We start from the raw sequence: 55762 nt of genomic DNA, 5'->3' as shown, positions 1-55762 counted from the left end.
GTGCGAGGAGGAGAACCAACCCGTGCGCGTGAGGTCGCTGTGGAGGACGACGGCGGTGACCGACGCCGGGTCGAACGCGCCCGGCCAGCCGTCGATCTGCGCGTAGCGGAAGCCGTGGAAGGTGAAGCGCGGCTCGATCGTCTGCTCGCCGTCGCCCGAGAGCGTGACGTGGTCGGTGGCCGCGGCGTTGCGGAGGGGACGCAGGGCGAGTTCGCCCTCGTCGAGGACCTCCGCGTGCCGGAGCGTGAGCGTCGTGCCCCGCGGGCCGGCGACGGTGAGTCGGAGGCGGCCGACGAGGTTCTGGCCGAAGTCGAGGATGGTCGCGCCCGTCGGCGAGGTGAGCACCTCCGCCACCGCGCGCTCCTCGATGCGACGGACGGGCGCGGCGATGCGGGCCTCCGGCACCGGGTGCGCAGCGTCGTCGACGAGGGCCGGGGCCCAGGTGGACGCGTCGAACGCCGTCGTCGACCAGCCGGGTTCGGCCAGGGTGGTGTCGATCGCCTCGCCGGCGTAGATGCCGCTGTCGACGAGCTCGGCACCGTCGGCCGCCGACCAGCTCGCATCGGTGACGAGCGTCGCCGTCGTCCCGTCGAGGTAGTCGAGCTGCAGCTGGGCGGCGAAGCGTGGCTGGTCGCCGTAGATCCGCTCGGCGAACTGGAAGAACCCGTAGCGCTCGGTGTACCAGGCACCGGCGACGGTCGCGGCGAGGACGTTCTCGCCCGGCTCGACGAGCACGGTGACGTCGACGGTCTCGTGCACGAGGCGGTCGCCGTAGGCGGTCCAGCCGGGGGAGAGCACGTCCTCCGAGGCGGGAACCCCGTTGAGCTGTGGCTCGGCGGCACCGAGCGCGGTCCAGAACAGCCGGGCGCGACGGACGGGCCGGTCGACGGTGAACGCGCGGCGCACCCGGATCGGTTGCGCAGCACGCTCGGGCGCCGCGAGACCGATGAAGCTGGCGGTCCAGGCGCCGCCGGCGAGGAACGCGGCTTCGACGTCGATCGGCTCGCTCCAGGGTGTCTCCTCGCCCGCGGTCGACGCGGCACGGACCTCGACGGTGCGCACCTCGTCCGGGGCGAGCGGCGGGAACGGCCAGGAGACGAGGACGGAGTCGCGGCCCTCGACGCGCGCCGTGGCACCACTGCCGTCCCGGAGCTCGGCCCAGGCCTGCACCCAGTCGGCGCCCGATGTCTCGACGGTCCAGCTCAATCGAGGCGTCGGTGTCGCGACCGCGGGACTGTCGTCACGGGTCTCCGCACGCAGACGGCCGATCTGCGCGACGTGCGCGGTCATCGGGAGGTCCCTGCCGCAATGGTGACGACGTGCTCGTCCACGAGGTCGACGACGGACGATCCGATCCGGAGGGTGACGTCACCTGGCTCGACCTGCCAGCCGTCCGCCCAGTGGGCGAAGACCCGCGCAGGCAGGGCGACCTCCCAGGCGACCGATTCGCCGGCGCCCGCGCGGACGACGGCCGATCCGACGAGCCAGCGCACAGGGCGGTCGACCGAGGAGTCCGGTCGCTCCGCGAACACCTGCACGACGTGCTTGCCGGCGCGGTCACCGGTGTTCGTCGCGGTCCCGGAGACGCGGGCGTCACCGGAGACGACGTCACCCGCGACCTCGCCACCGTCGATGGACCAGCTCGTGTACCCGAGCCCGTGCCCGAACCAGTAGGCGGGCGTGGCACCCGAGCGGAGCCATGCGCGGTAGCCGATGTGGATGCCCTCCTCGTAGCGGAGCACGCCGTCCACCGGGGTGACGTCGAGCACCGGGACGTCGTCGAGCGCTGCAGCCCAGGTGGTGCTCAGGCGACCACCGGGTTCGGCGACGCCGAGGAGCACGTCGGCCAGGGCGTTGCCCATCTCCTGCCCGCCGAACCAGCCGAGGAGCACGGCGGCGACCTCGTCGCTCCAGGGGAGCAGGACCGGGGCGCCGGAGTTGACGATCACGACGGTGCGTGGGTTCACGGCGGCGACGGCCCGGACGAGCTCGTCCTGACGGCCGGGGAGTGTGAGGCCACTGCGGTCCCAACCCTCCGACTCGACCTTCGAGTTCGTGCCGACGACCACGACGGCGACATCGGCCTCGCGGGCCGCCTCGACCGCCTGGGCGATGAGGGCGTCGGGGTCGGAGTCGTCGGGAGCGCGACCGACGGTGACGCTGATCGCGCCGAGACCGTTCTCGCTCGGGGAGAGGTCGAACTCCGCGCGGAGCTGGACCGGGACGTCGGACTGGGCGGCGAACGCACCCGTCGCCGACGGCGGGGCGAGCAGCGCCGCGCCGAGGTCGTTCCCGACGACCACGGGCTGCTCGTCGACGAGGAGGACGCCGTCGACGAAGAGCCGGCCGTGGAGCCCCGTGGCGAAGCCGAGGCGCAGCTGCTCGGTGGCGTCGGGCGTGTACGTGGTGGTGAGCACGAGCTGCGACGCCGTGGTGACCGGGGCGTCGCCGCCGAACCAGACGAGTGCGGTGGACCGGCGGTCCTCGGTGAAGAGCTCTGCACCGTCGGCGTCGAGGAACGTGGCGACGAGACCGGGGTCACCTGTGCGCGGGTTGGTGAGGCGCTCGAGCGGGAGTTCTGCGACACCCTCCTGCACGATCGCGCCGACGGCGTAGTCGATCGTCGCCTCGGGGAGCGCGAGTCGCAGTCCCTCGAGTGGGCTGACGGTGTGTTCGGGGAGGACCGTCGCACTGCCACCGCCCTGGGTGCGGGAGTCGCGGGCATTGTGCCCGATGACGGCGACGCGGGTGAGCGTGGCCGCGTCGAGGGGCAGGGTGCCGTCGTTGTCGAGTAGCACGACGCCCTCGGTCTCGGCCTCGCGGGAGAAGGCGACCCCGTCGACCGGGGCCGGCGCCAGCGCCTCGTCACCGAGCGCGCCGACGCGGACCGCGAGGGCGAGGAGTCGGGCGACCTTGCGGTCGACGTCGGATTCGGCGACGCGGCCGTCGCGGACGGCCTCGACGAGTGCCGCGCTCCATGCGGGAGCGGGACCGGGCATGGCGAGGTCCTGCGACGCCGGCGCCGAGCCGAGGCTGCGGACGCCGGTCCAGTCGCTGACGACGACGCCGTCGAAGCCCCACTCCGAGTTGAGCGGCGTCTCCAGCAGGTCGTTCTCGCTCATCGTGACGCCGTCGACGGAGTTGTAGGCGCTCATGATCGCCCAGGTGCCGGCCTCGGTCACCGTGCGCTCGAACGGCGCGAGGTAGAGCTCGCGGAGGGCGCGCTCGCTCGCGTGCACGTCGACCGTGAAGCGGTCGGTCTCGGAGTCGTTGGCGACGTAGTGCTTCGGGGTCGCGGCGACGCCGTTGTCCTGCAGGCCGCTGACGTAGGCGGACGCGAGCGAGCCGGTCAGTTCCGGGTCCTCGCTGAACGCCTCGAAGTGCCGCCCGCCGAGCGGGGAACGGTGGAGGTTGATGGTCGGGCCGAGGACGACGTCGACGCCCTTGCGGCGGGCCTCGGCCGCAGCGACTGCGCCGTATCGGTAGGCGAGCGACGGGTCCCAGGAGGACGCCAGCGCGGTCGCCGACGGGAGGTTGATCGACGGCGAGCGCTCGTCCCACAGCGGACCGCGGACGCCGGCCGGGCCGTCGGACAGGACCATGGCGCGCAGGCCGATCTTCTCGAGCGGGACCGTGGTCCAGAAGTCGGCGCCGGAGACGAGTGCGACCTTCTCCTCGAGGTCGAGCCGGGCGACGAGGGCGTCGATCGCCGCGGTGTCGACGGGCTTCGTGACGGCGGCGTGCCGGGGAGTGGTGATGGTCATGCGGTGTGGGTCCGTTCTGGGGGTGGCCCTTCGACAAGCTCAGGGACCGGTTGTGGGGTCTCAGGGACCGGTTGTGGGTCTCGGGGACCGGATGGTTGTCCTTCGACAAGCTCAGGACCGATGGTGCGCCCGGCCGGCCAGGTTCCTGGCCCCGGCCGACCGGGCGGTCGAAGCGACGGTCAGGCGGCGAACTCCGCCGCACGCTGCTCGTCGATGAGGCGGCGGCGCTCCACCCGGCGGTCCTCCTGGCGGTCCGGGTCGGGGATCGGTGCCGCCATGAACAGGCGCTGCGTGTAGGGGTGGGCCGGGTGCGCCGTCACCTGGTCGCCGTCGCCGGACTCGACGATCTCCCCGTGGTACATGACCGCCACGCGGTGGCTGATGTGCCGGACGACCGCGAGGTCGTGCGAGATGAACAGGTAGGCGACGCCCGTCTGTTCCTGGATGTCGATGAAGAGGTCGAGGACCCGCGCCTGCGTCGACAGGTCGAGGGCCGACACGGGCTCGTCGCACACGATGAGCTTCGGATCGAGGGCGAGCGCCCGGGCGATCGCGATGCGCTGTCGCTGCCCGCCCGAGAACTCGCGGGGGAGCCGTGAGGCCGCGCCGGTCGGCAGCTGCACCTGGTCGAGCAGGGATCCGACGCGCTTGCGGGCGTCAGCACCGGAGACGCCGCGGACGGTGAGCGGCTCGGTGAGGATCTGCTCGATCGTGAGCGAGGGGTTGAGCGAGGAGTACGGGTCCTGGAACACGACCTGGATCTCCGAGCTCAGCGCCCGGCGCTCCTTGCGCTTCAGGTGCCCGATCTCCTGGTCGCGGTAGCGGATGCTGCCGCCGGTGACCGGGGCGAGGCCCAGCACGGCGCGACCGAGCGTGGTCTTGCCGGAGCCGGACTCGCCGACGAGGCCGACGGTCTCACCGGGCTTGATGTCGATCGACACGCCCTTGAGCGCCTTGAACGACTGGGCGCGGAACCCCTTGCCCGGGTACTCGACTTCGAGGTCCTTCACCTCGAGCAGTGACGACGTCATCGGGTCTCTCCTGTCAGGTTCGTCGCGAGTGCCGGTCGGGCGGGACCCTCGTCGAGGATCGCGCCGAGCAGCGACTGCGTGTACGGGTGCTGCGCGTGGTTGAAGATCGAGCGCACCGGCCCGGTCTCCACGATGAGGCCGTTCTGCATGACCGAGACGCGGTCGCAGAGGTCGGCGACCACACCGAAGTTGTGCGTCACGAGGAGCATCGCCATGTGGCGTTCCGCCTGGAGGTCGCGCAGCAGGTCCAGGACCTCGGCTTGCACGGTCACATCGAGCGCGGTGGTGGGCTCGTCGGCGATGATGATGTCCGGGTCCGTCGAGACGGCGCCGGCGATGAGCACACGCTGCGCCATACCGCCCGAGACCTCGTGCGGGAATGCGGCGAAGGTGCGCTTGGGGTTCGGGATGCCGACCCGCTCGAGCAGGGCGAGTGCCTTGTCCGTCGCCTCCTTCTTGCTGAGGCCGAGGGTGACGCGCAGGGGTTCGACGAGCTGGCTGCCGATCGTGAACGCCGGGTCGAGGTTCGACATCGGCTCCTGCGGGATGTAGCCGATGCGCTTGCCGCGGATGGCCGTGTACTCGCGCTCCCCGAGGGTGTCGAGCCGGGTGCCCTCGTATCGGATCGTCCCGTCGGTGACCCGGCCGCCGCGCGGCAGGAGCCCGAGGACACCCCACGCGGTCTGGGTCTTGCCCGAGCCGGATTCGCCGATGAGGCCGTGGACCTCGCCCTTGCGGATGTCGAGGTCGACGCCGTGGACGACCTCGGTGACTCGGCCGCCCTCCTGGTCGTAGCCGACGCGGAGGTCGCGGACGCTGAGGACGAGCTCCTCGGCACGGACGGCGGCGCGGGCGTCGTCGTCGTGGCGGATGGGCGGGACACCGACGATCTCGTCCTCGCTGATCCCGGAAGTGCTGATCGATTGGGTGACGATCGTGTTCGAGCCGGTCTTCGACGTCGTCACGATCTTGCGACGGCGCCGGCGGACGGACACGGTGCGCTCGAGCTCGTCACGCATCGCGTTGGCGAGCAGGGTGAGCGCGATGCAGGTGAGCGCGATCGCGAGCGACGGCCACACCATGAGGATCGGTGCCTTGTAGATGTTCGTGAAGCCGTCGTTGAGCATCGAGCCCCAGGTCGGCACCGACAGGTCGCCGAGACCGAGGAACTCGAGGCCGGACTGGATCGCGATGGCGATCCCCGCGATGATCGCCGACTGGATGATGATCGGAGCGCGGACGACGGAGAGGATGTGCCTGCCGATGATGCGCGGGTCGCTGAGTCCCGAGACCCGGGCGGCGTCGACGTAGAGCTCCGAGCGGACGGCCGTGACGGCCGCGTAGACGAGGCGGAAGTAGGAGGGCGAGAGCAGGATGCCGAAGATCGCCATCGAGATCCAGACCGACGGGCCGAGGACGGCGCGGGCGGCCAGCAGGACGACGATGCCGGGCAGCGCCATGATGAGGCCCGTGAACCACGAGGACACGGAGTCGAACCACCCCTGGTAGTACCCGGCGATCAGCCCGGCGACGACCCCGATGACGATCGCGACGACGAGGGCGAGGAGTGCTGCGGCGACGCTGATCTGGGTGGCGGCGAGCAGGCGGGAGAACACGTCGCGCCCGGCACTGTCCGCTCCGAGGAGGTGGTCGGAACTCGGTGGCGCAAGGACCTGCTGCAGGGACGCGAGGTTCGGGTCCTGCGGGGCGATGAGCGGTCCGAAGATCGCGACGACCCCGATGAGCACGAGGAACACGAGGGACGCGGCGCCGATCGGGCGCTTGAGGAGCCGACGTAGGAGGTTGACGCGGACCTGCGGGGTCGGGACGGTGAGCGGGGTTTCGATGGCGGTCATGACAGTCGCACCTTCGGGTTGAGCGCAGCCTGCGCGAGGTCGATGAGCAGGTTGACGACGACGACGATGATGGCCGTCGCGATGACGACCCCCATGACGATGGGGATGTCGCCCTGGGTCGTGGCCTGCACGGCGAGTTGACCGATGCCCGGGAGGGCGAAGATCTGCTCGATGATGACGGCGCCGCCGAGGAGGCCGATGAACTGTACGGCGAGGACGGCGAGGGCGGGGCCGCCGGCGTTCCGCAGCACGTGCTTGTAGATGACGCGGCCCGTACCGAGCCCGCGGCTGCGGAGCGTCCGGACGTAGTCCTTCGACATCGCGTCGACGACGGAGCCGCGCACCTGCTGCGAGACCGTCGCGATGGCGCCGATCGCGAGGGCGATGATCGGCAATGTCACCGAGGCGACCCAGCCGGAGAAGGACGTGGTGATCGGGATGTACCCGGTGGCTTTGAACAGGCGGAGGTTGATCGCGAAGGTGATGACGAGCACGAGCGCGATGAGGAAGCTGGGGATCGCGAAGCCGATGACGGAGATGAACTGGACGACGTTGTCGATCCATCCACCGCGACGGGCGGCGAGGACACCGAGGATGACGGACACGATCGCGGCGATGATGGTCGCGCCGAGCACGATCGAGAGGGTGACGGCGAGGCGGCCGGTGACGCCCGAGGACACCAGCTGGCCGGTGAACCACGAGCGGCCGAGGTCGCCCTGGAAGGCGGAGGCGATCCAGTCGAGGTACTGCACCGGCAACGGGCGGTCGAGGCCGAGTTCGGCGGCCTTCTTCGCGACGGTCTCGGTAGTGGCGCTCTGGCCGAGGATCCGGCGGGCGATGTCGCCGCCGCCGAGGTAGAGGAGGGAGTACGCGATCACGGAGATCACGAAGATGAGGACGACGCCGGACACCAGGCGTCTGAGGATGAATCCGAGCATGGGTCACTCCAGGAAGTGGGTGAGTGAGGGGTGTTGGGGCCGGCCCGCCCGAGCGCTGGACACTCTGGCGGGCCGGGGTCGATACGACACGTGCGACCGGTCGGTCCCGGTCCCGGAGCCTGTCGACGGGCGGGCCTGCGACGGGTTCCGGTTCCGGTCCCTGAGCCTGTCGAAGGGCGGACCCGCGACAGGCTCAGGACCAGCGGACTACTTCGGCTGGATGTCGTAGATGGACGGGTACGCGTTCGTCGGGATCATCTTGACGGTCGTGTTGGCGTCCGTCGCGAAGCTGCCCTGCACCCGGTAGAACGGGGCGAACCACGCCTGCTCGACGATGTACTGGTTCAGTTCCTTCGCGACCTTGCCCTGCGTCGCCTCATCGCCGTACTGGATCTGCTTGATGTACTCGTCGACCTTCGGGTCGTCGTACTTGAAGGGGTTGAAGACGGCGTTCGGGGCGATCATGAACTGGATGAGCTGCCAGTCCGGGTTCTGCTCCAGCGCCATGAAGGAGACCGGGAACTTCGGGGCCAGGAGGTCGGCGATGAAGTTGTTGCCCGGGTCCGTGTACTCGGCGGTGATCCCGACGTCGGCCAGCTGCTGCGAGATCAGCGTGTAGGTGGTGGCGCCGAGCACCGTGGAGGACGGCATCGAGAGCGTCAGACCGTCGGCGTAACCCGCCTCGGCGAGCAGCTCCTTGGCCTTCTCGGGGTCGTAGCCGTAGCGGTCGTCGAGCGACTTGTCGAAGGCGGGGGAGTTCTCCGGGAAGACCTGACCCGTGACCGTGCCGTTGTCGTTCTGCAGCGCCTTGAGCAGAGCCGGGCGGTCGAACGCGTAGTTGATGGCCTGGCGGACGCGGACGTCGGCGATCGCCGGGTTCATCGTGCCGGCGCGGTCGAGGAGCAGCATGCCCTGGAAGTCGAGCTCGTTGGCGTTGACGGTCCAGCCGGCGCCCTCGACCTCGGCGAGGTTGTCGTTGTTCGCGAGCTTGATGCCGTTGACCTCGCCCGACTTGACGGCGTTCAGGCCGGCGGTCGCGTCCTGGAGGACGTTGATGGTCAGCTTGTCGTAGTGCTGCCAGTCCTTGTTCCAGTAGTCGGGGTTCGCGGTGTAGCTGTAGCTCGTGCCGGTGACGGTCGCGGCCGTGTCGAGCACGTACGGGCCGGAGCCGACCGGGTTGGTGGCGAGGTCGGGGCTGTCGAACGACTCCGCACTGGCGATCAGGCCGGGGTCGCGGGTGAGGTAGTTGAGCATGGCCGGGTCCGGCGCACTCAGGGTGATGACCACGGTGGTGTCGTCGGGCGCCTCGACGGAGGCGACACCCGCGAAGTAGCCGGCGTCGGGGGAGGTGCCGGTCTTGAAGCGCTCGAGGTTCTGCTTGACGACGTCGGCGGTGAGCTTCGACTTGTCGGTGAAGGTGACGTCGTCGCGGATCTTGAGCGTCAGGACGGTGTTGTCGTCGTTGTACTCGTAGGAGGTCGCGAGCGACGGCACGATCTCGCCGTCGGCTGTGGCGACGAGCAGGGTGTCGAAGACGGCCTGGTAGAAGGGCGAGCGGTTGCCCCATTCGGAGCCGGCCGGGTCGAACGTGGTGGGGGGAGTGATCGCACCCAGGATCAGGGTGCCACCGGAGCCGCTGTCAGAGCCGGAGGTGCTACCGGAGCATCCGGTGAGCACGAGTGCAGCAGCGGTGACCGCGACGGCTGCGGTCGTCTTCCATCGGAACATCTTTGTCCATTCGCTGTGAGCAATCCCTCATCGGATCGCTGGTGATTGAGGACGCTAGCACGAAAGCCGAGTGGTCACTAGCTTTTTGTTTTCGACCATGTCACAGTTGGATCACGACCAGGCCGCGGCGTTCGACGGGGAACGCGCTATCGTGAAGCCGTCCGAAGGGGGAGGTCGTCCGATGACATCGGTCAAGACCGGGAACAAGCCGCAGGGGAAGCCCCGCGGTGCATATGCGAAAACCGGTATGAAGCGCGTCGCGATCCTCGACGCCGCGCTCGCCGTCTTCGCCAACGGGGGATATCGCGCGGGTTCGCTCCGGGAGGTGGCCACGCAGGTGGGGATGAGCGAGGCCGGACTGCTGCATCACTTCCCGAACAAGAGCGCGCTGCTCGCCGCGGTGCTCTCCCACCGCGACGACCTCTCGGCGACGCTCGTGCCGATGGATGGCGACGACCCGATCGAGACGCTCCGGGGCTTGGTCGCACTCGCCCGCTACAACGCTTCCGTGCCCGGCGTGGTCGCGCTCTACTGCACGCTCTCGGCGGAAGCGACGTCGCCCGATCACCCGGCGCACGACTACTTCGTCGAGCGCTACGAGGGCACCCGCACGCGGCTCGAGCGCACCTTCGGGCTGCTCGTCTCCACAGGACGCGTGCGGGCCGGCTTCTCCACCACCAGCGCGGCCTTCATGACCCTCGCGCTCATGGACGGGCTGCAGGTGCAGTGGCTGCTCGCGCCGGAGTCGGTCGACATGGCGGACGAGCTCCACGCCTTCCTGTCGGGGCTCCTCGGCACCGAGCTCTAGGCGCCGAGCGGCCGGCGCGGCACCAGGAGGTCCGCCCCTGAGCAGGAGCCTCCGAGCGAGTGCGTCCTGCTGCGGCGCCGATCTCCTGCTGTCGCGCTACGGCGTGGTCGTGCGTGCGTCACGCAGGTCCGCGCCGACGGAGACGTAGGAGACGCCGCGGCGGTGCCGGGTGAACGGTACGGAGACGACGGCCGTGGCGACGATGATGAAGCTGAGGATCCCGACGATGCCGACGATCGTCTGCGTGAGGCCGCTCGTGGCATCGGGTATCTGCGCGGCGGTCGTCGTGGCGATGTACGGCAGGGCCACGACGGACCCGCGGTAGAGGCGCCGCGCCGCCGATCCGCGTCCGTCCGGCCACTGCGGAGCGAGCCAGACGAGGCGCTGCCCGAGCGACGCACCGCTCCCGATGAGCGCCGGCAGCACGATCACGAGGACGACCGTGCCCGCACCGATGCTGAGCACCTCGGGCAGCGTCGGGTCGTTGGCGGTCCCGGTCGCACCCGTGAGCAGGACGCGCGGGACGACGAACACGAGCGACAGCACCGTGATCGAGAGGTTCACGGCGAACGCGTCGAGGACCATGCCGAACCAGCGTCGCCAGACGGTGATGGGTCGCGCCCGGTCGCGGGTGGCGCGAAGGGCTCGCGCGCTCGGCATCCACCCGAGGACGATCGGGGCGATGAGTGCTCCGATCGCGGCCCCGGCCGTGTTCGTGATCACGTCGTCGACGTCCGCCACCCGGTAGGCGCATTCGTACAAGCCCCAGATGCCCGTGTACTGCGTCGACTCGATCAGCAGGGAGACGAGCGCCCCGAGCAGGATGGAGACACCGAGCCCACGGTTCCAGTACCGCCGCGCGATGGCGCCGAACGGGACGAACAGGATCACGTTCAGGACGACCTGGAGGAACGCGTGGCTCGTCAGGGTGCTCAGGACCGAGAGCCCGGCGGTCTCCCGTGCGATGTCACCGATCGAGTGCCCGGGGATCAGCTCGAGCGCCCCGTGGGCCGTGCCGCAGTTCGCGCGCTCATCGGGCAGCGGCAGCAGCGTGTAGGCGACGAGGGCGACCGCGTAGACACTGACCGCCGCAGCACCGGTCACCCGAGGGAGCGACATCTGGCCGTAGCGACGGAGCTGCACGAGCAGGATCGGACCGAGGACGGCGAAGAAGATCACCGTGCCGCCGACGAGTCCGACCCACGCCTGCCATGTCCACCCGCTCATTCCGACAACTGTAGGGCGCTCGCCACGCCGTCGGCATCAGTCGCCGGACGGACCCCGGTCATCCTGCAGAGGGTGCCGAACGGCGGATCCCGCGCTCGATGCAGGCGATGATGGAGTGTGCCGACGCTCATCGTGACCACCCATCCCGACCCCGACTCCCTGACCCATCACCTCGCCCAGCGGCTCGCGCAGGAGCTGCGCTCGACCTCGGACCCGGCCGGCGTCGAGGTCGCGGACCTGGCTGCGGAGGGCTTCGACCCGCGGTACACGCGCGCCGACCGCCACACCTACCGCGTCGGCGGGGACTTCACCCCGGACGTGGCCGCCGAGCAGGAGCGGCTCGACCGGGCCACCGACCTCGTGCTCGTGTTCCCGGTGTACTGGTGGTCGACGCCCGCGCTCCTCAAGGGCTGGTTCGACCGCGTCTTCGTCAACGGCTGGGCGTTCGGCCTCGACGCGGACGGCGGGATCGTCCGGAAGCTCGACCGCCTGCGCGTGCACCTCGTGCCGATCGCGGGCGACGACGCCGGGGTCTACGACCGCCACGGCTACGAGCAGGCGATGCGGACGCAGCTCGAGCACGGCATCGTCGACTTCTGCGGCGCTCGCCGCGGCGTGACGATCTTCCTCCACGACTCGGAGGGCGAGGACGCCGACGCGCGGACGCGCGCGGTCGAGGCCGCGGTGGAAGCGGTCGTCGCGGCGATCCGCGCCTGACCGCCCTTCGACAAGCTCCGGGACCGGGACTCGGTCACTGACCCGAACCCCGGTCACTGACCCGAACCCCGGTCACTGACCCGAACCCCGGTCACTGAGCCTGTCGAAGTGCTACGCCGTGAGGGTGCGGTTGAGGCGCTCGGTCGCGGTGTCCATGTGGTGCTGCATCGCAGCCGTGGCCGCCGCGGGGTCGCCCGACATGATCGCCTCGTAGACGGCCTCGTGCTCCTCGAAGGCGCGCTGGGCGTCGACGTCCTCGTGGATGCCGCGCTCCACCCAGATGCGGAGGAGCGAGCGGATGCTCTGCAGGAGGTCGGAGAGCACGCGGTTCCCGGTGGCCGAGGCGAGCTCCAGGTGGAACTTCAGGTCGGCCTCGATGAACTTGGTGCGATTGGCGCCCGCCTCGCTCATGGCGGTGAGGTGGTTGCGCAGCCGGTTGCGTGCCATGTCGTCCATGCGCGTCGCGGCGAGGCCGGCGGCGAAGACTTCGAGCTGACCGCGCACCTCGATGAGTTCGCGGGTCCGCGGCTCGCCGAGCATGAGGCCCCAGCTGAGCGTCTCGGGGAGGAGTTCGGAGACGCTGCCGCGGAGGTAGGTGCCGCTGCCCGGGCGGACGTCGACGACGCCGAGGATCTCGAGCGCCGCCAGGGCCTCGCGGACGGCGGACCGCCCGATGCCGAGGGACGCGGCGAGCTGACGCTCCGGTGGGAGGCGGGTCCCCGGGGCGATCTCACCGCTCGTGAAGTGGTCGAGCAGGCGCTTCGCGACGGCGGAGACGGCGGATCCCACGGCGACCGGTCCGAGGCTGGACGAGATGTCGTCGGTCGGCCGATCCGGGAACGCAGGCATGGGTTCACTGTATCGCGGCCCTTCGACAAGCTCAGGGACCGGCAGGGGTGCTCGGGGGCCGGCGACGCTTGAATTGGTCAACCGGTTGATGTATCGTTCATTCCGGTCCGGCCCGGACCACGCCCTGCCCGCGGCATCGATGCCGCCCACCCGAGGAGTCATAGTGGACACCACCGCCCCCGCGGCCAACCCGGCTGTCGAGCGATCAGCCATCCGGAAGGTCTCGATCCGTCTCGTGCCGTTCGTGGCGCTGATGTTCTTCATCAACTACCTGGACCGCACCGCTATCGGCTTCGCCGCCCCCAACGGCATGAACGAGGACCTCGCGCTCTCCGCCGCCCAGTTCGGCTTCGCGTCCGGCGTCTTCTTCATCGGCTACATCCTGCTCGAGGTGCCCAGCAACCTCGCGCTCAACAAGTTCGGTGCCCGCCGCTGGCTCGCCCGCATCATGGTCACCTGGGGTATCGTCGCGGTCCTGTTCACCTGGGTCGCCAACTTCGAGCAGCTCGCGATCCTCCGGTTCGTGCTCGGTGTCGCCGAAGCCGGCTTCTTCCCCGGAGCGATCCTCTTCCTCAGCCTCTGGGTCCCGGCCAAGCACCGCAGCAAGATCCTCGCCCTCTTCTACCTGGCGCAGCCGCTCACCACCGTCATCGGCGCACCTCTCGCCGGGTGGCTCATCGGTCAGCACGGCGTGTTCTTCGGTCTCGAGGGCTGGCGCTTCATGTTCCTCGGCGTCGGTGCACCGGCCATCATCATCGGTGTGATCGCCTGGTTCTACCTCAAGGACCGTCCGTCCGAGGCCAAGTGGCTCACCCCCGAGGAGCAGACCTGGCTCACCGCGGCGCTCGCCCACGAGAAGGCGACCACCGAGCAGAAGCAGGGCCACGTCAGCATCAAGCACGCCTTCAAGAGCGGCCGCGTCTGGATGCTCGCGTTCATCTACTTCGGCTTCATCTACGGCCTCTACGCACTCGGTTTCTTCCTGCCGACGATCATCGCCGGGTTCCAGGAGTCGTTCGGGGTCGAGTTCGACGTCATGCAGAAGGGTCTCATCACGGCCATCCCGTACGTGCCGGCCGCCATCGCCCTGTACTTCTGGTCTCGTGACGCGACGCGTCGTGGCCTGAAGACCTGGCACATAGTGATCCCCGCGATCGTCGGCGCCGTGAGCATCCCGCTCGCGCTCTTCGCCAACTCGCCCGCCCTGACCATCGCGATCATCGCGGTCACCGCCATGGCGATCTTCGCCGCGCTGCCGAACTTCTGGACGCTGCCCACGCAGTTCCTCACCGGTGCGGCAGCGGCCGCGGGTATCGCGCTCATCAACACGGTCGGCAACCTCGCCGGGTTCTCGGCGCCGTACATCACCGGCGCCGTCGCGGACCTCACCAAGGTCGGCGACACCCCGCAGTACGTCGTCCCGATGTTCATCGTCGGTGGCTTCATGATGATCTCCGCCACGCTCATGGTGATCCTCTCCAAGCAGCGGAGCTCTCGCGAGCTGCGGGTCACCCACGACGACCTCACGGGCAAGACCCGATGACGCGCCTCTTCAACGACCCGGCGGAGTTCGCCGACGAGATGATCGACGGTTTCGTCGCCGCGAACCGTGACCAGGTCCGGCGCGTGACCGGCGGCGTCGTCCGGAGCACCCGGACGCCCGAGGGCACGGTCGCGCTCGTCATCGGCGGTGGCTCCGGCCACTACCCGGCGTTCGGCGGCATCGTCGGCCAGGGCCTCGCGCACGGCGCGGCGATGGGCAACCTGTTCGCCTCACCCTCCGCCCACCAGGTCGAGTCGGTCGCGAAGGCGGCGCAACGCGGGGGTGGCGTCCTCCTCAGCTACGGCAACTACGCGGGCGACGTGCTCCACTTCACCCAGGCGCAGGACGCGCTGAACGCAGCGGGCATCCCCACTCGGAGCGTCGCCGTCACCGACGACATCTCCAGCGCACCCCTCGCCGAGAAACACAAGCGTCGCGGTATCGCGGGCGACCTCACCGTCTTCAAGTCGGCCGCCGCCGCGGCCGAGGCGGGCTACGACCTCGACGAGGTCGTCCGCGTCGCCACCCACGCGAACGAGCGCACCCGGTCCTTCGGCGTCGCGTTCAGCGGCTGCACCCTGCCGGGCGCGACCGAGCCGCTGTTCACCGTGCCCGAGGGGCGCATGGCGGTCGGCATGGGCATCCACGGCGAGCCCGGCATCGACGAGACCGACGTGCCGACGGCCGATGAACTCGCCACCCTGCTCGTCTCCTCGCTGCTCGCGGAACTGCCCGAGGGCGTCTCCGAGGCCACCGGCGCTCGCGTCGGCGTCATCCTCAACGGCCTCGGCTCGGTGAAGTACGAGGAACTGTTCGTCGTCTACCGTGCGGTCGCCGCGCAGCTCGAGGCCGCAGGGGTGGAGATCGTCGACCCCGAGGTCGGCGAGCTCGTCACGAGCTTCGACATGGCCGGCGTCTCGCTCACCCTCTTCTGGCTGGACGAGGAGCTCGAGGGCTTCTGGGCGGCCGGCGCCGACACCCCCGCCTACCGCAAGGGCGTCGTCGCAGCGGCCGAACAGCTCGACCCCTCGGAGATCGTCGCCGAGACGGCTGCCGAGATCCCCGCCGCCTCCGACGCGTCCCGGGCCGCCGCCGCGGTCGTGGTCGAGGCCCTCGATGCGCTCGTCCAGGTCATCGACACGAACGTCGAGGAGCTCGGTCGGATCGACGCCGTCGCGGGCGACGGCGACCACGGCATCGGCATGCAGCGCGGTGCTCGTGCCGCCGCCACCGCCGCACACGCCGCCGCCGATGCCGGGGCCGGTGCCCACACCGTCCTGCACCTGGCCGGCGACGCCTGGGCGGACCGCGCCGGCGGCACGTCCGGCGCCCTGTGGGGCCTCGCGCTCCGCTCTGTCGGAACCGCCCTCGGTGACGAGGCCGCACCAGGGCGCACCGACGTCGCGACCGGCGTGCAGGCCGCGGTCGACGGCATCATGTCGTTCGGCAAGGCCGAGGTCGGACAGAAGACGATGGTCGACGCGCTCGTGCCGTTCACCACCACGTTGCGTGCAGCCGTCGCCGACGGTTCCGACCTCATCGCGGCATGGACGACCGCCGCTGCGGCTGCCTCCACCGCTGCCGCTGAGACCGCGGACCTCCTGCCGAAGATGGGCCGGGCCCGTCCGCACGCCGAGAAGAGTCTCGGCACCGTCGACGCCGGTGCCTACTCGTTCGGCCTCATCGTCACGGCGATCGTCCCCGTCCTCGAGCGCGCCGCCGGCACCACTACGCCGGACGGCTCCACCAGCACCACCAACGAAGGAGTACACGCATGACCGATCAGCTGCGCATCGTCATCGGCTCGGATGACGCCGGGTTCGACTACAAGGAGATCGTCAAGCGCGACCTCGAGCAGCACGACGGTGTCGCCTCGCTCGTCGACGTGGGCGTGGACGCCGATGGCCACACCGCCTACCCGCGGGTCGCGATCGCCGCTGCCGAGCTCGTCGCGTCCGGCCAGGCCGACCGCGCGCTCCTCTTCTGCGGCACCGGCCTGGGCGTCGCGATCGCCGCCAACAAGGTCGCCGGCATCCGCGCCGTCACGGCACACGACAGCTTCTCCGTCGAGCGCGGTGTCCTCAGCAACAACGCGCAGGTGCTCACGATGGGCCAGCGCGTCATCGGCATCGAGCTCGCCCGCCGCCTCGTCCGCGAGTGGCTCACCTACCGCTTCGACGAGACCAGCGCGAGTGCCGAGAAGGTCGCCGTCATCGGTGAGTACGAGGCGACGGGCTCCTGCTGATGACCACCCCGTCCCCGTCGGCCGTGCCCAGGTCGTCCGCGCCCCGCGTGGTCGGCGTGAGCCTGAAGATGTACTTCGGCCACGCGCAGACCCTCGAGTGGATCGAGCAGGTGGGCGCCTTGGCCCGTCGGCACGAGGCCGTGGTCGATGGTCGCGTGCGACTGTTCGTCATCCCCGGCTACCTCGCGGTCGCGCCGTCGGTGGCGGCCCTCGCCGGGACGCGCGTGCTGGTCGGAGCGCAGGACCTCGCGAGCGCGGACCGTGGCGCGTTCACCGGTGAGGTCGGCGGCCCCGAGCTCGCCGAGGTCGGCGTCGCCGTGGTCGAGGTCGGCCACGCGGAGCGCCGTTCGCTCTTCGGCGAGACCGACGAGGTCGTCGCCGAGAAGACCGCCGCGGCCCTCCGCAACGGACTCTCACCGGTCCTCTGCATCGGCGAGGTCGAGCGCACGACGCCCGAGGCGGCTGCGACGGAGTGCGTGCGCCAGCTGGACTCCGCGCTCGCCGATGCCGTGGCTGGGCCGGTGATCGTCGCGTACGAGCCCGTGTGGGCGATCGGTGCGGCTGAACCCGCGTCTGCCGAGTACGTGCGAGCCGTCGGCGCGATCCTGAAGCGATCGATCGCCGAGCGCGCCGACCGGGTCGGCAGCTCCGTCATCTACGGCGGCAGTGCGGGCCCCGGTCTGCTGACCGCGCTCGGTGACGACGTCGACGGTGTGTTCCTCGGACGCTTCGCCCACGACGTCGCGGCGCTCGAGGCCGTGCTCGACGAGGCCCTTCGACAGGCTCAGGATGGCACCCTTCGACAGGCTCAGGGACCGAGGACAGCATGATCGGCTTCGGCACCTACACCTTCTTCTGGGAGGGCTCCGAGCTCGCACCCGAGCGCTTGAGCGTCATCGGCATGATCGAGCGCACGGCCGACGCCGGCGTCGAGCTCTTCCAGATCTGCGACGACGCCCGCATCGAGTCGATGTCCGACGAGGAGCTGCGCCGGATCGCCGAGGTCGCCCGCGAGCGCGGGGTCACCCTCGAACTCGGGACGAAGGGGATCGCGGTCGCGCACCTCGAGCGCTTCCTCCACATCGCCACCGTGCTGGGTGCGAAGCTCCTGCGCAGCATGGCGACCTCCGGCGACGACCGGCCGTCCCACACCGACGCCGTCGATCGGCTCCGCACGGTGCTTCCGGCGTTCGAGGCGGCCGGCGTGACGATCGCACTCGAGACCTACGAGCAACTGTCGTCGCAGGAGCTCGTCGACCTCGTGACCGCCGTCGACCACCCGAACCTCGGCATCTGCCTCGACCCCGCCAACACCGTCGCCCGGCTCGAGCACCCGAGTGACGTCATCGAGCGCACCGCTCCGTACGTCCGCAACATCCACGTCAAGGACTTCGCGTTCACCCGCCGGGGCGGCTGGGTCGGCTTCACCCTCGAGGGTGCCCCGCTCGGCACCGGCCTGCTCGACTACCCAGCCCTCACCGCCGTCGTCCGACCGGACGAGCGCGGCGTCAACCAGATCATCGAACACTGGCTCCCGCTCGGGGACTCCATCACGGAGACGATCGAGCTCGAGCGCACGTGGACCGCACACAACCTGCAGTACCTGAGAGAAGGAAGATCATGACCGACACCACCACCGTCGCGGACCAGCTCACCATCGCCGTCATCGGCGCGGGCGGCAAGATGGGCATGCGCGTCTCCAACAACCTCGTGAAGACCAGCCACACCGTCTTCTACAGCGAGGTGTCGCCCGCCGGCCAGGAGCGTGTGACCGAGGCCGGTCGCGAGCTCACCGAGACCGACGCGGCCGTCACCGACGCCGACGTCGTCATCCTCGCCGTCCCGGACCTCGCCCTGAAGGCCGTGTCCGCCGGCGTCGTCCCGCTCATGAAGTCGGGCGCCGTGCTCCTCACGCTCGACCCGGCCGCCGCGTACGCGGGTCTGCTGACCCGTCGCGACGACGTCATCCAGGCCGTCACGCACCCCTGCCACCCCTCCGTCTTCGTCGAGCGCCACACGCCCGAGGAGTACGCGGACACCTTCGGTGGCATCGCCGCCCTCCAGGACGCCATCGCGGCGATCGAGTCCGACGACGCTGAGAAGCAGGCGCAGGTCGAGGCCGTCGTCCGGGCGATCTTCGCCCCCGTCGGTGAGGTCCACTGGGTCACGGTCAAGCAGCTCGCGCAGCTCGAGCCGACCCTCGTGGAGACGATCGCCTGCATGATCGGTGCGCTCCTCAAGGAGTCGCTCGACGAGGCCGTCAACACCATGGGTGTGCCGGAGCCGGCCGCTCGTGCGATCCTCCTCGGCCACACGCAGGTCGCCCTCGCGAACTCGCTCAAGGGCGACAACCCGTTCTCCGACGCGTGCCTCATCGCGATGGACTACGGCCGCAGCGCGATCATCAAGGACGACTGGAAGAAGGTCTTCCGGGACGACGAGCTCGACAAGAACCTCGCCGCCATGCTCCACCTCGACAAGATCGAGCGGTAACCCGCTTCCCCAACTGTTCGCAATTCAGGACGTGCCCGGTGCGTCGGCCCGCTCCCTCCCCCGATCCGGGTCGGCGCGCCGCGGCCGTCCTGAATTGCGAACGTCACATGCGGTCAACCGGTTGTGCCGGATAGGCTGCAGACGACCCGATGTCGCACCCACGACAGCCACTGCGACACCCGAGACGACACCCGAGACACCACCCCCGCAACACCGCACGAGAGACAGGCGACGATGACTGGACGACTTGCAGGAAAGACCGCGCTCGTGACGGGTGCCGGATCGGGGATCGGACGTTCGGTCGCCGAACGGTTCGCGCGGGAGGACGCCGTCGTCGTCTTCTCCGACCGCGACATCCAGGCCGCCCGCGATGCGGCGGCACTCTTTCCGACCGCCATCGCCGTGCGACTCGACATCGCCGATGAAGCGAGCGTCGAGGCCGCCTTCGCGGTCATGGACGCCGCCGGGAAGACCCCGGACGTCGTCGTCGCGAACGCTGGCGTGCAGCTCTTCGGCCAGGACGCGAAGATCGCCGACCTCGACCTCGAGGTCTGGCAGCGCACGGTCGACATCAACCTCACCGGCACCTTCCTCACGACCAAGCACGCCGTCCGCGCCATGCTCGGCCGCGGCGGCTCGATCATCCTGACCGGGAGCCCGACCGGTCTCAACGGCGAGGGCGCCGACTTCACGGCATACAGCTCCACGAAGGCCGGGATCCACGGCCTCGGGCGGACCGTCGCCGCGGCCTACGCCGATCAGGGCATCCGTGTGAACACCGTCGTCCCCGGCTACACGGAGACCCCGCTCGTCACCGCGATCTCCGGCGACCCGGAGTCGCGTGCCGCCATCGTCGGGCGCATCCCGCTCGGTCGTCCCGGCCAGGCCTCGGACGTCGAGGGCATCATGGTGTACCTCGCCAGCGACGAGTCGAGCTTCGCCACCGGAGCGACCTTCCGGGTCGACGGCGGCATGACGAGCCTCTGAGCCGACGATCATGACCTCGCGTTCGGGAACCGCCTTCCGCGTCGCATCCGACCTCCTGCTCGACCGCGAGCGCGACGCCCTCGCCGTCGGCCGAGGGCCATGGTCGGCCTCGCTCCGCGGCTCGGAGCTCGACGACATCGCCTTCGACGGCGAGCCCGTGCTGCGCAGCATCCGCTTCGTCGTCCGCGACCAGGACTGGAAGACGCTGCCCGTCATCGTCGACGCGGTCGACCGCACGACGAGCGGCCTGCACCTGCGCGGCCGGGTCGGCGACGATGGCGAGACCGTCGCCTGGTCCCTGTCGGTCGACCTCGGAGCGTCGACACTCCGGGTCGCCGTCCGGGCCGAGGTGACCGCCGCGTTCCGGCGCGCGCGCATCGGTCTCATCGTGCTGCAGTCACCGGCGCTCGCGGGCACCGAGCTCGTCGTCGGCCACCCGGAGGGGTCCACGACGACCGTGCGCCTCCCGGAACGAGTCGCTCCGCATCAGCCGGCGATCCGCATCGGGTCCCTCGCCTGGACCGGCGACCGCGTCGCGACCACGGTCCGCTTCAGCGGTGACGTCTTCGAGATGGAGGACCAGCGCAACTGGACCGACGCCTCGTTCAAGACCTACTCGACCCCGCTGTCGTTGCCGTTCCCCGTCGCACTGGCGGTCGGTGACGTCGTGGAGCAGTCCGTCGAGGTCAGCTGCGCACGGGTCGGCGCTGCCGAGCCAGCCGACGCCCCACTGGCGACGCCGCTCGCCGTGACCGTCGTGCCCGAGACGGAGCTCGCGGGGCAACGAGAGGACCCGGTCCCTGAGGTGGTCGAAGGTCGGATCGGCGCGCCACTCGACAGTGTCGTCCCCACGATCTCGACCTCGGTGTCGAGCGACCCCGATGGCGGACGCGCTGGTGCGGTGGTCCCGGACACGATCACCGGGATCCTCGTGGAGATCGACCCGACGAACCAGGACTGGCCGGCCATCCTCGATCGCGCCGTGCGCCAGGCCGGCGGCGGGCCCCTCGACCTCCGGCTCGTGCTCGGGACGGGCGAGGAGGCCGAGCCGGTGCTGCGGCGGCTCCGCGACGCGGCCGTGCCGGTCGTGCGCGTCGGGGCGTTCCATCGCCGGACCCACCTCTCGGAGGTCACGCTGTTGACCGCGCTCGGCGAGGTCCTGCGAACCCTGTGGGCCGAGGTCCCGACGCCGCACCCCGAGCTCGTCGGCGGTACGCGCGCGCACTTCACGGAGCTCAACCGCAACCACGCGCGCCTCGAGCGCTGGACGGGCCCCGTGGCGTTCAGCATCACGCCGTTCATGCACGACCGCGGCGGGCACCAGCTCGTCGAGTCGCTCGGGATGCAGGCCGTCGTCGTGGCGGACGCCGTGAGGATCGCCGACGGCCGCTCGCTGCACGTCGGGCCGGTCACGCTCGGCGCCCGCTACAACGCGGTCGCCACCACCCGGGCGAGCGCGGGTGACTCCCGCGACCCGGAGCTCCGCGCGGGCTTCGGCGCGGAGCACGTGCCCGGCGCCACGGACGAGCGGCAGTCGGCGGAGGCGCTCGGCGCCTGGGTCGTCGGCAGTGTCGCGGCCCTGTCCGTCTCCGGTGTCGAGTCGCTGTCGTACTTCGAGGCGACCGGACCGCGTGGGCTCGTCGCGGCCGACGGCACGCTCACGGCCGCGGGCCGGGCGCTCGGGTGGATCGCCGAGCTCAGCGGCCGACGGCGCGTCGAGGTCGAGGTCGGCGGGGTGTCGCCCGGTGCCGGGTCGCTCGGCGTCGGGTCGCCCGTCTCGCCGGCAGGTGTGACCGCGATCGCCGCCGTCGACGCCGCAGGCGAGACCGTCGTGATCCTCGGCAACCTCGGCGAGACACCGGTCCGGGTCGTCCTGACCGGCGCCTCCGAGCCGCACACCGTGGACCTTGCTGCGGGTGCGGTCGCCCGGGTCGTGATCGCCCGTTCGGGTTCGTAGATCCCGCTCAGGCGAGCGTGCGGCGCAGGATGGCGAGGTCGAGCCAGCGGCCGAACTTCGTCCCGACCTCCGGCAGCAGGCCGACCTGCTCGAACCCGAGCTTCGTGTGCAGGGCGATCGATGCGGTGTTCTCCGCCTCGATGAGGGCGAGCATGACGTGGTGGCCGTCGGCCGTGGCGCGTTCCAGCAACTCGACCATGAGCGCCTTGCCGAGGCCGCGCCCCTGTGCGTCCGGGTGCACGTACACGGAGTTCTCGACGGTGTGGCGGTACCCGTCCTTCGCGGCGTACGGACCGTAACTGCCGTAGGCGAGGACGTCACCCTCGGGGAGGGCGTCGTCGGGGCCGTCGGCGACGGCGACGAGCGCGACCCGGCCCGGGTCCTGGTGGCGGGCGAGCCATGCCTCGCGCTCGGCGAGGTCGGGTGTGACCTCGGTCCAGATCGCGACACCGTTCGCGACGGCGTCGGTGTGGATGGCGAGGACGCCAGGCAGGTCGGCGGGTTCGGCGAGACGGATGCGCATACATCGATCGTAGAGCGCCCTTCGACAAGCTCAGGGACCGGTGGTGTTGGGCTCAGGGACCGGTGGTGTCGGGCTCAGGCACCGGCGGTGTCGGGCTCGGGGGCCTGACGCCCGTGACGGGTAGATTCGAGGCATGTCCTCCTCCACACCGCTCCCGATGGAGCAGCTCACCGCCGTCCTGAACGCCGAAGTCGCCCGCTACGCCGCGCGCGGTTGGACGGTGTCGTCGGTGCAGGGCCAGCAGGCCGTGCTGCAGCGACAGAAGCGCATCGGTTGGTTCTGGAACCTGATCCTGACGCTCATCACCGGCGGGCTCTGGCTCATCGTCGTGATCATCCGCGTCGTGAACCGCAAGGTCGAGTCGCTCATCGTGACGGTCGACGCCTACGGTCGCATCTCCACGCGACGCTGACGGTCGGAGCATGGGCGAGCGCGGTGAGAGCGATTCCCGGGATTCCGACGCCAGAGCTGCCATCGCCGCCGAGCGAGCCCGCGTCCAGCGGCGGACGCTCACGGTCGTCGTCATCAGCCAGGTCCTCGGCGGTGCTGGTCTCGCCGCCGGGGTGACGGTCGGCGCGCTCCTCGTGCAGGACGTCCTCGGCAGCATGAGCCTCGCGGGTGTCGCAGCCGCGCTCCTCACCCTCGGCTCCGCGCTCACCGCCTTCCTCGTCGGGCGCGTCACCCAGCGGCTCGGCCGGCGCATCGGGCTCGGACTCGGATTCGCGGTGGGCGGCGTCGGCGCGATCGGAGTGGTCGCGGCCGCCACCACCGCCCTGGTGCCGCTGCTCTTCCTGTCGCTCTTCGTCTACGGCGCTGGCACGGCCACCAACCTCCAGGCGCGCTACGCCGGCACCGACCTCGCGACCCCGGCCCGACGTGGTTCGGCGATCAGCGTCGCGATGGTGTCGACGACACTCGGCGCCGTCGCCGGGCCCAACCTCGTCGAGCCGTTGGGGGCGTTCGCGACCGGCCTCGGGCTGCCGCCCCTCGCCGGGCCGTTCCTCCTCGCCGCGGTCGCCTACCTCGCGGCCGGGACGGCGTTCCTCGTACTGCTCAGACCGGACCCGTTCCTCCTCGCCCGCCGTCTCGATGCCGAGCTCGCGCAGCTGGAGGTGGAGCAGACCGCCGCGGAGCAGGCGGGGTCGAAGCTGGCATCTCCGACGACCGCCGCACGCCCGCGTCCCGGCGTCGGTGCCTACGTCGGCGCCGCGGTCATGGTGGTCACGCAGATCGCCATGGTCGCGGTGATGACCATGACCCCGGTGCACATGCGGGCCCACCACCACGGCCTCGGCGAGGTCGGGCTCGTGATCGGGATCCACATCGCCGCGATGTACCTCCCCTCGCTCGTGACCGGCGTCCTCGTCGACCGGATCGGCCGCACCCCGATGGCGATCGCCGCCGGGGTGACCCTCCTGCTCGCCGGTGTCACGGGAGCGCTCGCCCCGGCGGACTCGCTCGGCCTCCTCATCCTGGCGCTCGCCCTCCTCGGACTCGGCTGGAACTTCGGGCTCATCGCGGGTACCGCGCTCGTCGTCGACCACACCGTGCCCGCCAACCGGGCACGCACCCAGGGCACGCTCGACGTCCTCATCGCGCTCGCCGGTGCCGGAGCGGGCGTCATGTCCGGCGTCGTGATGGCGGGTGTCGGCTACGGTGCGCTGTCGATCGCGGGCGGCGTGCTCGCCCTGCTGCTCATCCCCGTGCTGCTCTGGGCCCGGCTGGTCACCCCACGCACAGCGGTGAGCTGAGGGCGCGAGCTACTCGGCCGCGGCCGGAACGCGGACGGTGAGGGCACCCGGCTCGATCCAGGTGTTGATCGCGATGGCCTTGCCGAAGCCGTCGCCGTCGAGTTCGATCTCCTCCGGCTTCGACATCCGGGCGACGAACCGCTTCGCCGTGCCGTACTGGAGGTCGTCGTCGTCCTTCTTCTTGCCGGCCAACGCCCGGCCGGTCTTCGTCCGTCGCAGGACACCGTTCACCCACGCGACTTTCGCCCAGATCCGGATCCAGCCGAGGATCCCACCGGGGCGCATGAACATGAGGTCGAACAGTCCGTCGTCGACGACCGCGTCCGGCAACAGCAGGATGTTGGCGGGCAGCGAGCCGCAGTTGCCGATGATGACGGTGTGCACGGTGGCGCGCACCTGCGGCTCGTCGTCGATCCGGAACCGGAGGTGCAGCTCGTCCGGATCGCGCAGCGACTTCACGATCGCGTCGACGTAGGCGGCCCAGCCGGCCTTCGCCTTGAGGTCGTCGTCGGTGTTCTTGATCATCTTCGCGTCGATGCCCATGCCGGCCATGACGACGAACACGTGGCGGTCGCGTGAGTGGTCGGCGCGCTCGATGTCGATGACACCGAGGTCGATCGCCTTGTCCTCGCCGGTGAACGCCGCGATGACGGAGCCGGGCAGGTCGTTGAGGGTGAGGTCGAGGTTGCGCGCGAGCAGATTGCCGGTGCCGGACGGCAGCAACGCGAGGGGGATGTCGCTCCCGCGCAGGGCCTCCGAGACCGCGCGGACCGTGCCGTCGCCGCCGGCCGCGATGACGAGGTCGACCTTCGCGGCGATCGCCTCGGCGGTGACGCCCTGGCCCACATCCTCCACCGACGTCTCGAACCAGAGCGACTCGCCCCAGCCCGCATCGGCGGCGGACCGTTCGACCGATTCGCGGAGCACGTCGAGGTCGACCTTCACGGGGTTGTAGATGACGGCGGCGATCTTGGTCGCCGTCGTGTCGCTCGGCGCGGTCGTGCTCTCAGGTGTCGTCATCCGATCAGCATAGGAGCGGAGGCGGGCGCGAGGGGGATCCGGTCCGTGGGTTGACGTGGCACGTGGGTTCTGCAGGCGGCGGAAGAGTATCGTTGAGTCCTTGCAGGCACCGTCCATGCCCGCCACGAACGCAGTGTCCGCGGCGGCCTCCCCATCGTGATTGCGACATCGTGAAGATCCTCTCCATCCAGTCAGCCGTGGCCTACGGGCACGTCGGCAACTCCGCGGCCGTGTTCCCCCTCCAGCGCATCGGCGTCGAGGTGATCCCGGTCAACACGGTGAACTTCTCGAACCACACCGGGTACGGCGCGTGGCGCGGCCCGCTCATCTCGCCCGAGCAGGTCGGCGAGGTCATCACCGGTGTCGAGGAGCGCGGAGCGTTCCCGCAGATCGACGTCGTGCTCTCGGGCTACCAGGGCGGCGTCGGCATCGGAGACGTCATCGTGGATGCGGTGCAACGCGTCAAGGCGGCGAACCCCGACGCGCTGTACGCGTGCGACCCGGTCATGGGCAACGCGAAGTCCGGCTGCTTCGTCGCCCCGGAGATCCCCGACCTGCTGCGCGATCGGGTCGTGCCGAACGCCGACATCATCACGCCGAACCAGTTCGAGCTGGGTTTCCTCACGGGCACCGAGCCCGCTTCGCTCGAGTCCACGTTGGCGTCGGTCGAGTTGGCCCGCGCGATGGGCCCGTCGGTCGTCCTGGTGACGAGCGTCGAGCGTCCCGACCGCGACCCCGAGACGATCGAGATGCTCGTCGTCGACGACGCCGGCCGGTGGATCGTGCAGACGCCGTTGCTGCCGTTCAAGGCGAACGGTTCCGGCGACGTCACGGCGGCGCTGTTCGCCGCGCACTACGGCGAGACCCGCGACGCGAAGCTCGCCCTCGAGCGCACGGCGTCGAGTGTGTTCGACCTCGTCGAGCTCACGTACCGTTCGGGCCAGCGCGAGCTGCAGCTCGTCGAGGCACAGGAGTTCTACGCGAACCCGCGGATGCAGTTCACCGCGACGGCGGTCTGAGCCGCTGAGGTCCCCTTCCGGTCCCTGAGTTCCCGTTTCCGGTCCCTGAGCTTGTCGAAGGGCGGGGTGGTCCGTGTGCACTTCGACAGGCTCAGTGACCGGGGTGGCTCAGCGACCAGGGTGGCTACGTGACCAGGGTGGCTACGTAACCAGGGCGACTCAGCGCCCACGCTCACCGCACGGCGCGGCAGGCGAGATGGAGCGCGAGGCGCACCTCCGGGTCCGCCATGTCGACGCCGAGGAGCTCCTGCGCGCGGGTGATCCGCGTCGCGACGGTGTTGCGGTGCAGCCCGAGCGCGGCCGCCGTCGGCGCGACCGCGGACTCGTGGTCGAGGTAGGCGGACAGCGTCGTCAGCAGCTCGCCGCTGCCGGTCTGTAACGGGGCGAGGAGCGACCGTGCTGCCGGGACGAAGGTGTCGTTGCCGGTCCACGCGAGCAGCAGCTGTTCCAGGCCGAGGCCGTCCACCCGCACGAACCAGCCCGTCGTCGACCGATTCGCGGCGATGCGCACCGCGTCGGACGCCTCCCCGAGTGATGAGGTGAGACCCGCCGATCCGCTCGCCAGCGACCCGACGGCCGTCGCGACGTTGAACGATCGCCGCGCCTCAACGTGCAGGTCGCGGAGGGCGGCGATGTACCGCTCGACCTGCGGCGGCTCCGGCGGTTCGGCGAAGGTCAGCCAACCGCTCACCCCGCGCCCGCTCGTCGTCGCGTGGGAGTCCACGGCGATCCGACCGAGCGCGCCGGTGACGAAGCGGAGGAGTTGCAGGGCGTCCACCCGGCTCCGGCCGACGATGCGGAACGCGAGGTGGTAGCCGGTCGTCCGCCAGCCCCGCTCGAGCATGCGGCGTTCGACGTCGGGGTCGGGGCGGCCTCGGAGGTCCACGAAGTCCCGCAGGACGCCGGACGACACGGACGCGTCACTGACCTCGGCCACCTCGTCGATGAGGATCCGCGCCGCGACGGCGGGCATGGCGACCTCGGCGGCGACCGCGAGCGCACTCAGCTGTCGGTCGTCGAGTCCGTCCCCGAAGAACGCGACCCGGAGGCCCTCCCGACTCGGGCTGTCCACCCGGACCGATGCCGCCGCGCTACGCCCGGCCTTCGTCAGGTCGACCCAGGGGCCGAAGTCGATCGCCGCGTGCACCTCGGACGGCAACCGCCCGCCGGCCTCGAGCAGGACCCCCTCACCGTCGATGAGGGCGATCCCGTGGCCGATACTCGTCGAGAGGTGGCGGAGGAGGTCGGCCAGGCCCTCGGCGTGGTACTCGATGGACTGCGCGACCTTGCGGACGTAACCGAGGGTCAGGGAGTCGCGGGCCTCGACGAGCTGCCAACACGCCTTCGCGAGCAGCATCGGTCGGTCGACGTGCAGGAGCGAGAAACCGAGTCGGTCGGCGAGCGCGCGCGTCCCCGCGCCGAAGCCGTCGGCCTCCGGGATCGCCAGGGCGAGGAAGCCACGATCCCGGGTGCGACGGACGAGCGCATCCTGCTGCCACGGCCTCGTGGGTGGGACGCCGGTCACCACGGCGAGTCGACCGGCGCCGTCCTCGGGGAGGGCCGCCTCGTTCGTCTCGACCACCACGCCGGCCCAATTTGCGTCGGCCGGGCCGGCGACGAGCCGCACGCCACCATTGTCGGGGTGGGCGAGGAGTGCGCCCAGCTGCAGGCGATCGCTCATGCCGGGACCTCGTCGGTTCGGACCTCGTCGAGCTCGTCCAGGCCGTAGGCGGACGGGAGCACATGGCGGAGTCGCTCCGGGGAGCCGGACCACCATTCCGGACCGTCGACCCGGATGACGGCGACGTGCCTCGCCATCGAGACCGCCGTGACCTCGAGGATGTCCCGGGAGACCGCGTCGACCACGACGATGAGGTCCGGCGCGGCGGCTTCGAGTCGTCCGTCCGTCATGAACGCGAGCGTCTCGGAGCGGGCGACGAGGCGGTGCAGCGCGCCACTGCTCCCGTCGATCCCGAAGGTGAGGACGTGCGGGTCCCGTGAGTCCGGCTCGATGCTGCTGACCCGACCCTCCGCGAGGAGCCGTCCACCCAGCGACTCGGCCAGGGCGGTCAGCGGGCCGTCGATCCGCGCGAGGAACGCTCCGCCCAGCTCGAGTGCCCGGGCGGCGTTCCCGACGATGGCGTGCGCTCGGAGGTCGCCGACCGTGAAGCCCGCGAACACCATGCCGCCGCTCCCACCGGCCTGCACGATCGCCGCGCGGACGACGCGTTCGATGTCGAGGGCCCGCTCGGTTTCGACGAGGGCGACCCCGCCGGCACCGGTGTCGCAGGTGACGACGATGCCCGGGACCTCGTCCACGAGGATCGACATCTGGTCGAGCGAGGGGACGGCGCGTCCGGTCAGATCAGCGTCGACGATGGTCCGCCCTGCGGCGAACGCGAAGGGGGTGAGCCCGTTGACCCCGCCACCCTCCAACGAACAGATGGCCGGGATGCGGTGTCCGAGCCAGCGTTCCGCAGCTCCGATCAGCCGCCCGAACGGATCCGTGCCGGGGAGGCGCTCGCTGAGCAGCATCGTGGAACCGACGAAGCCGACGGCGAGACACGGGGTCTCCGGGTCGAGGTCGTCGACGCTGTGGAGGTCGAACGGCCAGGCGCGCTCGTCGCGGAGCGCCAGCTCGAGCATCGTCGTCGCGCCGCCACCTCCCGAGCCCAGGATCGCGAACCCCGTCGCCAGGGCGGGGAGGCGATCGCGCTCGAGGAGGGTCGGCATGCCCTCAGCCTAGGCTCGGACCGCCTGACCCGCGGTGAACGCATCCGCGGCTTCCGCAGCCGCAGCCTCGCCCTCGACCGGGACGAACGGCTCCGTGAGCCCGAACGCGCTCGGCCCGAACGTGCGCAGTGCGTCCGGCGTGCGCATGAGTGCCGGCGTCGAGATCCCGAGGACCCGCACGCGTTGGCCGTAGCGGAGGCCCTCCGTGGTGATCGGCTCGGCGGTCTCGTGGTCGACGATGCAGATGAGGTCCGGCACGATCGCGACGACCTCACCGTTCCACCGGGCGATGAGGTTCTCGTTCTGGAACGAGATCTCGAGACGTTCGGAGCTCGACGGGTCGGCCGACCAGATGACGGCCGTGCCCTTGGCGAAGCCCTCGGTGGTGCGGCGCTCGACGTCGGCCACTTTCCCGACGAACAACTCCCGGACGTGGGAGTAGAGCGTCGTGGACAGGGTGTCGGCGATGGCGGCGAACGGCGAACGGTGCTCCTCGCGGGCGATCCTGATCGCCCGGCCGAGGGCCAGCGCCATCGAGATCGTCCGCGGTACCGCGGTGCGACGCACGTCCGCCCCGCTCATCGCGTACTCGGCGATGTGGGCGACGCCGCCGAGGCGGATCGCGATGCCGCGCGCCAACCACTCCATCTGCCGGTCGTCGTCGCCGGTGTCGATGATCACGCGCTCGCCGCGTTCCCCGGCGATGGCGAGCGGCGAACCGTGCACGCCGTAGACCGCGAAGGTCTCCATGGAGAGCTCCGGGAAGGCCCGGCCCATGCCGTCGGCGTCGACGACCGGCAGCCCGGTCTCGGCGGCCACGATGAGCGGGATCATCGAGTTGATGCCACCGCACTCGATCGGCATGGTCGCGTCGGCGGTGCGCCCGAGGTGCTCCTCGAGCGTCCGTAGGGCGAGGGTCGGTTCGAAGCCGGCCGGGATCTTCTCGACCATGACCGTCGGAGCGCCCATCTGCGCGGTGGGGATGACGAAGAGGTCGTCGGCGAGCTCGTCGGGGTCGAGGATCGTGATGGAGCGGTCGCCGAGCACCTGTTTCACGAGCATCATGCCGATGTACGGGTCGCCGCCGCCGCCGGTCCCGAGGAGGGTGGCGCCTCGGGCGAGGTCTGGCAGGTCGTCTGCGGTCAGCGTCCAGCTCATGCGGCGACCTCCGGCGCGTCAGGCGCAGGCGTCTCGGCTGTGCCGTCGAAGCGGTGCGACGGCACCTCGTACCCGAAGTACCCCGGCCCGACCATCGCGAGCGCCTCGGGGCTGTGCCAGCGGTCGTCACTCGGTGCCGAGATCACGCGGACGCGCTGCCCGTACCGGAGCCCCTCGGTGGTGATGGGCTCGCCGGAATCGTGCTCGAGCACCATGATGAGGTCGGGCGTCGTCACGAGGGTGACGCCGTCGAGTGCCGCCATGAGGTGCTCGTTCTGGAACGACAGTTCCAGGCTCGCGTCGACGCCGTCGATGCGGGCTCGACCGCGGGCGAACCCGGTGGTGGTCGCGCGCTCGACGTCGACGACCTTGCCGGAGAACAGCTCGCGACCGCCGAGCAGCCGCACGGTCCGCTCCACAGGGTCGGCCTTCTCGGCTCGGGCCGCTTCGATGCCGTCGCCGATCTCGCGGCACAGCGACAGCGAATCGGCTACGAGCGCCTCGCGCGCCTGCGCACCGGACATCGGGAAGCCGGAGATCATGACCGAGCAGCCCATCTCGACACAGGCGACGCGCGCGATGCGTTCCGTCCAGCTGTTGTCGATGGTCGTGAGGACGCCCGTGTTCCCCTTCTCGTCGCTGAACGCGAGCGGGGAGGCGTCGATCCCGTACAGGGTCGGGAGCACCATCTGCAGCTCGGGGAAGGCCCGCCCCATCCCGTCGGCGTCGATGAGTGGGAGTCCGAGCGCTGCGGCCGCGGCGATCGGGATGGTCGAGTTCACGCCGCCGACCTCGGCGCACGCGATGTGCGTGACCCGGCGACCGAGGGACGCGCTGAGGGCGTGGACCGGTGCGACGACCTCGGTGAGGCTCGGCAGCTTCTCGACCATGACGGTCGGGGCGCCCATCATCGCGACGGTGAGGACGAGCGCGTCGTCGGGGACCTCGTCGAGGGTGACGACGGTGACGTCGCCGTGCTCGCGGAGCGCCTGCGCGGCGAGGAGCGCGCCGATGTACGGGTCGCCGCCGCCGCCGGTCCCGAGGACGGCCGCGCCACGGGCGAGGCCGGGGATGAGCTCGGCCGAGATGGTCCAGCTCATCGGAGGCCTCCCATGTCGAGGTCGCCGACGGCCTTCACCCGGATGCGCGTGGCGTTCCCCGGGAGATAGGGGATCGGGACCTCGTCGAAGTCGACGATCGCGACCGACGCGGGGGAGGCGCCGGCCGCGATCGCCTTGTCGATCGCCTCGGCACGGACCTCGGCGATCGCCTCCTCACGCCGGCCGGGTTCGATGGCGTAGACCTTGTCGATCTCGCCCCCGACCTGCGCGATGGAAGCGCCGATGGCATTCGCCACGGCGTAGTTGTCGGGCCGGTGGACGGCGCCGAAGACGGGGAGTTCGTCGGAGAGCAGGATCGACCCGCCGCCGACCGCCACCACGGGGATCGGCTCTGGGGACGTGCGCATGCGGTCGACGGCCTCGGCGATGCGTTCGCCGATCCGCTCGAGCACTCGCTCCACGAAGGCCGGGTCGAGGTGCGCGACCTTCGACGCGTCGCCGATCGACGCGCGACCGGCGGCCACGGCGATGTCCGTCGCCGTGAGGGTGCTGCCGCCGAAGACGAGGGCCTCGGTCATGAGTTTGTACCCGACGGACGCCGGCCCGACCTCGGCGGTCTCCTCGTCGACGATGCTGCCGCCGCCGATCCCGATGGACAGGACGTCGGGCATGCGGAAGTTGGTGCGGATGCCGGCGACCTTGACCTCGTTCGCCGTCTCGCGAGGGAAGCCGTTGATGAGCAGCCCGATGTCCGCCGTGGTGCCGCCGATGTCGACGACCGCGCAGGTCGCGAGTCCGCTCGTCAGTGCCGCCCCGCGCATCGAGTTGGTGGGGCCTGAGGCGAAGGTCGCGACCGGGTAGAGGCGCACGTAGTCCTCGTCCATGAGCGTGCCGTCGTTCTGGCTGAGGAAGATGGGCGCCTCGATGCCCTGCTTCCGGACGGCGGCGGTGAGCCCATCGACGATCTCCGAGGCGAGCTCGCGCAGGGCTGCGTTGATGATCGTCGCGTTCTCGCGTTCCAGGAGGCCGATGCGCCCGATCTCGTGCGAGAGCGAGATGGCGACGTCCGGGCCGAGGACCTCGCCGACGATCCGCGCCGCCTCGACCTCGAGGTCGTGGTTGACGGGGCTGAAGACGGAGGAGATCGCGACGGAGCGGATGCCGTTCGCACGCATGTCCTCGGCGTGTGCCCGCAGCTCGTCGGGGTCGATCGGCGAGATGGGGCGTCCGTCGAACTCGTAGCCGCCGTGCGCGAGGTAGCTGCGTGCACTGATCGCCTCGACCAGCTCGGCCGGCCAGTCGACGAGGGGCGGCAACGCGCGGGTGGCCGGGAGCCCGAGCCGCAGGGCCGCGGTGGGTGCGAGCCGCTTGGCCTGCACGAGGGCGTTGATGAAGTGCGTCGTGCCGATCATCACCGCGGTGATCTGATCACCGTCGAAGTGGTGGCCGCTCCGCAGTTCGCCGATCGCCTGGACGATCCCGTCGGTCACGTCCGGGGTGGTCGCGTGCTTGACGGCCGCCAGGGTGGTGGTGCCGTCCATGAGCACGGCGTCGGTGTTGGTGCCGCCGACATCGATACCGATGTGCATATGAGGGGTTCGCTTTCTGTTGGTGCGGTGGAGCGGTGTGCGGTGGAACGGTCTGACGGGGTGGAACGGACGTCCCGCGGGTCAGCTCGAGGCGGTGGCGGGGCTGTCCATCGTCACGTCCGCCTCGATCTGCGAGGTGTGGGCGACGCCGACACCTCGGACCAGGCCGAGCTTGCCGGCGGCGATGTACAGCACCATCGAGAGGATGAGCGACAGGACGGCGGGGATGCCCCAGGTGACGAAGTAGCCCGTGATCGCGGACACGGCCCAGATGATGATGGTCGCCGGGACGATGCGCGGGGCGGTCGTGGGGAGGCGGCCCGAGGAACGCGTCTCGTCGAGCTCGCCGCGCCAGCGCTTCACGATGAAGTACTCGGCGACCATGATGCCGGCGATGGGCGGGAAGGCGACGCCGAGGATGATGAGGAAGCCGGAGAACTGCCCGAGGATGCCGACCGCCGCGAGGATGGAGCCGACCACACCGAGCACGATGGTGGTGGTCACGCGGTTGAGGTTCTTGCCGAACGCGGTCGAGATGAAGTTGACCAGGCCGAGCGTCGACGAGTACAGGTTCCAGTCGTTGATCTTGAGCGTCCCGGTGATGACGATGATGAGGCCGATGAGGCCGACCGAGGACGTCACGATCGCGACGACGTTGCCGGAGGCGGCGGCGTGGGCGAGCAGGACGCCCGAGAGGCCGATGACGAACTCACCGAGCGAGACGCCGACGACGGTCTGCTTGATGACGTCGGCGCGGGACCGGTTGAAGCGGGTCATGTCGGCGGTGATGATGGCGCCGACGATGAGGCCGCCCGCGACGATGCCGGTGCCGGCCCAGACGCTCATGGTGGGGCCGGGTGCCGGGCCGGTGACGAGTTCCATGAAGTCGTGCTGGGTGAGTTCGCTGATGATCGACCAGCCGACGAGGATGAGGAACAGCGGGACGGTGATGTTCGCGAGCCACTGCATGCCCTTGAACCCGTAGGCGACGATGGAGGTGACGGCGAGGCCGAATATGAGGCTCCAGGCCCAGACCGGCATGAAGCCGGGCAGGAGGGCGTCGAGCGATTCGGCGGAGATCGCGCTCTGGATGCCGAACCAGCCGATGAGGCTGATGCCGATCGCGAGTCCGACGAGGGAGGCGCCGACCTCTCCGAAGCCGGTCCAGCGGGCGAGGAGCGCGGTGTTGAGGCCCTCCTTCTGGCCGATGATGCCGACGATGCACATGATCACCTCGAGGATGATCGAGCCGAGGAGCAGCGCGAGGAACGCCTCACCGAAGGTCATGCTGTAGCCGAGGGTGGCGCCGAGGAGGAACTGGGACAGGGCCGACACCTGTCCGAAGCGCTGGACGGCGATGCCGAACCAGGGCTTCTGTGCGTCGGGACGGACGCGGGACAGGGCGAAGTCGTCTGCGTGTGCCATGCGAGCCATGCTGGTCTCCAGAAGTGGGGGAGGGAGCGGTGCGGGTGGCGGCAACGTTACTGACGGCCCGTCCGCAGCAGAATGTGCATGATGCAGGAATGTGTGCGAGATATCAGCACTCTGCACAGGAGCCCGTCTGAACGGGTCGCTGAGCGACTCACCTGGTCCCTGAGCCTGTCGGAGGGCGGGGTCCACCGTGTGCACTTCGACAGGCTCAGTGACCGAGACGGCTGGCTGGGTCGGTTTCGGTCTCTGAGCCGGCTCAGAGCGAGGCCTGGATCACCTCGAAGGTCCGTGCCCCGTCGAGCGCCGCCATGTCGTGGCGGATCCCCGGGAACCGCGTGACGGTCCAGCCCAGCTGTTCGTAGCGAGGGACGTGGCTGCTCGGAAGGACGAGCTTCGCGTCGTCCGACAGCACCAGCGTCGAGGGGACGGTCGGCGCCGCCGGGGTCGCCGGATTCGCTGCGACGTCCTGCAGCACCTCCGCGACCATCGAGCGGTCCCACGCGGCATGGGCGGCCTCGGCGAGCGCGACGTTCGCGGGACCCGTCGCGGGATCCGTGCGGTCGTACAGCCAGGCCAAGAGCCGCGGCAACCCGGGGATGCTCCAGAACAGTCGTGCGCCGAGGCCTCGGCCCGGCAGTTTCAGGCCGAACCCGGGATCGAGGTAGATCGCGTGCGCCGGGCGGAGGGGGCCGACGATGTCGATGAGGAGCCGCCCGCCGAGGGAATGGCCGACGATCGCGTCGAGGCCGGTCGGCAACGTCTCGACGAGGTCGGCCGCGAGCGAGGCGATGTCGTACCGCTCACCCCGGGTGCGATCGGCACGTGGGCTGGAGCCGTGACCGCGCAGGTCGACGAGCAGGAACGTGTACCGCTCCGGGTCGGACGCTGCGACGACGTCGGTCCAGGCGGCCCCGTCGGCCAGGAACCCGTGGATGAGGGCGATCCGGACCGGTCCGTGACCGCGTTCCTCGACGTGCAGTCGCATGGCCCTCCTCCGTCGGCGCTGGGGACGACTCTACGCGGCGACGCCGCGCTGCGAAGCGTGTCGCTCCAGAGAGCAGAATGGAAGGCATGACCGACGCGACGCCGCCGACCCTGACGGAACGACTGACGCTCGCCCGCCCCACCGAGCGCGACCTGCCGGAGCTCCACGAGCTCCATGCCGACCCCGCGGTCTGGACGCACCTGCCGTCCGCCCGACACACGGCGCTCGCCGAGACCCGCGACCTGATCGAGCGGTACCAGGCCGGCTGGGAGGCGAACGGTCTCGACGTGTGGGTCGCGCGCGACACCACGACGGGTGCCCTGGTCGGCATCGGTGGCCCGAGCCTGCGGGGAGGGCTCGCCTGGAACCTCTACTACCGTCTGGCGCCCGTGGCCTGGGGGCGCGGATACGCACAGGAGCTCATCGCGGCCGCGCGAGCCGCGGCATCGGCGTCGGCACCGGATCTGCCCGTGGTGGCGTTCCTCCTGGAGCACAACGAGGGATCACGACGGGCTGCCGAACGCGCGGGGTTGGAGGTCGTCTGGCGTGGCCCCGACGCGGGCAACCCGGATCCTGATGCCGTGCGCCTCGTGTTCGCCGACCGGGCGCTCAGCGACGAGGCGCTCCGCGTGTTCGTGGGCTGACCGATCGTTGCGCTCGCTCTCCGAGCATCTCGAAGGACGCCGCTTCCGGGCGCGACCGGGTATTTTCGGGCAAGTGGCCGTGAAACGCAAGGAGCGTGCGCAGTCTGTTCACCGACTGCATTCCTCGATACGGTTGGAAGATATGTCAGCCACCGTCGAGATGGAACACATGAGTCAGGTAGAACGCGAACGCCCGCTCCTGCGCAAGGGGAGTGAGGCGAGTTTCGTCCGGTGGGCCTTCGACGGTCGCTCCTGGTGCGCCGACCTCGTGAGCGGACAGTACCGAGGCGCGACGAAGACCGGTTGGCTCTTGCAGACCGAGAACGAGCAGCGGGAACTCTCCAACCAGGAGTGGGCTCCCTGCATGGCGTGAGGGCCCGCGCCTGAGTGCTTGTGCACGGGCGTCACGCGTCCGTTCACTTCATCGCGATCGCGTTCGGCGGTGAACCCACCCCGCCCGGGATGTAGAGCGGCTTACAGGTGACGAAGCACTCGTAGACGCCGTCGGCCGCGCAGTCGGCCGCGAGGTCGTCCAGCCGCCAGAGCTCGCCGAGCGCCATGCCCAGCAGGGCGATGAGTGGTCGGTGGAGCATGCCGCTGTGGTCGACTCCGCGCTCGGGCGGCAGATCGTCCGGCGACCGGAAGTCGCTCTCCACGACCGGATCCGCCTCGACGGCGAGGTTGTCCGCGGCCACCAGGGCGATCTCGTGATCCCACAGCCAGCGCAGCACGGATGTCCGCTGCGCCAGCCCCGGCGACCGTCGCCACGGGGTGGCAAGGCGCTCCACCGGCGTCTTCGCGAGGTACTGCTCGGCCCACGCGGTCCGGAGGAGGAGCAGCTCCCCGCCGCGCCAGACCACGCCCTGATGCTCGGCGATGGCATCGAGGAGCGGCGCGTCGATCGCGATCGTCGACGACGGGTCGTAGGCCCGGCCGGTGGCCTCGAAGTATCGCGGGATGTCCAGCAGCACCCCGCGACCGGCGATGCCGGCGTCGGCCCAGTTGTGCACGCCGAGACGGGTCGACGTCGCATCGTTCGCCTCCGGACTCAGGCCGTTGTAGAAGCCGTGCTGCGGGTGGCCGATGTGCCGGAGTGCGTCGATCTGCGACGACGACTGGAGGTAGAAGGAGTCCAGGTAGTCGTCTCGGTGCCACTCGTTGTTCGAGAACACGCGGTGCTCGAGCGGGCGTCGGGTACCCGTCGGGTAGGGCTCGAACGCGGTGACCGGATGGTCGAGCCCGAACCGTCGACCGGTCCGGACGAGGCCGGCGGCCGCCGCGACGCGTTCCGGCGTCAGGAAGTTGACGGTTCCCAGCTCGTCGTCCGGTCCGAAGACGGACCAGCTGGATCCGGGCGGGGTCGCTCTGGTGAGCTCGTCATAGTTCGGAGTGGTCATCGGTGGATCCGTCCGGTCTGCCGCGGAGGTCGTCGCTCAACGCGGTCGTCGTGCGCAGGAGCGCGGTGATGATGGGGGAGCCGGCACTGAGGTCGGCGTCGGGGTCGGCACCGAGCAGTCCGACGGTCGCGGCGATGCCGTAGTCGTCGAACACCGGTGCTGCGGCGGTGAAGACGCCGCCGGACTGGGAGGCGATGCAGTAGCCGGAGCGACGCGCGGTGTAGACCGCCGCCTCCAGCTCGGCTCGCTGCGCCGAGGTCGACCCCTCGGTCATCCAGCCGAACGCGCGCTCGTCCGTCAGGTGCGCCAGGAACACCCTGGTCTGGGCGGCGGTCGCATCGAGCAGGGTGCCCGCCCGGACCGTCACGACGGCGGAGCGGGTGCGGTCCTCCTCGACGAGCGTGACGACCGGCCCGCGTGCTCCCCAGAGGCTGAGCACCGCCGTCATCCGGACGGCGGCACTCAGCTCGGCGAGGTGTGGTGGTGCGACCTCGGTGACCCGGCGGCGGCTCAGGGCGTGGATACCGAGCTGGAGCATGAGCCCGCCGAGGACGAAGGTACTGCGCCGCGGGCCGCGGTCGAGGATTCCGGCGGACACCATCGATGCGCAGTAACGGTACGCGGTGGTGCGGTTGAGTCCCAACCGCTCGGCCACCTCCGCCGCCGTCAGCTCGGTGGTGTGAGGGCCGAACAGGGAGCAGATCTGTCCGACCCGGTCCACCGCCTGGATGTCCGATCCGGATGCTTCGCCCGTTCCCTCGATGTTCGCCATGACTGAATCGTAGTTCAGCTGGAGAACATCCCCGGGTGGGCGGAGCCTCGGCGCGGGTCACAAGATCACCCCGCGAGCCAGGTGGTCAGCTTCGTCGTCGTGTCGTTGAAGTTGTCCGTGTACCAGTCGATGTCCTGGAGCACGGTCTCGCCGGTGTTGGTCGGACCGTACACCTCGACCTGCTCGGTGAACTCGTCCAGCTTCGGCTTCGCGGCCGTGTTGACGGGGGCGACCCCGAGCAGCTCCGAGATCTTCGCGACCTGCTCGGGCTCGACGACGCTCGAGATGAAGTCGACGGCGGCCTGCTTGTTCGGCGCACCCTTCGGGATGGCGAATGCGTTCAGCGAGGCGACGGTCACGTCCCACACGATCGTCATGTCGAACCCACTCTGGAGCAGCGGGACGAGCCTCGAGTCGGGCAGGAGGAACATGTCCACCTGGTTCGCCTCGACCGCCTGCTGCAGGGCACCCACGTTCGGCGCGAAGGTGGTGACGTCACGGATCTCGTCGAGCTTGTCGAGGGCGCGGTCCACGTCGAGCGGGTAGAGGTCGTCGGGCTTCACCCCGTCGGCGAGGAGCGGGTACTCGAGGATGCCGTTCTGCAGGTTCGTGACGATGCCACGCTGGCCCGGGAACTGCTCGGCGTCGAAGAAGTCCGCGACCGTCTTCGGGCCCTTGCCCTTGGGGAAGGCGTCGGTGCGGTAGGCGATCGGGGTGGCGTTGATCCAGTTGCCGAGGTAGCACTCGCCGACGGTGCCTTCGACGAGGTCGGTCTGATCGACGTCGCTGAGGTCGAGCTTCTCGAAGAGCGTGCCGCAGTTCTGCTGGGCCGCGTAGGGTGCCGTCGCCATGACGTCCCACTGGACGGAGCCGCTCTCGACCTGCGCCTTCACCTGGGCGACGTCGGGCGGGGAGGTGTTGACGAAGGTGACGTTCGGGTGCGCCTTCGTGTACGGCTCCTGCCAGGCCTCGATCTGCGCGTCCTGTCCGCCGCCGCCGTAACCGACGAAGGTGATCGTGGCGGCCGCGTCGTCGCCCGCTGACGATGAGCCGCTCGGGGCGGCGTCGCCGCCGCTCGCGCAGCCCGACAGCAGTGCGGTGATCGCGACGGCGCTCACGCCGATGACGAAGCGGGTGCGGGGCTTGGTGTTCCTGGTGGATCTGGAGGTGGAGCTGGGCGCCATTGTCGTCTCCTCTTGATGGGCGCTCCGACGGAGGTCGGGCGCAGGGTGGGTGTTCGGGTGTGCAGCTGGTGTGGGGCGTGGGTCGCGGCTCAGGCGGCGACGATGCGCTGCCGCTCCGGCTTCCACCAGGCGGTGACGGTGTCGCCGATCGCATGGGCGGAGTCGAGCGCATCGATCCGGGCGCGGCCGAGCTGACCTGATCGTCCGAGATCGAGCATCGCCGTACGGTAGGAACCCATGTACTCGAGGTCACGGACGACCGCTTGCACGGTGTTGCTCCCCGCGGGGACGGCGGCTGCGTCCTGGGTGATGCGCACGTCCTCCGGCCTCACGACGACCGCGCCGTGGACGCCGACGCCGGGGTGGTCGGCGACCGTCGTCGGATCGATGGACCAGGTGTTGCCCTCCCAGCCCGCCTGTGGGCCGAACGCCGATCCGCCGAGGTCGAAGACGTTCGAGTCGCCCAGGAAGGTCGCGGTGAAAAGGGTGTCCGGCTCACGGTAGAGCTGCTCCGGAGAGCCGACCTGCTCGATTCGACCGCTGTTGAACAGGGCGATGCGATCGGAGAGGTTCATCGCCTCCTCCTGGTCGTGCGTGACGAAGACGAAGGTGGAACCCACCTCGCGGTGGATGCGCCGGATCTCCATCTGCAGCGCGCCCCGGAGGTTGCGGTCGAGGGCGCCGAGGGGTTCGTCGAGCAGGAGCGCCGCCGGGTTGAAGACGATCGCTCGCGCGAGGGCGACACGTTGCTGCTGTCCGCCGGAGAGCTGCGACGGGTAGTTGCCGTCCCGCCCTGGGAGCTGGACGAGCTCGAGCACCTCGGCGACACGGCGGGTGATCTCCGCCTTCGGCAGCTTGCGCTCGCGCAGCGGGTAGCCGACGTTCTGGGCGACCGTCATGTGCGGGAAGAGCGCATAGTTCTGGAAGAGCATGCCGAGGTTGCGCTTGTGCGGCGGCAGGGAGCCGACGTCGGTCCCGTCCAGGTCGATGGTCCCGGCGGTCAGCGTCTCGAACCCCGCGATGAGGTTGAGCGTCGTGGTCTTCCCCGATCCGCTCGGGCCGAGCAGGGTCATGAACTCACCCGGCTGGATCGTGAGCGAGATGTCGTCCACCGCCGGGATGGCGAGACCGTAGTCCTTGGTGACGCCCGAGAGGCGGATCTGGGTGCCCTGCCGGGAGGCGGTCTCCTGGGCGGGTGCGGTGGTGTCTGATCGCGAGATGGTCACGACGGCTCCTAACGGTTCCTGGTACGGCTGCCGATGAGCATGGGCACCAGGAAGATGACGGTGACCGCGACGACGACGAGGCTCGACGACGCGGAGATGGTGGGGTCCAGCTCGAAGGTGACGCTGTTGTACATCTGCACAGGCAGCGTTTGGAAGGTGGGTGAGCGGAGGAACAGCGCGATGACGACCTCGTCGAAGGAGGTGACGAAGGCGAAGATCGCCCCGGTGAGGACGCCGCGGCTGATGAGCGGCATCGTCACGGTGATGAACGAACGTAAGGGTGAGGCGCCGAGTGATGCGGAGGCCCGGAGCAACTTCGGGTCGAACCCGCCGAGCGCCGTGGTGACGGAGACGAGGACGAACGGCACGCCGAGCGCCGCGTGGGCCAGGACGTAGCCGAGCAGGCTGCCCGTCAGGTGCCATTGGAGGAACGACACGTACACCGCGACGGCCACGACGATGGCGGGCGTGACCATCGAGATCATCAGCAGCGTGCGGAGGAAGCCGGCGAGCCGACCGGTCAGTCGGTTCAGGCCGACCGCCGCGGCCGTGCCGACGAGCGTCGCGATGGCGGCCGCCAGGATCGCCACGAGGAGGGAGTTGCCGAGCGAGGAGAGCCATTTCGGGTCGGTGAAGAAGTTCTCGTACCAGCGGAGGGAGAACTCCGTGGGCGGGAACTGGAACGCCGATGCGGCACTGAAGCTCAACGGGATCACGATGAGCGTCGGCAGGATGAAGTACAACGCCACGAGGGTCCCGATGACGATGAGCCACCACGGCACCGGGTCGATGCCACGGTCCTTGCGCCGTGCCCGGCGTGCTTCCGATGAAGCGGACGGTCCGCGTGCGGTGAGGACGCTGCGGGTGTCGAGGTCGTCGACGTCGCTCAGCGCGGTCATGACTGCTCCTTGCTTCGGGCGGTGCTGGTGACGCCGATGGCCGAGATGGTCCCGCCGAAGCGGTTGGCCCAGGCGACGAGGGTCAGGGTGACGACGAGGACGAGGACGCCGAGCGCCCCGGCGCCGGCGAAGTCGAGCAACTGCGTGGTCCGCTGGGCGAGCAACTGGGCGATGAGCGACTGCTGTGGGGAGCCGAGCAAGGCCGGCGTGACGTAGAAGCCGAGGCTCAAGGTGAAGACGAGGATGAGGCCGGACACGACGCCGCCGCGCGAGAGCGGCCAGTAGATCTTCCAGAACGCGACGAGCGGCGAGGATCCGAGGCCTCGGGCCGCGAGGAGCAGCTTGCGGTCGATGCCGCCGAGTGAGCTGTACAGCGGGAGGACCATGAACGGGAGGAGCACCTGGCTCATCGCGATCGTGACGCCGACGACGCTGCCCTGGAACGTGACGTCCCCCAGGCCGAAGACCTCGAAGGCGCTCTGCACCGGCCCACCACGCTGCAGCAGCACGATCCAGGCGTAGTTGCGCGCCATGACCGAGGTCCAGAACGGGATGAGCACGATCACGAGCAGGATCCCGCGCAGCCGCGGACCGACCCGCGTCATCAAGTACGCGTAGGGGTAGCCGAGCAGGAACGCGACGACGGTGACGATGGCCGCGGTCGACGCGGTCCGGCCGAGAACCGTGAGCGTCACCCCGTCGGTGAAGAGGGAGGCGTAGTGGTCGAGGGTGAGGTCGGGGGCGCCCAGACTGCGCACGAGGCTCTGCCCGAGCGGCACCAGTAGCACCGCGGCGAGCAGGCCGAGCGCGGGCACCAGCATGAGCCAGGCCGGGCGCGGGAGTCGCCTGGTGGAGGGAGGGGAGGTGGTCGTCATGTGGTCATCCGTTCAGCATGGCGCTCAGCTGCTCGGCAGCCTCGCGGAGCATGGTCACGCGCTCCTCGGATTCCGTGGAGGACGGGAGCATGGTCGTGGTGCCCAGGACGGCCATGGCTGCCTGGACGTCGTCGGCGCCGAACACGGGCGCGGCCACCGAGGCCAGCCCGACCCGGCCGAGGTCCGCCCAGGCGATGCGATCGCGTCGCGCGAGGGCGAGCTCGGCGTGCTCGCGCTGTGCTTCCGCCGGCGGCAGACCGGCGTGCAGGCGGGACACGACCGCAGGGTCGGACTGGAAGGCGAGGAGGACGCGCGACTGCGCGGCCTTGATCTCGAGCACCGTCCCGACCCGCACGGTCAGCACGATGGTGCCCTCGTTCGCCTCCTCGACGTGGCCGACGACGGCGCCGGAGCGGCCGAGGAAGCTCACGACCGCGGTGAGGCCCGTCCGATCGGAGAGCTGGCGGAGGAGCGAGGGGGCGAGGGTCATGATCTGCTGGCGCGTCGAGACGAGTCCGGAGAGTTGGTCGATGAGCGGGCCCGGGCCGTAGGAGGCGTTGAGGAACCCCGACGCCTGCATGGAGAGCAGGTATCGGTGCGCCGTCGTGCGGTTCAAGCCGAGTCGCTCGGAGACGAGCGTGGGCGAGAGGGTGCGAGTGTGCTGGTCGAACAGCGCGAGGACCATCGCCGCACGTTCGATCGACTGGATGGACCCGCGGTCGGCGTCGGGCAATGGGACCGGCTGGGTGATCCCCGCGATCGCGTCACTCATGTCACTCACCTCCTCGTCGAGGGTCGAAGCTGCTGGTGTCGATCAGTACAGCAGGTGTCTGTTCATAATGCAATCATCATTTTCGCATCATGAACAGAGCGTGTCGCTCGATCACCCTCTGGTTCCGCAACTTTCACTAGACACCGTGATCGTAGTGTGCATAATCTGAACTGAAAGTACGCAATCCGAACACAAGGAGGTTCTCGGATGCTCGCCACCGAAGACGCACCGATCCCGTCGCCCGCCCTGTTGAAGGTCCTGGACGGAGCCGTCGATCTGCACGTGCACTCCGGCCCCAGCCCGTTCCCTCGTCGGCTCAACCATGTGGAGGCGTCCTACGACGCGGCCCGCATCAACCTGCGGGCGATCCTCATCAAGTCGCATCACCACAACACCGTCATGGACCTGCTCGCCATGCAGGACCTCTTGAAGGACGCACCCACGCCGGCCTACGGCGGTGTCGCCCTGAACTCGGAGGTCGGCGGGGTCAACCCCTCCGCCGTCGCCGTCGCGATCCAGATGGGCGGTCGCGCCGTGTGGGGGCCGACGGTCTCCGCCGGCCAGCACATCCGAGCGCACAGTCACGACGACGGCTTCCCCACCGCGGGCTCGAACCTCGAGGAGCGGGAGGAGTCGATCTGGGCTGCGGACGGCAACGTCTCGGCCGAGACGGTCCGCGTCACCCAGCTCGTCGGCGAGGCCGGCATCATGCTCTCCGGCGGTCACCTCGACGCCGAGTCGATGAAGGCGCTGTTCGCGACGGCGAAGGACAACGGCGTCACCCGGCTCCTCCTGCACCACCCGGACTTCATCGTGAACGCCTCCGACACTGACGTGGAGGAGATGCTGGGCTACGGCGCCTTCGTCGAGCACGAGATGTCGATGTACCACCCGGACGTCCCCGCGCCCGGTTTCCCGATCAGCCGGCTGGTCGATTGGATCGAGAAGGTCGGTCCAGAGCGGACGGTGATCGACTCCGATCTCGGGCAGCTCACGAACCCTCTTCCGGTGGACGGGTACATCTACGTCATCCAGCAGTTGCTCGACCACGGGGTCGCCGAGCGCGACATCCGCCAGATGATCTGCCGGAACACGGCCTTCCTGCTGGGGCTCGAGGAGAGCAACTGATGCGCGCCGCCGAGCAGGTCATCATCAGTACAGCGGTCACAGGATCGGTCAACGTCCCCTCGCAGAGCGACCACCTGCCGCTCAGCGCCGACCAGGTCGTCGCGTCGGCACTCGAGGCGGTGGCGGCCGGCTCGGCGATCATCCACCTGCACGCCCGTCACCCCGACGGCCGCCCCGCGTGGGAGGCCGAGATCTACGAGGAGATCGTCCCACGCATCCTCGACGAGACCGACGTCGTCATCAACATCACGACCGGTGGTTCGTCGGCCATGACCATGGAACAGCGACTGGCCGGGGCGATGCGGTTCGCCCCGGAACTCGCCTCGCTCAACATGGGGTCGATGAACTTCGTCTACTCGGGGATCGCCGACAAGGTCACCGATTGGAAGCACGACTGGGAGCGCGAGTACGTGCTGAACACCTACTCGCAGCCCTTCATCAACTCCTTCGACCGCATCGAGCACACCCTGCGGGAGTTGGGCGACGGTCTCGGCACCCGCTTCGAGTACGAGTGCTACGACATCGGTCACCTGTACTCACTCGCCCACTTCGCCGATCGGGGGCTCGCGAAGGCGCCCTTCCTCATCCAGGGCGTCTTCGGCATCCTCGGCGGGATCGGGGCCGACCACGAGAACCTCACGCACATGGTCGCGATCGCGGACAAGCTCTTCGGCGACGACTACTCCTTCTCCGCCTTCGCGGCCGGCCGCGGCCAGATGCAGTTCGGGACGCACAGCGCATGGCTCGGCGGACACGTCCGCGTCGGCCTCGAGGACAGCCTTTGGATCGGCAAAGGCGAGCTCGCGACGAGTAACGCCCAACAGGTGCGGAAGATCCGCGCCGTCGTCGAAGACCTCGGCAAGACGATCGCGACGCCCGCCGACGCCCGCCGCATGCTCCACCTCAAAGGGCTCGGCCGCGTCACGCGTTGACCGCCGTCCTCCCGTTCCCAACGTCCTCTCTCACGCAAGGAAGACCCATGACGATGTATGCCAACGACGACATCCGCTCACGACTGGCCACGACGACACCCCCGTCCGCGTCGGCGGTCGATCCGGGCACTCCGGTGAAACCGTCGCAGTGGATCGCGTTCCATGACGTCGAATCCACGGAGACCAGTCCGGCCGGCGGTCGCACCTGGATCGCCAGAGCGGCCAACCTCGTGATCGCCTACTCCGACGCCCGCGCCGGGGACCGGCTCGCCCGCACCGGGCAGCCCGACGAGTACGCCGTCCTCCTGTACTCGGACAGCGCCGCGCTCCGGATCACGGCGGGAGCGACGGACGTCACGGTCGACGAGCAGGCGTTCGTCGTCGTCCCACCCGGCGACAGCGAGATCGAGGTCCTGGCCGACGGCCCGGTCATCCGCTTGTTCTCCACCCGCGCCGAGGACCTCCTGCAGCAGGCCTCGAACGCCGACGCGTACGCCGAACCCGACGAACGGGCCGCGCCACTCGTGCCGTGGCCCGACCCGGTCGGCGGCTTCGCGCTGCGGGTGTACCGCCTCGCCGACACCCCGATCGCCGAGGGCCGGTTCGGCCGCATCTTCCGGACGACGAACCTGATGGTCAACTTCCTCGCGGAGGAGCCCGCGCCGCGCGACGCCCACAAGCTCTCGCCGCACTTCCACGACGACTTCGAGCAGATCTCCTTCGGGGTGAAGGGCCGCTTCCGGCACCACATCCGCTACCCCTGGGGACCCGACTCGGCCACCTGGCGCGAGGACGAGCACGCCGAGATCGGTACGCCGTCGATCTGCATCATCCCGCCGCCCACCGTCCACACCACGCAGGGCGTCGGTGAGCACCAGCAGCTGCTCGACATCTTCGCTCCACCGAGGGTCGACTTCTCGGCCTCCGGCTGGGTGTTGAACGCCGACGACTACCCGGCCGCGTGACCATGACGACCAAGCGCTCGAGCCGGTTCCGCGCCGCGCTCGCCGACCCCTCCGGACCCGCCCTCGGCACCTGGGTGAAGCTCCCTGCGATGGAGAGCATGGAGCTCGTGGCGCTCGCCGGCTTCGACTTCGCCGTCATCGACCTCGAACATTCGCCGTTGAGCATCGAGACGGCCTCGCAGCACATCGCGGTGGCGTTGCTGGCCGGGGTCTCACCCATCGTCCGTATCCCGTCGCTCGACGGCGGGGTCGTCCAGCGGGTGCTCGACGCCGGTGCGGAGGGGATCATGCTCCCGCACGTGGACTCGGTCGAGCAAGCAGAGGCCGCCGCAGCCGCCGTCCGCTTCCCACCCCTCGGCACGAGGGGGGTCGGCAGTACGAGTCGGGCCGGTGCCTGGGGTGCGACCTCACGGGAGGAGTACCTGCGGTTCGGGCAGGAGGAGGTCGTCCTGATCGCCCAGATCGAGAGCGCCGCCGCCGCACGGGCCGCCGGCACGATCGCAGCCGTCGCCGGTGTCGACGCCCTCCTCATCGGCGCCGCCGACCTCTCCACGAGCGAGGGCCGCAGCGAGACGGACCCGGTCGTCGCCGCGCTCATCGCCGACGCCGTCCGCGACACCGTCGCGGCAGGGAAGCCCATCGGCAACGCAGGCGGTGCGTCGGCGGCAGCCGTCCGGGCCTCCGTCGACGCCGGCTACCGCTTCACGGTGATGAGCAACGATGCCAGTCTGCTCGGAGGCGCGGCGTCCGCGGCGGTGCGGGCGGGCCGAACGGTGCGGTACGCCTGATGACCGCCGCCCGCCCCGACACACCCACCGTGCACCGCTCCCAAGCCACCCGTTGGAAGGACCCTTCATGACCGCAGCACCCGTCACGACCCCGCAGCAGCCGCTCCTCGACGGCAAGGTCGTCCTCGTCATCGGTGCGAGCGCCGGGATCGGTGCCGACGCCGCGCGTGTCTTCGCGCGGCACGGTGCCTCCGTCATGCTCGTGGCGCGGACCGCAGGACCGCTCGCGGCGGTGACCGAGGACCTCATCACCGCCGGGTTCGACGCCGCGTCGACCACCGGTGACATCAGCGTCGGTGCCGACGTCGCGCGGATCGTCGACGCCACCGTGGAACGGTTCGGCAGGCTCGACGGCGCGTTCAACAACGCGGCGCTCACCCAGGCTGGTCGCCTGGACGAGGTGACCGAGGAGGACTTCGACCGCATCCTCGCCGTCAACGTGAAGGGCGTGTGGCTGTGCATGCGCGAGGAGCTCCGAGTCATGCGGGAGGCCGGAGTCGGCTCGATCGTCAACGTCAGCAGCATCGGCGGACTCCGCGGCAGCTCCGGCATGGGCGCCTACCAGGCCACGAAGCACGCCGTGATCGGCCTCACCCGCACGGCCGCACACGACAACGGGCCGCTCGGTATCCGCGTGAACGCCCTTGCGCCCGGACCGACCGAGACACCGATGCTCGACCAGACCCGCGCCGCCATCCCCGGCGGGGTGGAGGCGCGGATCGCCGCGACGCCACTCCGCAAGGCCGGGACGGGCGCCGAGGTCGGCGAAGCTGCCGCCTGGCTCCTCAGCGACCTCGCGAGTCACACGAGCGGCGTCGTCCTCCCCGTCGACGGCGGCTTCAGTGCCTGACACCGATCACCGCCCGCCCGCCCGACCCGCACCCATCGACCAGACAGGATCCCCCGCATGACCGAGACCGGAACCCTCCGGCTGCCGCCCCGCATCCACGTCGGCTTCGGCGTCCGCCACCAGCTCCCGGTCATCATCGGGGAGCACGGGAGGCGGGTGTTCGCCGTCGTGGACCCGTTCCTCGCCGGTTCACCCGACTTCGTCGCGATCGTCGACGCGCTACGAGCCGGCGGGTCCGAGGTCGTCGTGTACACCGACGTCCTTCCGGAACTCCCGGTCGACTCGCTCACCGAGGCCGGTGTCGTCGCCGCGGCCTTCGCTCCCGACGTCGTCCTGGCCTACGGCGGGGGCAGCGCGCTCGACGCAGCGAAACTCGTCGCCGTGCTCGTCGCACACGGCGGGGTGCTCGCCGACTACTACGGCGAGAACAACGTGCCCGGACCCATCCTCCCCATCGTGGCCGTACCGACGACCGCCGGGACGGGGTCCGAGGTGACGCCGGTCGCGGTGATCTCCGACCCGGACCGGGAGATGAAGATCGGTGTCTCCAGCCATCACCTCATCCCGGTCGCGGCGGTGGTCGACCCGGAGCTGACGATCGGGGCGCCGCCCTCGGTCACCGCGTACGCCGGCATCGACGCGCTCGTGCACGCCCTGGAATCGTTCACGGCAGCGGACCTGCCGCTCGACTGGGCGTCTCAGCTGCCCGTCTTCACCGGACAGAACCTCTTCGTCCGGCACCTGGCGCTCGAGGCGATCCGACGGATCGCGCCGAACCTGCCCCGGGCCGTCGCCGACGGGACGGACCGTGAGGCCCGAGCGGAGGTCGCTTACGGCAGCCTGCTCGCCGGCATGTGCTTCGGTCCGACCGGCACGCACCTCTCACACGCGGTGCAGTACCCGGTCGGTGCGATCACCAAGACGCCACACGGCCTCGGTACCGGGCTCATGATCCCCTACGTCCTCCAAGCGTGCGTGCCCCTCATGCCTGAGCGGCTCGCAGCCATCGGCGCCGCCCTCGGTGGGACCGAGTCGGACGTGCGGGCAGCCGCGCAGGACGCCGTGGACCGGGTCGCCGAGCTCTGTCGCAGCATCGGTATCCCGACGAGCCTCGCCGAGATCGGAGTCCGGGCCGACCAGCTGCCGCGCATCGCGGAGCTGACGCTGCAGTCGAAGCGACTCGTCGACATCTCACCGATCGGCTCCGACCCGGAGCTCATCGACACCATCCTCCAGGCCGCCCACGCCGGCGACCGATCAGCCCTCCGAGCAGACACGGACGCACGATGACCACCACCACACCAGCCACGACCCTCAGCACCACGCGGACGGAACCGATCGCGCAACTCTTCATCGACGGCGCCTGGCGGCCCGGTTCCGACGGAGGGACCTTCCCCGTCGTCGACCCCGCCGACGGCAGCACGATCGCCGACTTCGCCATCGCGACCCGCGAGGACTGCCTCGCCGCCGTCGAATCCGCCGCGCGCGCCCAGACCTCCTGGGCAGCGACGTCTCCGCGGGAGCGTAGTGAACTGCTCAGAGCGGCCTACGAGCTCCTCACCGAGGAGGTCGAGACGCTCGCCGAGATCATGATCCGGGAGAACGGGAAGTCCTACCGCGACGCCATCGGTGAGGCGAACTACGCCAAGGAGTTCTTCCGGTGGTTCGCCGAGGAGGCCGTGCGCATCCCCGGCGACTACCGACTCTCCCCGAGTGGCGACAAGCGGATCGTCGTCGACCGGCAGCCGATCGGCGTCTCCCTCCTCATCACCCCGTGGAACTTCCCCGCCGCCATGGCGACGCGCAAGCTCGCGCCCGCGCTCGCCGCCGGGTGCACGGTCATCCTCAAACCTGCGCGGGAGACGCCGCTGGCCGCCGCGTTCGTCGTCGACGTCCTTCGCCGGGTCGGCTTCCCGTCCGGCGTCGTGAGTCTCGTCACGCCCGTGCCGACCGGCCCGATCGTCGCGGAGATGCTCGCGCACCCGGCCGTGCGGAAGCTGTCCTTCACGGGATCGACGGAGGTGGGGCGGGAGCTCCTTCACGCCTGCGCCGACACCGTCGTGAGCGCATCGATGGAGCTCGGCGGCAACGCGCCGGTCGTCATCCTGCCGGGGGCGGACCTGGAGCTCACCGTCCGCGAGTCGCTGCTCGCCAAGATGCGGAACGGTGGGTCCGCCTGCACGGCGGCGAACCGGTTCTACGTCCACACGAGTGTCCATGACGCCTTCGTCGCTCGGATGGCCGAGGCGCTGGCGGAGGTCCGGGTCGGACCTGGACTCGACCACGACAACGACCTCGGCGCGCTCGTCTCGGTCCACGAACGGGACAAGGTGGCCGGGCTCGTCGATGGGGCGGTGCGCGATGGTGCCACCGTGATCCAGGGCGGCCGCAGCTCGGAGGACGGGGCGTTCTACGACGCGACGCTCGTGACCGGTGTCCGCCACGGATCGGAGATCACGACCACCGAGATCTTCGGACCGGTCACCGCCGTGGTGCGGTACGACGACATCGACGAGGCGGTCCGCATGGCGAACGACACCGTGTTCGGGCTCATGGCCTACGTGTTCGGCGAGGAGCGGGAGGCGGTCGCGGTCGCGCGCCGCCTCGAGGCGGGCATGGTGGCGATCAACCGCGGCGTCGTGAGCGACCCGGCGGCCCCGTTCGGCGGCGTCAAGCAGAGCGGACTGGGACGCGAGGGGTCGAGCGAGGGCATCCTCGAATTCCTGGAGGAGCAGTACATCGCACTGACGGCGTAGCGGGGGCAGGCTGGCGGCGTCGGGAGCGATACGGCATCGTGGGAGGCCGGACCTGCTCTCGACAGCCGCGTCCACTTCCACCTCTGCCACGCACCGAGGAGCTCACGCATGACCGACCGCATCCTGACCACGCACGCCGGGAGCCTGCCGCGCACGCCCGAGTTGACCCGGTTGCTCGTGGCGCGCGACCAGCGGCGGCCGTTCGACGTGGCCGAGCTGGAGGAGGTCACGGCGGATGCGGTGGCCTCGACGGTCGCCGCACAGCTCGCCACCGGTCTCGATCTCATCAACGACGGCGAGGTCCCGCGCGTCGGGTTCTCGACTTACGTCCTCGAACGCATCGAGGGGTTCGGCGGTGCAGGACACCGCAAGCCGACGCTCGACTCCGTGCGATTCCCGGATTACGCGGCGTTCCAGGCGAAGCAGATCGTCGAGGGTGCGGACGTCGCACGGGTGTGGGATCCGCCGATGGCTCAGGGGCAGCTCGTGTACGACCCCACGCTCGCCGGCATCACCGCCGATCTGGACGGCTTCGAGCGGGAGCTCGCCGTGCAGGCGGACCAGGGACGCACACCTGCCGGCACCTTCTTCTCGGCGGCGACGCCCGGAATCGTGTCGACCACGCTGCTGCTCGATGCCGCGAACCCCTTCTACGGCGACGACCGCGCCTACGTGTTCGCGCTCGCCGAGCAACTGCGGATCGAGTACGAGGCGATCGTCGCCCGAGGTCACGTCCTGCAGCTCGACGCCCCGGACCTCGCCATGGAACGGGTCATCCAGTTCGGTGACGCGACGCTCGAGGAGTTCCTCGCGGCCGTGGACCTGCACGTCGACGCGCTCAACCACGCCATCCGGAACATCCCCCGCGAGCAGGTCCGGCTCCACGTCTGCTGGGGCAACTGGCAGGGCCCACACCAGGACGACGTCCCGGTCGACGTGCTCCTCCCGCACCTCTACCGGGCACGGGTCGGTGCGTTCAGCATCCCGCTCGGCAACCCGCGGCACCAGCACGAAGCGACGGCGTTCCGCGAGCATCCGCTCCCCGAGGGCGCGCTCCTCATCCCGGGGGTCGTCGACGTGACCACCAACTACCTCGAGCACCCGCAGGTCATCGCGAACCGCATCGTGGAGGTCGCCGAAGCGGTCGGTGACCCGACGCGCGTCATCGCGGGCACCGACTGCGGGCTCTCCACCTTCGCGAGTTACGAGTTCGTCGCGACCGATGTCGCGTGGGCGAAGCTCGGTGCGCTCGTCGAGGGCGCTGCGATCGCGTCGAAGCGGCTGTTCGGCGCCTGAGTCCTCGGCTCGGCGTCGCGCTCAGACGGTGATCGACGGCTCGTCGCTCACCGAGAGCGTGAGCACGGCCTTGCCGATGAGGTCGTCCTGCTCGAGGTCACCCTCGAGTCGGCGGAGCTGGCGCGCGACGTCGTTCTCGCGGTCGTCGCCGACGAGGTCGACCGACGCGACGAGGAAGAGGCGTTCCGGCCCGCTGAACTCGAGGTACAGCGCCGTGACCCGTTCGATCTCCGGGTGTGACAGGAGCGCGGTGACGGTCTGTGCGCGGTACGCGGGGCTCGGTGAGGCTCCGAGGAGATAGCGCCGGTTGCGGTTGATGAGCAGCAGCGCGACCCCGCCGAGCAGGACACCGATCGCGATCGAGCCGATCGCATCCCACACCGGGTCGCCGGTCACCTGGTGGAGACCGATGCCGGCCCCGGCGATGATGAGGCCGAGCAGTGCTGCGGAGTCCTCGAAGAACACCGAGCGGAGCGTCGTGTTGGAGCCGTTCACGATGTAGTCGAAGAAGCCGCGGCCGTACTTCCTCGCCGTGCGCCGGCCCTCGAGGATCGACTGGGTGAAGGAGAAGCCCTCCAGGAGGAAGGCGACGCCCAGCACGAGGTAGCTGAGGGCGTAGTCCTCCATCGCCTCCGGTGCGGTGAGGCTCTGGATGCCGTGCTGGATCGAGACGACCGCACCGACGGTGAAGATCCCGAAGGCGGCGAACAGCGAGAAGATGTACGCGTCACGGCCATAGCCGAGCGGATGGGCGGCGTCGCGTCGCTTGTCGGCCCGTTTGTCGGCGATGAGGAGGAAGATCTCGTTCCCCGCGTCGGCCCACGAGTGCGCGGCCTCGGCCAGCATCGACGCCGACCCGGTGAGCGCGGCGACGATGGACTTGGCGATGGCGACGATGACGTTGGCCAGGAAGGCGATCACGACGGTCATGCGCCAACGCTACGCCCAGCCGGGGTGCGCCGCGTACGCCCGGACATCCGGACGACCGCGGTCAGGGCCTCAGGATTTCAGGACGCGCAGCGCGGAGCCCTTGTGGGCGGCCTTCGCGCCGGTCTTCTCCGACTCCACGATGAACGCGGGCTCGTCCTTCGATGCCGTGAAGTGCTGGCCGTCGAACTGGAAGTCCGCGGTCTTCCGCTCGACGACCTTCCCCTGCGTCCGCCCCTGCGAGGTGCCCCACGACACGCGGTCGCCCACTCGTACGTCTGCCATGCTGCCTCCTCGGCGCTCACACGCCGCGAGCGAGCGACGTGTGAGCGAGGCTGCCAGCGTGTCGGCGGCCGCACAAGCGCTTGCGCCGCGCGAGCGCAGGGGATATCCCCCGGGCTCCGCGGGCCCCGTAGGGCTAGCGTGTCCCCATGGCCTCGTTCACCCCGGGAAGACCCCGACTCGCGCTCGGCATCGGCATCGTGGCTGTCGTACTCGGGGTGGCGCTCATCCCGGTCGCCGTCGCGAACACCCACGGCGAGTACGGCTTCCATTTCTGGTGGATCGTCATCGTCCCGATCCTCGCCGGCCTGTACTTCGGTGTGGCCGGAGCCGTCGCGCTCCGCAACCGCCGCTGAGGTCCGCGTCGACCCCAGGCGTCCCTGGGATCTCGCGTACCGTTGGCGGGATGAGTGACGACGCCGCGACCGATGAGCACCGCAGGACGGCTGCGCACGCCTACAGCGCGCTCGGCTGCCTCCTCCTCGACGCCGGCACCTCCGTCACCGACGTCCGGGACTCCCTGGAGCGCGCCACGGTCGCATCGGGCGACGAGGGTCTGGCCTTCTCGGTGCTGCCGCAGCTCATCATCGTGAACGACGTGCGCACCGGTGCGGTGCTCGCGGCCGGCAACACCCACGGCGAGCTGTCGTTCCGCGGCGCGGCGCGGGCGAACCGGCTCATGCGCGAACTCGAGCTCGGACACTGGCCGGTCGGTGACCTGCCGGCCCGCATCCAGTCGATTCGGGAGACGCCGCGCCCGCATGCGTCGATGCACTGGGTGGTCGGGAACCTGCTGCTCGCGGGAGGGCTCGCGCTGCTGTTCCGCTGCCCATGGTGGGCGATCGTTGCATCGATGCTCGTCGGCGCCTTCGTCGGCCTCGTCATCACCCTGCTGGCGCGGTGGCGGGGAGCGGTCGCGATCGCCCCGTTCGTGACGGCGTTCGTGTCGACGACGCTCGTCGGGACGCTCGCATCGGCCATGGATCTCGGCCCCGTACCGCTGTTCGCCGTCTGCGCGCCGATCGCGATCCTCGTCCCCGGCGCACTCATCACCAACGCCCTGCTGGAACTGACGGCGACCGACATCGTGACGGGCTCGGCGCGCCTGATGTACGGGCTCATCGTGCTCGCCTTCATGGCGGCCGGGATCTCGGCCGGGGCGCTGCTCACCGGCCTGTCGATCGACCCCGAATCGACGGCGCTCGTCGGTCAGGTGGTCCGCGGGAGCTCGGACCTCGTCGGGTGGGAGTCGGTCCCGCCGCTGTGGTTCACGTGGATCGGTGTCGTGATGCTCGCGGCCGGGATCGGGATCGCGTTCGGCTCGGGACGCTCCCTGACGCTGCTGACCATCTGCGTGATGGCGTTGACCTACGCGGGCATCGTCCTGTTCGCCCCGCTCGTGGGGAACGCGGTCGCGACGGGGCTCACCGCCGGGCTCGTGTTCGTCGTCGCTCGCATCGTCGAGCGGTACTCGGCGGCGGTGCCGTCCAACGTCACGTTCCAGCCGGCCCTACTCATGCTCGTGCCGGGCACTGTGGGACTCGTGTCGCTCGCGACGCTCGAGGGCTCAGCGGTCACGGCGGCGCTGACGGTCTTCATCAGTCTCTGCGTCGGCGTCAAGACGGCGGCGGTCCTGACGGGGGTCGTCATCCCGCCGGTGCGTGCGACCGCCCGTCCCTGAGTCGCCCGGAAAGGTCCGAAACGGTGCCGAATTCGTACAGATTCGGGCGAGTCAGCGGCTCCGCGCTGCCCGCGCTCGCGCCTTGATCGCGACGATGACCTCGGTCTTCGCATCGGCGTAGTCGTTCATGTCGTCCCAGGGCCTCCCGAGCAGCTCCCGCTTGGTGCGCTCGTACAGCGCGCGGTCGTCGGCGTCGGACCGCAGATGGTCGCGGAGGAGGAGGTACTCGTCGATCTCCGGCGCGCCCTGCTCGTAGAGGTGCACGTGGACGTCGCGCTCCGGCGTCCGCACCATTCGATGGCGGGGCTCACGGACGCGCAGCACGTAGCCGGCGGCCAGTAAGGGGTCGAGGTAGTCCTCCTCCGCCGCGATGTCCTCCACGGCGACCACGATGTCCACGATCGGCTTCGCCGCGAGTCCGGGCACCGAGGTCGAGCCGATGTGCTCGATCACGACGGCACCGGTCCCGCCCGCGCTCGTTCCAAGGGCCTCGATGATCCGCTGCCGGTGCTCATGGTACCGTTCGGGCCACGCCGGGTCGGCGTCGTGCAGCTCGACCCGGACCGGCTCGGGGCCTCCGACCAGCTCGAGCGTCGTGATATCCGGGCGGCGGGGGCGTCGGCGCAAGCCGCTCTGGATGGCACGGATGTTGTCGCCGAGCACCCCCGAGGCCAGCAGCCCGGTGCCGAGCGGACCCGAGGAGTCCGTGCCGAGTGCCGGCAGGAGGCGGAGCGCCGACCGGACCGGGGCACTCACGTGGTCGAGCTGCCAGGCGATCTCGGCCGCGCCGGCTCCGGCCTGATGCAGCTCGGCGGCCTTCACCGCATAGGCGGCGGCGCCGAGCGCATGGGCTCCCATGTGCGCGACACCCGCAGCCTGCCCGGCCGACCACGCGGCGGCCTTGGCGGCGGGTGAGGACACCGCCTGCGAGGCCCGGTTGGCGACGAAGCGTCGGCGGATCTCCCCGGCGGTGTC

Annotated in this window: 52 protein-coding genes (2 of these 52 running past the window's edge); 25 read left to right on the top strand and 27 right to left on the bottom strand. The window is 70.2% G+C overall.

What is annotated here, in order from left to right; genetic code table 11:
* The 6 genes from QRN44_RS07615 to QRN44_RS07590 form a co-directional block, all read right to left on the bottom strand.
* Window positions 1-1290, bottom strand: the beginning of a protein-coding gene (locus QRN44_RS07615) for a family 78 glycoside hydrolase catalytic domain (RefSeq protein WP_285038743.1). The gene continues 1539 nt to the left of window position 1, outside the view; only the first 1290 of its 2829 coding nucleotides appear in the window; its start codon is at window positions 1288-1290; its stop codon lies beyond the left edge, outside the window.
* Window positions 1287-3764 carry a beta-glucosidase family protein gene (locus tag QRN44_RS07610; protein WP_285038742.1) on the bottom strand — a complete coding sequence of 826 codons (2478 nt, stop codon included), beginning with the start codon at window positions 3762-3764 and terminating at the stop codon, window positions 1287-1289. Before QRN44_RS07610 ends, QRN44_RS07615 begins: the two co-directional genes overlap by 4 nt.
* 179 nt (window positions 3765-3943) lie before the next feature.
* Complete coding sequence (locus QRN44_RS07605; RefSeq protein WP_285038741.1) at window positions 3944-4795, bottom strand: ATP-binding cassette domain-containing protein; 852 nt, start codon at window positions 4793-4795, stop codon at window positions 3944-3946.
* Window positions 4792-6651, bottom strand: coding sequence for a dipeptide/oligopeptide/nickel ABC transporter permease/ATP-binding protein (locus QRN44_RS07600; RefSeq protein ID WP_121293057.1), 1860 nt, complete (start codon window positions 6649-6651; stop codon window positions 4792-4794). Before QRN44_RS07600 ends, QRN44_RS07605 begins: the two co-directional genes overlap by 4 nt.
* Window positions 6648-7589, bottom strand: coding sequence for an ABC transporter permease (locus tag QRN44_RS07595; protein ID WP_064295411.1), 942 nt, complete (start codon window positions 7587-7589; stop codon window positions 6648-6650). The genes QRN44_RS07600 and QRN44_RS07595 overlap by 4 nt, the downstream gene beginning before the upstream one ends.
* 207 nt (window positions 7590-7796) lie before the next feature.
* Window positions 7797-9317 (bottom strand): ABC transporter substrate-binding protein, encoded by a 1521-nt coding sequence (locus tag QRN44_RS07590; RefSeq protein WP_071261458.1) that lies wholly within the window; start codon window positions 9315-9317, stop codon window positions 7797-7799.
* Between the two features lie 247 nt (window positions 9318-9564).
* Between QRN44_RS07590 and QRN44_RS07585 the strand changes: the two genes are divergently transcribed.
* Entirely contained in the window at window positions 9565-10125 is a 561-nt protein-coding gene (locus QRN44_RS07585; protein ID WP_254628270.1) for a TetR/AcrR family transcriptional regulator, read from the top strand.
* A gap of 96 nt (window positions 10126-10221) precedes the next feature.
* On the opposite strand, the gene QRN44_RS07580 is transcribed toward QRN44_RS07585, so the two are convergent.
* The gene (locus QRN44_RS07580) at window positions 10222-11352 is read right to left on the bottom strand and encodes a VanZ family protein (RefSeq protein WP_285038740.1); all 1131 of its coding nucleotides are present in this window, start codon (window positions 11350-11352) and stop codon (window positions 10222-10224) included.
* A gap of 117 nt (window positions 11353-11469) precedes the next feature.
* On the opposite strand from QRN44_RS07580, the gene QRN44_RS07575 reads away from it, so the two are divergent.
* Window positions 11470-12069, top strand: coding sequence for an NAD(P)H-dependent oxidoreductase (locus tag QRN44_RS07575; RefSeq protein ID WP_285038739.1), 600 nt, complete (start codon window positions 11470-11472; stop codon window positions 12067-12069).
* A gap of 111 nt (window positions 12070-12180) precedes the next feature.
* On the opposite strand, the gene QRN44_RS07570 is transcribed toward QRN44_RS07575, so the two are convergent.
* Complete coding sequence (locus QRN44_RS07570) at window positions 12181-12918, bottom strand: FadR/GntR family transcriptional regulator (RefSeq protein ID WP_064295407.1); 738 nt, start codon at window positions 12916-12918, stop codon at window positions 12181-12183.
* Window positions 12919-13057: 139 nt separating this feature from the next.
* On the opposite strand from QRN44_RS07570, the gene QRN44_RS07565 reads away from it, so the two are divergent.
* From QRN44_RS07565 to QRN44_RS07530, 8 genes are all read left to right on the top strand, one after another.
* Window positions 13058-14461, top strand: coding sequence for an MFS transporter (locus QRN44_RS07565; protein ID WP_121293280.1), 1404 nt, complete (start codon window positions 13058-13060; stop codon window positions 14459-14461).
* Window positions 14458-16239: a dihydroxyacetone kinase family protein gene (locus tag QRN44_RS07560; RefSeq protein ID WP_285038737.1), complete on the top strand. Its 1782-nt coding sequence runs from the start codon at window positions 14458-14460 to the stop codon at window positions 16237-16239. The genes QRN44_RS07565 and QRN44_RS07560 overlap by 4 nt, the downstream gene beginning before the upstream one ends.
* On the top strand, window positions 16236-16706 hold the full coding sequence (locus QRN44_RS07555) for a ribose-5-phosphate isomerase (protein WP_064295405.1): 471 nt from the start codon (window positions 16236-16238) through the stop codon (window positions 16704-16706). The genes QRN44_RS07560 and QRN44_RS07555 overlap by 4 nt, the downstream gene beginning before the upstream one ends.
* Entirely contained in the window at window positions 16706-17536 is an 831-nt protein-coding gene (locus QRN44_RS07550) for a triose-phosphate isomerase family protein (protein WP_285038736.1), read from the top strand. The genes QRN44_RS07555 and QRN44_RS07550 overlap by 1 nt, the downstream gene beginning before the upstream one ends.
* The gene (locus QRN44_RS07545) at window positions 17533-18330 is read left to right on the top strand and encodes a sugar phosphate isomerase/epimerase family protein (RefSeq protein ID WP_285038735.1); all 798 of its coding nucleotides are present in this window, start codon (window positions 17533-17535) and stop codon (window positions 18328-18330) included. The genes QRN44_RS07550 and QRN44_RS07545 overlap by 4 nt, the downstream gene beginning before the upstream one ends.
* Window positions 18327-19199, top strand: a complete 873-nt coding sequence (locus tag QRN44_RS07540; RefSeq protein ID WP_285038734.1) for a phosphogluconate dehydrogenase C-terminal domain-containing protein — start codon at window positions 18327-18329, stop codon at window positions 19197-19199. Before QRN44_RS07545 ends, QRN44_RS07540 begins: the two co-directional genes overlap by 4 nt.
* Window positions 19200-19433: 234 nt before the next feature.
* The gene (locus QRN44_RS07535; RefSeq protein ID WP_285038733.1) at window positions 19434-20186 is read left to right on the top strand and encodes an SDR family NAD(P)-dependent oxidoreductase; all 753 of its coding nucleotides are present in this window, start codon (window positions 19434-19436) and stop codon (window positions 20184-20186) included.
* A gap of 10 nt (window positions 20187-20196) precedes the next feature.
* Window positions 20197-22143, top strand: a complete 1947-nt coding sequence (locus QRN44_RS07530; RefSeq protein WP_285038732.1) for a D-apionate lactonase family protein — start codon at window positions 20197-20199, stop codon at window positions 22141-22143.
* 7 nt (window positions 22144-22150) lie between these two features.
* Here the strand turns inward: QRN44_RS07530 and QRN44_RS07525 are convergent, their stop codons facing one another.
* Window positions 22151-22666: a GNAT family N-acetyltransferase gene (locus tag QRN44_RS07525; RefSeq protein ID WP_285038731.1), complete on the bottom strand. Its 516-nt coding sequence runs from the start codon at window positions 22664-22666 to the stop codon at window positions 22151-22153.
* A gap of 133 nt (window positions 22667-22799) precedes the next feature.
* Here QRN44_RS07525 and QRN44_RS07520 point away from each other — a divergent pair, with 133 nt between their 5' ends.
* Together QRN44_RS07520 and QRN44_RS07515 are read left to right on the top strand one after the other, a co-directional pair.
* The gene (locus QRN44_RS07520; protein WP_138945899.1) at window positions 22800-23078 is read left to right on the top strand and encodes a hypothetical protein; all 279 of its coding nucleotides are present in this window, start codon (window positions 22800-22802) and stop codon (window positions 23076-23078) included.
* Window positions 23079-23088: 10 nt separating this feature from the next.
* Window positions 23089-24417 (top strand): MFS transporter, encoded by a 1329-nt coding sequence (locus tag QRN44_RS07515; RefSeq protein WP_285038730.1) that lies wholly within the window; start codon window positions 23089-23091, stop codon window positions 24415-24417.
* A gap of 9 nt (window positions 24418-24426) precedes the next feature.
* On the opposite strand, the gene QRN44_RS07510 is transcribed toward QRN44_RS07515, so the two are convergent.
* Entirely contained in the window at window positions 24427-25437 is a 1011-nt protein-coding gene (locus tag QRN44_RS07510) for a diacylglycerol/lipid kinase family protein (RefSeq protein WP_064295398.1), read from the bottom strand.
* A 170-nt stretch (window positions 25438-25607) separates the two neighbouring features.
* Here QRN44_RS07510 and pdxY point away from each other — a divergent pair, with 170 nt between their 5' ends.
* Entirely contained in the window at window positions 25608-26456 is an 849-nt protein-coding gene (gene pdxY, locus QRN44_RS07505; RefSeq protein WP_079704522.1) for a pyridoxal kinase PdxY, read from the top strand.
* 172 nt (window positions 26457-26628) lie between these two features.
* Here pdxY and QRN44_RS07500 read toward each other — a convergent pair whose 3' ends face one another.
* The 7 genes from QRN44_RS07500 to QRN44_RS07470 all read right to left on the bottom strand — a co-directional run bounded on the left by QRN44_RS07500 (window position 26629) and on the right by QRN44_RS07470 (window position 35413).
* On the bottom strand, window positions 26629-28137 hold the full coding sequence (locus QRN44_RS07500) for a PucR family transcriptional regulator (RefSeq protein WP_175116719.1): 1509 nt from the start codon (window positions 28135-28137) through the stop codon (window positions 26629-26631).
* Window positions 28134-29189 carry a DUF917 domain-containing protein gene (locus tag QRN44_RS07495; RefSeq protein ID WP_285038729.1) on the bottom strand — a complete coding sequence of 352 codons (1056 nt, stop codon included), beginning with the start codon at window positions 29187-29189 and terminating at the stop codon, window positions 28134-28136. Before QRN44_RS07495 ends, QRN44_RS07500 begins: the two co-directional genes overlap by 4 nt.
* A 9-nt stretch (window positions 29190-29198) precedes the next feature.
* Entirely contained in the window at window positions 29199-30347 is a 1149-nt protein-coding gene (locus tag QRN44_RS07490) for an S-methyl thiohydantoin desulfurase family protein (RefSeq protein WP_285038728.1), read from the bottom strand.
* Complete coding sequence (locus QRN44_RS07485) at window positions 30344-31447, bottom strand: S-methyl thiohydantoin desulfurase family protein (RefSeq protein ID WP_285038727.1); 1104 nt, start codon at window positions 31445-31447, stop codon at window positions 30344-30346. Before QRN44_RS07485 ends, QRN44_RS07490 begins: the two co-directional genes overlap by 4 nt.
* Window positions 31444-32997 carry a hydantoinase/oxoprolinase N-terminal domain-containing protein gene (locus QRN44_RS07480; RefSeq protein WP_175116723.1) on the bottom strand — a complete coding sequence of 518 codons (1554 nt, stop codon included), beginning with the start codon at window positions 32995-32997 and terminating at the stop codon, window positions 31444-31446. Before QRN44_RS07480 ends, QRN44_RS07485 begins: the two co-directional genes overlap by 4 nt.
* 81 nt (window positions 32998-33078) lie before the next feature.
* Window positions 33079-34431, bottom strand: coding sequence for a purine-cytosine permease family protein (locus QRN44_RS07475; RefSeq protein WP_285038726.1), 1353 nt, complete (start codon window positions 34429-34431; stop codon window positions 33079-33081).
* A 253-nt stretch (window positions 34432-34684) separates the two neighbouring features.
* Window positions 34685-35413: an alpha/beta hydrolase gene (locus tag QRN44_RS07470; RefSeq protein ID WP_175116724.1), complete on the bottom strand. Its 729-nt coding sequence runs from the start codon at window positions 35411-35413 to the stop codon at window positions 34685-34687.
* A gap of 86 nt (window positions 35414-35499) precedes the next feature.
* Here QRN44_RS07470 and QRN44_RS07465 point away from each other — a divergent pair, with 86 nt between their 5' ends.
* Both QRN44_RS07465 and QRN44_RS07460 read left to right on the top strand, forming a co-directional pair.
* On the top strand, window positions 35500-36057 hold the full coding sequence (locus tag QRN44_RS07465) for a GNAT family N-acetyltransferase (RefSeq protein ID WP_285038725.1): 558 nt from the start codon (window positions 35500-35502) through the stop codon (window positions 36055-36057).
* A 169-nt stretch (window positions 36058-36226) separates the two neighbouring features.
* Entirely contained in the window at window positions 36227-36430 is a 204-nt protein-coding gene (locus tag QRN44_RS07460; protein ID WP_124768057.1) for a hypothetical protein, read from the top strand.
* Between the two features lie 43 nt (window positions 36431-36473).
* Here the strand turns inward: QRN44_RS07460 and QRN44_RS07455 are convergent, their stop codons facing one another.
* From QRN44_RS07455 to QRN44_RS07425, 7 genes are all read right to left on the bottom strand, one after another.
* A complete protein-coding gene (locus tag QRN44_RS07455; RefSeq protein WP_285038724.1) occupies window positions 36474-37454 on the bottom strand; it encodes a cyclase family protein in 981 nt (326 codons plus the stop codon).
* Complete coding sequence (locus QRN44_RS07450; RefSeq protein ID WP_071261436.1) at window positions 37435-38226, bottom strand: IclR family transcriptional regulator; 792 nt, start codon at window positions 38224-38226, stop codon at window positions 37435-37437. The genes QRN44_RS07455 and QRN44_RS07450 overlap by 20 nt, the downstream gene beginning before the upstream one ends.
* Window positions 38227-38291: 65 nt before the next feature.
* Entirely contained in the window at window positions 38292-39410 is a 1119-nt protein-coding gene (locus QRN44_RS07445; protein ID WP_083397327.1) for an extracellular solute-binding protein, read from the bottom strand.
* Between the two features lie 89 nt (window positions 39411-39499).
* On the bottom strand, window positions 39500-40636 hold the full coding sequence (locus QRN44_RS07440; RefSeq protein WP_285038723.1) for an ABC transporter ATP-binding protein: 1137 nt from the start codon (window positions 40634-40636) through the stop codon (window positions 39500-39502).
* Window positions 40637-40644: 8 nt separating this feature from the next.
* Window positions 40645-41535: an ABC transporter permease gene (locus QRN44_RS07435; RefSeq protein WP_285038722.1), complete on the bottom strand. Its 891-nt coding sequence runs from the start codon at window positions 41533-41535 to the stop codon at window positions 40645-40647.
* Window positions 41532-42410, bottom strand: a complete 879-nt coding sequence (locus QRN44_RS07430) for an ABC transporter permease (protein WP_285038721.1) — start codon at window positions 42408-42410, stop codon at window positions 41532-41534. The genes QRN44_RS07435 and QRN44_RS07430 overlap by 4 nt, the downstream gene beginning before the upstream one ends.
* Window positions 42411-42414: 4 nt before the next feature.
* Entirely contained in the window at window positions 42415-43182 is a 768-nt protein-coding gene (locus tag QRN44_RS07425; protein ID WP_175116729.1) for an IclR family transcriptional regulator, read from the bottom strand.
* Between the two features lie 207 nt (window positions 43183-43389).
* Here QRN44_RS07425 and QRN44_RS07420 point away from each other — a divergent pair, with 207 nt between their 5' ends.
* From QRN44_RS07420 to QRN44_RS07385, 8 genes are all read left to right on the top strand, one after another.
* Window positions 43390-44310 (top strand): DUF6282 family protein, encoded by a 921-nt coding sequence (locus tag QRN44_RS07420; RefSeq protein WP_175116730.1) that lies wholly within the window; start codon window positions 43390-43392, stop codon window positions 44308-44310.
* The gene (kce, locus tag QRN44_RS07415; protein WP_285038720.1) at window positions 44310-45242 is read left to right on the top strand and encodes a 3,5-dioxohexanoate:acetyl-CoA acetone transferase; all 933 of its coding nucleotides are present in this window, start codon (window positions 44310-44312) and stop codon (window positions 45240-45242) included. The genes QRN44_RS07420 and kce overlap by 1 nt, the downstream gene beginning before the upstream one ends.
* 47 nt (window positions 45243-45289) lie before the next feature.
* Entirely contained in the window at window positions 45290-46207 is a 918-nt protein-coding gene (locus QRN44_RS07410; RefSeq protein WP_285038719.1) for a cupin domain-containing protein, read from the top strand.
* Window positions 46208-46209: 2 nt separating this feature from the next.
* On the top strand, window positions 46210-46995 hold the full coding sequence (locus QRN44_RS07405) for an HpcH/HpaI aldolase family protein (protein ID WP_285038718.1): 786 nt from the start codon (window positions 46210-46212) through the stop codon (window positions 46993-46995).
* Between the two features lie 67 nt (window positions 46996-47062).
* Window positions 47063-47845 carry an SDR family NAD(P)-dependent oxidoreductase gene (locus QRN44_RS07400; protein ID WP_285038717.1) on the top strand — a complete coding sequence of 261 codons (783 nt, stop codon included), beginning with the start codon at window positions 47063-47065 and terminating at the stop codon, window positions 47843-47845.
* A 57-nt stretch (window positions 47846-47902) separates the two neighbouring features.
* Window positions 47903-49135 (top strand): iron-containing alcohol dehydrogenase, encoded by a 1233-nt coding sequence (locus QRN44_RS07395; protein ID WP_285038716.1) that lies wholly within the window; start codon window positions 47903-47905, stop codon window positions 49133-49135.
* Complete coding sequence (locus QRN44_RS07390; protein ID WP_285038715.1) at window positions 49132-50601, top strand: NAD-dependent succinate-semialdehyde dehydrogenase; 1470 nt, start codon at window positions 49132-49134, stop codon at window positions 50599-50601. Before QRN44_RS07395 ends, QRN44_RS07390 begins: the two co-directional genes overlap by 4 nt.
* 108 nt (window positions 50602-50709) lie before the next feature.
* Window positions 50710-51897 (top strand): cobalamin-independent methionine synthase II family protein, encoded by a 1188-nt coding sequence (locus QRN44_RS07385; protein ID WP_121293091.1) that lies wholly within the window; start codon window positions 50710-50712, stop codon window positions 51895-51897.
* A gap of 21 nt (window positions 51898-51918) precedes the next feature.
* Here QRN44_RS07385 and QRN44_RS07380 read toward each other — a convergent pair whose 3' ends face one another.
* Both QRN44_RS07380 and QRN44_RS07375 read right to left on the bottom strand, forming a co-directional pair.
* On the bottom strand, window positions 51919-52827 hold the full coding sequence (locus QRN44_RS07380; RefSeq protein ID WP_064295386.1) for a cation diffusion facilitator family transporter: 909 nt from the start codon (window positions 52825-52827) through the stop codon (window positions 51919-51921).
* Between the two features lie 69 nt (window positions 52828-52896).
* Entirely contained in the window at window positions 52897-53109 is a 213-nt protein-coding gene (locus QRN44_RS07375) for a hypervirulence associated TUDOR domain-containing protein (protein WP_064295385.1), read from the bottom strand.
* Between the two features lie 146 nt (window positions 53110-53255).
* Here QRN44_RS07375 and QRN44_RS07370 point away from each other — a divergent pair, with 146 nt between their 5' ends.
* Window positions 53256-53462, top strand: coding sequence for a hypothetical protein (locus tag QRN44_RS07370; protein ID WP_285038714.1), 207 nt, complete (start codon window positions 53256-53258; stop codon window positions 53460-53462).
* A 50-nt stretch (window positions 53463-53512) separates the two neighbouring features.
* On the top strand, window positions 53513-54787 hold the full coding sequence (locus QRN44_RS07365; RefSeq protein WP_079000677.1) for a threonine/serine exporter family protein: 1275 nt from the start codon (window positions 53513-53515) through the stop codon (window positions 54785-54787).
* A 51-nt stretch (window positions 54788-54838) separates the two neighbouring features.
* Here the strand turns inward: QRN44_RS07365 and QRN44_RS18595 are convergent, their stop codons facing one another.
* A protein-coding gene (locus QRN44_RS18595) for a GrpB family protein (protein WP_350310091.1) crosses the window boundary here: on the bottom strand, window positions 54839-55762 show its 3' portion. 165 nt of this gene lie beyond the right edge of the window; only the last 924 of its 1089 coding nucleotides appear in the window; its start codon lies beyond the right edge, outside the window — the gene reads right to left on this strand; its stop codon occupies window positions 54839-54841.

Origin of the sequence: Plantibacter sp. lyk4-40-MEA-4 (genome assembly GCF_030209415.1) — a bacterium.
Taxonomy (GTDB): Bacteria; Actinomycetota; Actinomycetes; order Actinomycetales; family Microbacteriaceae; genus Plantibacter; species Plantibacter flavus_A.
This window is presented reverse-complemented; position numbering and strand designations above follow the sequence as displayed.

What these genes read in the sequence shown, in the direction of transcription:
- QRN44_RS07585 (WP_254628270.1), top strand. Translation starts at nt 9,565, where the DNA reads ATGAAGCGCGTCGCGATCCTCGACGCCGCGCTCGCCGTCTTCGCCAAC.
- QRN44_RS07400 (WP_285038717.1), top strand. Translation starts at nt 47,063, where the DNA reads ATGACCGCAGCACCCGTCACGACCCCGCAGCAGCCGCTCCTCGACGGC.
- QRN44_RS07565 (WP_121293280.1), top strand. Translation starts at nt 13,058, where the DNA reads ATGCCGCCCACCCGAGGAGTCATAGTGGACACCACCGCCCCCGCGGCC.
- QRN44_RS07605 (WP_285038741.1), bottom strand. Translation starts at nt 4,795, where the DNA reads ATGACGTCGTCACTGCTCGAGGTGAAGGACCTCGAAGTCGAGTACCCG.
- QRN44_RS07570 (WP_064295407.1), bottom strand. Translation starts at nt 12,918, where the DNA reads ATGCCTGCGTTCCCGGATCGGCCGACCGACGACATCTCGTCCAGCCTC.
- QRN44_RS07525 (WP_285038731.1), bottom strand. Translation starts at nt 22,666, where the DNA reads ATGCGCATCCGTCTCGCCGAACCCGCCGACCTGCCTGGCGTCCTCGCC.
- kce (WP_285038720.1), top strand. Translation starts at nt 44,310, where the DNA reads ATGCGCGCCGCCGAGCAGGTCATCATCAGTACAGCGGTCACAGGATCG.
- QRN44_RS07430 (WP_285038721.1), bottom strand. Translation starts at nt 42,410, where the DNA reads ATGACGACCACCTCCCCTCCCTCCACCAGGCGACTCCCGCGCCCGGCC.
- QRN44_RS07455 (WP_285038724.1), bottom strand. Translation starts at nt 37,454, where the DNA reads ATGACCACTCCGAACTATGACGAGCTCACCAGAGCGACCCCGCCCGGA.
- QRN44_RS07490 (WP_285038728.1), bottom strand. Translation starts at nt 30,347, where the DNA reads ATGAGCTGGACGCTGACCGCAGACGACCTGCCAGACCTCGCCCGAGGC.
- QRN44_RS07535 (WP_285038733.1), top strand. Translation starts at nt 19,434, where the DNA reads ATGACTGGACGACTTGCAGGAAAGACCGCGCTCGTGACGGGTGCCGGA.
- QRN44_RS07410 (WP_285038719.1), top strand. Translation starts at nt 45,290, where the DNA reads ATGACGATGTATGCCAACGACGACATCCGCTCACGACTGGCCACGACG.
- QRN44_RS07600 (WP_121293057.1), bottom strand. Translation starts at nt 6,651, where the DNA reads ATGACCGCCATCGAAACCCCGCTCACCGTCCCGACCCCGCAGGTCCGC.
- QRN44_RS07495 (WP_285038729.1), bottom strand. Translation starts at nt 29,189, where the DNA reads ATGCCGACCCTCCTCGAGCGCGATCGCCTCCCCGCCCTGGCGACGGGG.
- QRN44_RS07500 (WP_175116719.1), bottom strand. Translation starts at nt 28,137, where the DNA reads ATGAGCGATCGCCTGCAGCTGGGCGCACTCCTCGCCCACCCCGACAAT.
- QRN44_RS07545 (WP_285038735.1), top strand. Translation starts at nt 17,533, where the DNA reads ATGATCGGCTTCGGCACCTACACCTTCTTCTGGGAGGGCTCCGAGCTC.
- QRN44_RS07610 (WP_285038742.1), bottom strand. Translation starts at nt 3,764, where the DNA reads ATGACCATCACCACTCCCCGGCACGCCGCCGTCACGAAGCCCGTCGAC.
- QRN44_RS07465 (WP_285038725.1), top strand. Translation starts at nt 35,500, where the DNA reads ATGACCGACGCGACGCCGCCGACCCTGACGGAACGACTGACGCTCGCC.
- QRN44_RS07405 (WP_285038718.1), top strand. Translation starts at nt 46,210, where the DNA reads ATGACGACCAAGCGCTCGAGCCGGTTCCGCGCCGCGCTCGCCGACCCC.
- QRN44_RS07520 (WP_138945899.1), top strand. Translation starts at nt 22,800, where the DNA reads ATGTCCTCCTCCACACCGCTCCCGATGGAGCAGCTCACCGCCGTCCTG.
- QRN44_RS07375 (WP_064295385.1), bottom strand. Translation starts at nt 53,109, where the DNA reads ATGGCAGACGTACGAGTGGGCGACCGCGTGTCGTGGGGCACCTCGCAG.
- QRN44_RS07385 (WP_121293091.1), top strand. Translation starts at nt 50,710, where the DNA reads ATGACCGACCGCATCCTGACCACGCACGCCGGGAGCCTGCCGCGCACG.
- QRN44_RS07580 (WP_285038740.1), bottom strand. Translation starts at nt 11,352, where the DNA reads ATGAGCGGGTGGACATGGCAGGCGTGGGTCGGACTCGTCGGCGGCACG.
- QRN44_RS07595 (WP_064295411.1), bottom strand. Translation starts at nt 7,589, where the DNA reads ATGCTCGGATTCATCCTCAGACGCCTGGTGTCCGGCGTCGTCCTCATC.
- QRN44_RS07555 (WP_064295405.1), top strand. Translation starts at nt 16,236, where the DNA reads ATGACCGATCAGCTGCGCATCGTCATCGGCTCGGATGACGCCGGGTTC.
- QRN44_RS07485 (WP_285038727.1), bottom strand. Translation starts at nt 31,447, where the DNA reads ATGAGCTGGACCATCTCGGCCGAGCTCATCCCCGGCCTCGCCCGTGGC.
- QRN44_RS07590 (WP_071261458.1), bottom strand. Translation starts at nt 9,317, where the DNA reads ATGTTCCGATGGAAGACGACCGCAGCCGTCGCGGTCACCGCTGCTGCA.
- QRN44_RS07480 (WP_175116723.1), bottom strand. Translation starts at nt 32,997, where the DNA reads ATGCACATCGGTATCGATGTCGGCGGCACCAACACCGACGCCGTGCTC.
- QRN44_RS07365 (WP_079000677.1), top strand. Translation starts at nt 53,513, where the DNA reads ATGAGTGACGACGCCGCGACCGATGAGCACCGCAGGACGGCTGCGCAC.
- QRN44_RS07370 (WP_285038714.1), top strand. Translation starts at nt 53,256, where the DNA reads ATGGCCTCGTTCACCCCGGGAAGACCCCGACTCGCGCTCGGCATCGGC.
- QRN44_RS07550 (WP_285038736.1), top strand. Translation starts at nt 16,706, where the DNA reads ATGACCACCCCGTCCCCGTCGGCCGTGCCCAGGTCGTCCGCGCCCCGC.
- QRN44_RS07510 (WP_064295398.1), bottom strand. Translation starts at nt 25,437, where the DNA reads ATGACGACACCTGAGAGCACGACCGCGCCGAGCGACACGACGGCGACC.
- QRN44_RS07470 (WP_175116724.1), bottom strand. Translation starts at nt 35,413, where the DNA reads ATGCGACTGCACGTCGAGGAACGCGGTCACGGACCGGTCCGGATCGCC.
- QRN44_RS07530 (WP_285038732.1), top strand. Translation starts at nt 20,197, where the DNA reads ATGACCTCGCGTTCGGGAACCGCCTTCCGCGTCGCATCCGACCTCCTG.
- QRN44_RS07395 (WP_285038716.1), top strand. Translation starts at nt 47,903, where the DNA reads ATGACCGAGACCGGAACCCTCCGGCTGCCGCCCCGCATCCACGTCGGC.
- QRN44_RS07435 (WP_285038722.1), bottom strand. Translation starts at nt 41,535, where the DNA reads ATGACCGCGCTGAGCGACGTCGACGACCTCGACACCCGCAGCGTCCTC.
- QRN44_RS07425 (WP_175116729.1), bottom strand. Translation starts at nt 43,182, where the DNA reads ATGAGTGACGCGATCGCGGGGATCACCCAGCCGGTCCCATTGCCCGAC.
- QRN44_RS07450 (WP_071261436.1), bottom strand. Translation starts at nt 38,226, where the DNA reads ATGGCGAACATCGAGGGAACGGGCGAAGCATCCGGATCGGACATCCAG.
- QRN44_RS07515 (WP_285038730.1), top strand. Translation starts at nt 23,089, where the DNA reads ATGGGCGAGCGCGGTGAGAGCGATTCCCGGGATTCCGACGCCAGAGCT.
- QRN44_RS07390 (WP_285038715.1), top strand. Translation starts at nt 49,132, where the DNA reads ATGACCACCACCACACCAGCCACGACCCTCAGCACCACGCGGACGGAA.
- QRN44_RS07475 (WP_285038726.1), bottom strand. Translation starts at nt 34,431, where the DNA reads ATGGCTCGCATGGCACACGCAGACGACTTCGCCCTGTCCCGCGTCCGT.
- QRN44_RS07420 (WP_175116730.1), top strand. Translation starts at nt 43,390, where the DNA reads ATGCTCGCCACCGAAGACGCACCGATCCCGTCGCCCGCCCTGTTGAAG.
- QRN44_RS07560 (WP_285038737.1), top strand. Translation starts at nt 14,458, where the DNA reads ATGACGCGCCTCTTCAACGACCCGGCGGAGTTCGCCGACGAGATGATC.
- QRN44_RS07540 (WP_285038734.1), top strand. Translation starts at nt 18,327, where the DNA reads ATGACCGACACCACCACCGTCGCGGACCAGCTCACCATCGCCGTCATC.
- QRN44_RS07445 (WP_083397327.1), bottom strand. Translation starts at nt 39,410, where the DNA reads ATGGCGCCCAGCTCCACCTCCAGATCCACCAGGAACACCAAGCCCCGC.
- QRN44_RS07460 (WP_124768057.1), top strand. Translation starts at nt 36,227, where the DNA reads ATGAGTCAGGTAGAACGCGAACGCCCGCTCCTGCGCAAGGGGAGTGAG.
- QRN44_RS07380 (WP_064295386.1), bottom strand. Translation starts at nt 52,827, where the DNA reads ATGACCGTCGTGATCGCCTTCCTGGCCAACGTCATCGTCGCCATCGCC.